This is a genomic window from Pseudomonas proteolytica (genome assembly GCF_007858275.1).
Classification (GTDB): domain Bacteria; phylum Pseudomonadota; class Gammaproteobacteria; order Pseudomonadales; family Pseudomonadaceae; genus Aquipseudomonas; species Aquipseudomonas proteolytica.
Window position 1 is genome coordinate 1 of the sequence record NZ_VFEV01000032.1, and the last position, 57,671, is coordinate 57,671.

Below are 57,671 nucleotides of genomic sequence, written 5' to 3' on the forward strand. Positions count from 1 at the left end.
CTGGGCTGCGAAGCAGCCCCAAAAAGCCCGCCGCGTTTCTTCAGATAAACCGCGATGGCCGGATTTAGGGCTGCTTCGCAGCCCAGCGCGGGGCAAGCCCGCTCGCCACAACTGCGCTATCTGCCTGGATTTAGGCGGTGCGGCAAAGTTGTGTAGATACCGATGGCTATCGCAGGCAAGCCAGCTCCCATACAAGTCCCGCACCCACATTGGACTGGGTATTTCAAAGCTGGTTGAGGGGGATCTTCAGGTAGGTCACGCCATTGTCTTCCGGCGGCGGCATATTGCCCGCCCGCACATTCACCTGGATCGCCGGCAGCAACAGGGTCGGCATCCCAAGCCCGGCGTCGCGCTGGGTGCGCATCTGCACAAACGCCGCCTCGTCCACCCCGTCATGCACATGAATATTGCCCGCGCGCTGCTCGGCCACGGTGGTCAGGCATTTGGCCGCGCGGCCTTCAGGCGGATAGTCGTGGCACACATACAGGCGCGTCTCGCCGGGAAAGGCCAGCAACGTGCGCATCGAGGCATATAACTGGCGTGCATCGCCGCCGGGGAAGTCGCAGCGGGCGGTGCCGACGTCGGGCATGAACAGGGTGTCGCCCACCAGGATCATCTGGTCGTCGATCAGGTAGGCCATGTCCGCCGGGGTGTGCCCAGGCACGTGCAGGGCCTGGGCCTCGAGGTTGCCGATGTGGAAGATCTCGTCGGGAGCAAACAGATGGTCGAACTGCGACCCGTCGGCCCGGAACTCCGGCTCCAGGTTGAACAGATTCTTGAACACATCCTGGACTTTGCTGATGGACTGGCCAATTGCAATCTTGCCGCCCAATTGCCGGCGCAGGTAGGGCGCGGCGGACAGGTGATCGGCGTGGGCGTGGGTTTCCAGCAGCCATTGCACCTGCAGGCCTCGTTCACGGACGAAGGCAATCACTTTGTCGGCCTGGGCCGTGTCGGTACGCCCCGAGGCCGGGTCGTAGTTGAGCACTGAATCGACGATGGCGCAGGGGCTGGCGTCCGTTTCATAGACGACGTAGGTGTAGGTCGACGACGCCTCGTCCAGAAAGGATTGAATCAACGCGGGCATGACGGTTGTCCTGGGTAGCTGATAGCAGCTTACATTCAAGGTGATTTCCACATAGGCTTGCGAGCTTAAGTGAAACAAACGATCCGAGGCAAAGGATCGATTGTGAGTGGGACGTGACGCCATGCGGCAGCGACCCTTGTGTGCATTGTCGAAGAACAAAGGCCAAGACTATGAACGACCAACACTGGGGACCGACCATCAGTGGCGATATCGTGGTCATCGGCGGCGGCTCGGCGGGCATCGGCCTGCTGGCCAGCCTGCTCAAGCGCGACCCGCAGTTGAACCTCATCCTGATCGAACCCAGCGCCGACCATTACTACCAACCGGCCTGGACCCTGGTGGGCGGCGGCGCCCATGACATTCGCAAAACCATGCGCCCCATGGCCCGGGTGTTGCCCGATGGTGTGACCTGGGTGCAGGCGGCGGTCAGCCAGTTGCTGCCCGACGAACAGACCCTGGTGCTCGACAGTGGCCAGCGTGTGACCTGGAACAACCTGATCGTCTGCCCCGGCCTGCGTCTGGCCTGGGAGAAAATCGAAGGCCTGGAACAGACCCTGGGCCACCACGGTGTGACTTCCAACTATAGCTACCAGCACGCGCCCTACACCTGGCAACTGGTGCAGCAGCTCAAGGGCGGCAAGGCGATCTTTACCCAACCGGCCATGCCGATCAAATGCGCCGGTGCGCCGCAAAAAGCCATGTACCTGTCTTGCGACCACTGGCTCAAGCAGGGGGCCCTGAACACTATCGATGTTGAATTCAACCTGGCCGGTGCCGCGTTGTTCGGCGTGGCGACCTTTGTCCCGCCGTTGATGAACTACGTCGAGAAATATGGCGCACGGTTGGCCTTCAATTCCAACCTGATCAAGGTTGATGGCCCGGCGCGCAAGGCCTGGTTCGAGGTCAAGGACGCCGAGGGCAATCTCAGCATCGAAGAAAAGTCCTTCGACATGCTGCACGTCGTGCCGCCACAGGTGGCGCCGGACTTTATCCGCCACAGCCCACTGGCCGACGCCGCCGGCTGGTGCGAAGTCGACCCCCACAGCCTGCAACAGGTGCGTTACCCCCATATCTTCGCCCTGGGCGATGTGTGCTCCACCAGCAATGCCAAGACGGCCGCCGCCGTACGCAAGCAAATCGTGGTGGTGGCCGAGAACCTGCTGGCCTTGCGCAAACAGGCGCCGTTGCCGCTCAAGTACGACGGTTACGGCTCCTGCCCGCTGACGGTGGAGAAGGGCAAGGTGGTGCTGGCCGAGTTTGGTTATGGCGGCCGCCTGTTGCCGACCTTTGCCCTCGACCCTACCGTGGCGCGGCGTTCGGCGTGGTTCTTGAAGGCCACAGTGCTGCCGTGGTTCTACTGGAACGGCATGCTCAAGGGTCGCGAATGGCTGACCCGCCTGGCCAAGGTGGAGTGAGAGAACCCTATGCTGCTGGCAAGTTTTTTTGGCGTGATGATGGGTTTGGTGATGGGGCTGACCGGCGCCGGGGGCGGGATTCTCGGGGTGCCGGCGTTGGTGCTGGGGCTGGGCTTGACCATGACCGAAGCGGCGCCGGTGTCGTTGTTTGCGGTCGGTGCGGCCGCGGCAGTCGGTGCGCTTGACGGCCTGCGCCATGGCCTGGTGCGTTACCGCGCGGCGCTGTTGATCGCATTGCTGGGCGCGCTGTTCTCGCCGCTGGGGGTGTTCTTCGCCCATCAGCTGCCGGACAAGATCCTGATGGGCCTGTTCAGCGCGCTGATGGTGCTGGTGGCCTGGCGCATGCTGCGGCGCGAGAAGGTCGAGGCCGGCCCCAGCGACCATGGCGCAGCCTCCTGGGGGCAAAAGAACTGCATGCTTGATCAACAGACCGGGCGCTTTTCCTGGACCGCCAAATGCACCGCGACCCTGGCGGCATTGGGTGCGGTGACGGGGGCGGTATCGGGCCTGCTCGGCGTGGGTGGCGGCTTTCTGATTGTGCCGGCGTTCAAGCAACTGACCGATGTGCAGATGCGCGGGATTGTCGCTACGTCGTTGATGGTGATCAGCCTGATCTCGCTGATCGGCGTGGTCGGCGCGTTCCATGCCGGGGTAGTGATCGACACCATGGGCTGGGTGTTTATTGCTGCCAGCATCGTCGGCATGCTCGCTGGCCGCCGCCTGGGTTCGCGGGTCCCGGCGCGGGCCTTGCAGATCGGCTTTGCCAGCCTGTGTGTGGTGGTAGCCGGCGGGATGCTGTTCAACGCCCTCTAACCTGCACACCACCCAACCTGTAGGAGCGAGCTTGCTCGCGAAGGTCGTTAACGATCACGCGGGGCATAGGTATCTACACAACTATCTTCTTGGTGTGTGTACATATCCGTTGCTGCGGTCACGGCCACTTAGGGTTCCGCCCTGACGGCGGGTCACTTTGGAAAAGCCCCAAAGTAACCAAAAGGCTCATGCCCCACCACTCGGTGCCTCGCCTAGGCTCGGCATGCCCGCAGTCAGGCATTGCTCCGTGGGCCCGCCGCGATCGGCCATCCATGGCCGTGTCGCGGCTACCCCGGCATCCATGCCGGGGTGCCCACTGCGCAATACCTGCCTGCGGCCATCGTGGTTTGACGGGGCGCCTGAGATCAAAAGCCAGATCAAAAACAGAGCAACAGCAACAGCAACAGCAACAGCAACAGCAACAGCAACAGCAACAGCACCGCCAGAGCGCGCAGCTGCATTCCCCTGTGGGAGCTGGCTTGCCTGCGATTACGCCAGCAAGAACACCTCGGGGTCTCAGATACCCAACGTCATCGTTAACGACCTTCGCCAGCAAGCTCGCTCCTACCGGCGTAAGCCTTAAGTGGCGGGCCCTCGCTGCCGTCCAAAGCACCGCGCATCCCCCTCCAAGGCAGCGTTTAACCGCGCAGCCGGCCTTTCGATAATCGCCTCCGACACCCAGACCCCCCGTCGCGGAGCGCGCCATGCATAACAATAAGAACTTCCCCCGTCGTCTGTTGCCAGCCTTTATCGCCAGCCTCGGCTTGAGCTCGCTGGCCCAGGCCGAGATCGTGCTGTACGACAAGGACCAGACCACATTCTCCACCGATGGCTATATCAACGCCTTCTACGTCAACAGCGATGTGGATCGGGCCGGTGAGCAATACGACCGGCGCCAGTCGCGGGTGAAGATGGGCTTTTTGCCCAACTACCTGGGCTTCAACATGGGCAAGCAGGTCGATGACCTCAAGCTCGGCGCCCGTGCCTCGTTCTGGGTGACCATCAACGACAGCGAAACCAACGGCACCGACACCGCCATCGACGTCCGTCAGTTCTACGGCACCGTGGCCAACCCCGAGTGGGGCGAAGTGCTGATCGGCAAGGACTTCGGCCTGTTCGCCCGCTCCAATATCCTGCTCGACGAGCTCCTCGCCGGTTACGGCCAGGTCAGCGACAGCCTGGGCTTGGTGGACGGCGGTGGTGTGTCGTTCGGCAATATCGGCAGCGGCTACCCGTACCCGTTCCCCACCTCGCAAATCACCTACCGCACCCCGGTGATGGAAGGCCTGCGGGTGGCCGTGGGCATCATGGACCCGGTCGACACCAACGACAGCAGCTCCCTGGGCAAGGCCTACCAGAAGAACCCGCGCACCGAGAGCGAGATCACCTACCAGTTCGACGTGGGCGGGGCGAAGATCTACAGCTGGCTCAATGGCAGCTACCAGACGTCGGACAACACCGACTCCACCGTCGAATCGGTGACCTCCAAGGGCCTGGGCTACGGCGTGCAGGCGAAGATGGGCGGCTTGTCGCTCACCGGTTCCGGCTTCCAGGCCAAGGGCATCAACCCGTTCTTCACCAACAACGCGGGTGAGGCCACGCTGCGTAATGTCGACAGCAACGGCTACCTGTTGCAGGGCTCCTACAAACTGGGCAAGAACCGTCTGGCGCTGTCCTACGGCAAGACCAAGGACGACGGCAACGGCGTGGTCGGCAGCGGCGCGGATTATGAAACCCGTGGCATTGCCCTGTTCCATGACATCAACGACAACCTGAAGCTGGTGGCCGAGTACAACCAGTTCGAGATCAGCGGCCACGACACCAGTGCGCAGAACGAAGACACCGATACCTTTGCCGTAGGTGCGGTGCTCACCTGGTAATGACCTGGAACGGGATCAAAATGTGGGAGCGGGCTTGCTCGCGAATGCGGTGGATCAGTCAAATAAATACTGAATGACACACCGCTTTCGCGAGCAAGCCCGCTCCCACATTTTTTGATCTCATTTCACATGGATTGCTCGCCAACCTGGCGTTCTCATCCCATCGAAGCCCCGACCCAGTACCCAAGTAGCATAGGTCGCCATCCCGCGCGTTCGTACACTTGAGCTTAAACGGCGGAGGTGACCATGCAACAGGTGCACAGCGAAGGCGTAGTCACAGCCATGTCCCAGGCCAGCGAGGCGTGGCAGGTGGCCGATGAGCTGGCCAGCCAGTTGTTGCACCCGTACCTGGGGTTTGTGCTGTTCTTCTGCTCGGCTACCTACGATCTGCAGGCCCTCGGCCAGGCCCTGCAACAGCGCTTTGGTGGCGTGCGCGTGGTGGGTTGCACCAGCGCCGGCGAGATCACGCCCCAGGGCTATGGGCGCAATTGCGTGACGGCGGTGGGGTTTGATCATGCGCACTTTTCCATCGCCACCGAATTGATCGACCAGGTTGAACACTTCAGCCTGATCGACGCCCAGCAAATGGTCGAGCGCCTGGTGGGCGGTTGTCGCAGCAACACCCTGGCGCCGATCAAGGGCAACAGCTTTGCCTTGACCCTGCTCGATGGCCTTTCCAGCCGTGAAGAAATGGTCCTCGCTGCCTTGAGCGCGGCGCTCGGCGATATCCCGCATTTTGGTGGCTCGGCCGGTGACGACAACCACCTGACCCACACCCACGTGTATTTCGACGGCGCCTTCCACAGTGGCGCTGCCGTCGTGGTGCTGGTCAATACCTGGCTGGATTTCGAGGTGTTTACCACCCACCACATCCTGCCCCGCGCGCAGAAACTGGTGGTGACGGGGGCCGACAGCACCTCGCGGCGGGTGTTTGAGCTCAATGCCGAACCTGCCGCCGAAGAATACGCGCGGCATATCGGCGTGGCGGTGGCGCAACTGGACCACCGGACTTTCGCCGCCCACCCGTTGGCCGTGCGCATCAACAACCAGTACTACGTGCGCGCAATCCAGCAGGTCCACGATGACTTGAGCCTGAGTTTCTACTGCGCAGTGGAAAACGGCATCGTCCTTACCGCCATGACCCCGGGCCCGATCCTGCCCAACCTGCAAACCCTGTTCGACGGCCTGCAGGCGCGTCTTGGCGACCTGTTGCTGACCATCGGCTGCGACTGTTTCCTGCGGCGCCTGGAACTGGAAGACCACGGCACCCTGGAGCCGATCGGCACCTTTTTGCGCGAGCAGCGGGTGATCGGGTTCAACACCTACGGAGAGCAGTTCAATGGCATGCACATCAACCAGACCTTTACCGGGGTCGCCATTGCCCGTGGTCGACCCCCTGGACAGCGCTGAACTGCGCGCGCAAATCAGCGCCCTGCAGCAGGACAATTACAAGCTGGCGCGGATCAACGCCGCGCTGATCGAGCGTGTCGAATCGGGCGCGACCCGTGGCAACGACCCCTATGCGGCGTTCCAGCATTCAGTGGTGCTGGCCGAGCAGGTGCGCGAACGTACCGATGCGTTGAACCAGGCCATGGCCGAACTCAAGGCCAGCAACCATCTACTGAGTGATGCACGACTGCGGGCAGAAACCGCGCACCAGCATTTGATCGATGCCATCGAGAGCATTTCCGATGCCTTCGTACTGTTCGACCAGCACCAACATATCGTGTTGTTCAACAGCCGTTTCCAGGGATTCTGGAGCAACAGCCCGGTGCAGATTGTCGCGGGCATGGGCCTGCGCGAGGTCAAGCGGCTGATGACGGTCAACGGCCTGTTCACCGAAGAAGCCCATGGGCACGCCGATGAGACGCTGTTTTATCGCCTGGATAACGGGCGCTGGCTGCAAGTCAGCGAACGGCCGACCCAGGACGGCGGGCGGGTGATTCTGTTTACCGATATCACCGACGTCAAACTGGCCGAGACCCTGCGCCGAGAACAAGCCGTCGCGCAGAAGTCCCAGGAGAGTGAACGCTGGATCCGGCTGATCACCGACCATGTGCCAGCGTTGATTGCCTACCTCAATGCCGATCTGGTCTACGAGTTCACTAATAAGGTGTACGAGCAATGGTATTGCTGGGCCCAGGGCGCGATGCTCGGCAAAAGCCTGCGCCAGGCCCACAGCGAGCAGCATTACCAACGCCTGGAGGCCTACGTGGCGCAGGCGTTGGCGGGGGAGAGCGTGACGTTTGAGTTCGCCGAAACCAACATCAATCACCAGGAGCGCTACATGCTGCGCTCCTATGTGCCCAACCGCCTGGCCAGTGGCGAGGTGGTGGGGATCTTTGTGCTGATCCGCGACATCACCGAGCGCCGGCGCACCGCCGAGGCCCTGCATCAGGCCTATCAGAACCTGGAATTGCGGGTGCGCGAGCGCACGGCGGAACTGACTTCGCTCAACGACCAACTGCTGCAGGAAATCGACGAGCGCCGCCGCGTGGAATCGCGCCTGCGTGAAGCCAAGCTGGAAGCCGAGCAGGCCAACCTGTCGAAAACCAAGTTTCTCGCGGCGGTCAGCCATGACCTGTTGCAACCGCTCAACGCCGCGCGCTTGTTTACCGGCGCCTTGCTGGAACGGCGCGACCCGGTGGCCAACGAGACCCTGGTGCGCAACGTCAGCAACTCCCTGGAGGATGTGGAAAACCTGCTGGGCACCCTGGTGGATATTTCCAAACTCGATGCGGGGGTGATCAAGGCCGATATCGCGCCGTTTGCCTTGAGCGAACTGCTGGACAACCTCGCCGCCGAATACACCCAAGTGGCGCGCAGCGAAGGCTTGCAGCTGCATTTCATTGGCTGCTCGGCCCTGGTGCGCAGCGATATCCAGTTGCTGGCGCGGATTCTGCGCAATCTGTTGAGCAATGCCATTCGTTACACCTACAGCGGGCGTGTGGTGCTGGGGTGTCGGCGTGAGCATCAGCGCTTGTCGATCCAGGTCTGGGACACCGGCATGGGCATCGCCGAGGAGCGGTTGGAGGAGATTTTCCAGGAGTTCAAGCGCGGCGATGTGCAACGCCCCGACCAGGATCGCGGGTTGGGCCTGGGCCTGGCGATTGTGGAGAAAATCGCCAGGATCCTCGGGCACCGGATCACCGTGCGCTCGTGGCCGGGCCGCGGTTCGATGTTCAGCGTGCAGGTGCCGCTGAGCAACAGCGCACCCAAGGCTTTGCCCAAGCCTGTGATGAGCGAGCCGATGCTGGAACGTTTACAGGGCGCACGGGTGTGGGTGCTGGATAACGACGCGGCGATCTGCGCCGGCATGCGCACCTTGCTTGAAGGCTGGGGCTGCCAGGTGGTGACGGCGTTGTCCGAGCAGGACCTGGCGCGGCAGGTGGACAACTACCATGCCCAGGCGGATCTGCTGATTGCCGACTATCACCTGGACGACGAGCGCAATGGCGTGGACGCGGTGGCCAGGATCAATGCGCGGCGGGCCAGCGCGATCCCGGCGATGATGATCACCGCCAACTACAGCAACGAGCTGAAACAGCAGATTCGCGAACTGGGGCACACCTTGATGCACAAGCCGGTACGGCCGATGAAACTCAAGACCGCCATGAGCCACCTCTTGGGCCGCCCCTGACACAGCCTCGATCAAAATGTGGGAGCGGGCTTGCTCGCGAAAGCGGTGGATCAGTCAAATAAATGCTGAATGACACACCGCTTTCGCGAGCAAGCCCGCTCCCACATAGACCTTTAGCGCCGCAGGTAGGAACCGAAGTCGATATCCCCGGCACTGAGGATCGCCTGCACCCGGTTATGCACATTCAACTTGCGCAGGATCGCCGACACGTGAGCCTTCACTGTCGTCTCGGCAATTTCCAGGGTGTAGGCAATCTGTTTGTTCGACTCGCCCTTGGTCATGCGCTCGAGTACCAGCAACTGCTTGCGGGTCAGGGCCTGGAGCAGTTCCGGGGCGAAGGCCGGGTTGTCGTGCATGCGCCGCTGGCCGGGGTTTTTCTGGGTGCGGATGATATCCGGCGGCAGGTACACGTTGCCATTGAGGATCTGCTGGATCGCCTCGGTCATCTGCGCCCGTGGCGAGGACTTGGTGATAAACCCTACAGCACCGTAGGTAATGGCCTGCAGCACGATCTGCTTGTCCTGCTCGGCCGAGACAATCACCACCGGAATCGTCGGCGCTTCGTTGCGCAAGTTGATCAGGCCATTGAGGCCGTGCATGCCGGGCATGTTCAGGTCCAGCAGGATCAGGTCGAGGTCGTCGTGCTCCTGGGTCAGGGCCAGGGCGCTGTCCAGGTCGGCGGTTTCCATCACTTCGCTACCGGCAAAACCGTCGCTGATGACGTTATGGATCGCTTCGCGAAACAGCGGGTGATCGTCGGCAATCAGAATTTTGTACATGGCCGTTCACCTTTTTATTGTGGTTGTTCAGGGGCAAGCTCAAAGGGCTCAGGGTGCGCCGCAGCGACGGGCAGCTTCGCTGCCTCCCACGCGTCCAGGCCATCGCGATACCAATACACAGCGCTATAACCCAAGGCTTTGGCCCGTTTTACCGCGTTCCAACTCAGCCAGCAATCGGAGCGGCAGTAGAACACCAACGGTTGCGCCAGGTTACCGTCGCTGTAGGTGTACAGGTGGCGGGCGAAGTAGCTTTGCCATTCGGGCGTCAGCTCGCCGTCGCCGGTATTGGCCAGCCAATGGCTGCCGGGCAGGTTGGCGTGGGGCTGGTCTTCGATGAACTGGCCGTGTAGCCATTGCCGGCGGTAAACGTCAATCAGCACCGGGCGCGGCTGTTGTGTCAGCAGCGCCTGCAACGCCTGGGTATCGACGATGGTCGCGCCCGGCAAGTGGTCTGGGGTAGGGCTGCGGTAGAGGTTGATGCGGTAGCCGTCGCGGGAAAACAACGCGCTTGGCGCCTCGGCAGCCGCCAACAGCGGGGTCAGCGACAGCACGGCAACCAGGGTCAGTCGGGCGGGCAGCATGGCAGGTACGATCCTTATAGTTATGCGCCCATTACATGCCAGTCGCGCTGCCTTGGGAATGCGACGATAGACAGCAAAACCAGTACCAAAGTAGTAAATCACCCGCCGCTTGGGGGCTCTAGCATGAACGCAACGCTCATCCCCAGGAGTTGTACGATCATGCGAATTCTCAAGGCGCTGCTCTTGCCGTTTTTGCTGATCCTCAGCCTGATCGGGGTCGACAAGCTCCACGGCCCGCGACCGTCGCCCATTCCTATGATGCAAGTGCATGCATCATGAATATCCTGCTGGTGGACAAGCACGCGGTGGTGCGCCTGGGGTACGCCAGCCTATTGCGCCCGCTGTTGCCGGGCGTCGAAGTCCGCGAGGCGGGCAGCGGTGAAGAGGCGCTGCTGCGGGTGCAGGAAGCCGTGCCCAACCTGGTGATCAGCGGTGTCGGCCTGCCAGGCATCAGCGGCCTGGAAACCACCCGCCGCCTGCGCCAGCGCCTGCCGCAATTGCGCGTGTTGTTTTTCAGCCAGCACGATGAGCTGCCCCTGGTACGCCAGGCCCTGGATACCGGGGCGTCGGGCTATATCACCAAGGGCGCGACGCCTGCGGTGATGACAGAATCGGTGCAACGCATCCTCGACGGCCACACCTATATCGAACAGGCCCTGGCCACCGAGCTGGCCTACCATCCGGGCGATCATCGGTTGCAGGGCATGACGGCGCGTGAGCTGGAGATTTTCCTGATGCTGGCCAAGGGCACACCCACCCGTTCGATCGCTGATCAGCTGAGTATCAGCAGCAAGACCGTGTCCAATCACTTGACGTTGCTCAAGAGCAAATTACAGGTGACCTCCCATGCCGAACTGGTGCACGTGGGGATTGATATGGGGCTGGTCAGGGCCGCGGGATGATCAATATTTGATCGGGGTTGATAGCGTTAGATTATGGCCTTAATGCTTTTGATGTTGGCGCTCAATTGAACGGGCCAAAATGGATCCAAAATATGAAAAAAACCTCGATTAAATGAGTTTTATCATCCCAAGGCGCTTACAAATTCAGCGTATCTATGCAGAATTGTCCTACAAGTAATGGCACCGTGCCATTTAGTGCTCAGGGACGACCTCAGTCATGAACCGCATTTTCAGTGTGATCTGGAATCACAGCCTTAACGCGTGGGTGGTTGCCAGCGAAAACGCCAGCCGACAGGGCAAGCGCGGTAGCGTTGGTGCGGTTCATGACGTGGAAGATAGCGAGCTGTGCGCCCCGTTGCGCACCTTGCAGTTTGCGATTGCGCTGATACTCGGCGGTGCCATCCTGGTGCCGGCCTCCGCGCTGGCATCTGGCTTGCCTACCGGTGGTCAGGTGGTGTTGGGCAATGGGCAAATTCTTACGCCCGACCAGCAGCAGATGGTCATCAACCAAACCACGCAAAAACTCGCCATCGACTGGCAGAGCTTCAACATCGGTGCCGACAAGAAGGTCACCTTCGTCCAGCCCGGTAAGGACTCCGTGGCCCTGAACCGCGTGATCGGCAGTGATGGCTCGAAGATCATGGGCCAACTGAACGCCAATGGGCAGGTGTTCCTGGTCAACCCCAATGGCGTGCTATTCGGCAAAGGCTCGTCGGTGGATGTCGGTGGCCTGGTGGCCTCGACCCTGGATATAACCAACAGCGACTTTGCCGCCGGCAACTATAAGTTCCAGGGCAAAGGCAGTGCCGACAATGCCAGTGTGGTCAACCAGGGCACGCTCAAGGCTGGCGACGGCGGCGCGGTGGCGCTGCTGGGCGGGACCGTGAGCAACCAGGGGGTGATCGCCGCCAAGCTGGGCAGCGTGGCTCTGGCCGCCGGCAATAAGGTGACATTGGACTTTGCCGGCGACGGCCTGCTCAACGTACAGGTGGATGAAGCCACCAAGAATGCCCTGGTGGAAAACCGCCAATTGATCCAGGCCGACGGCGGCCAGGTGATCATGACCGCCAAGGCCAGCGACGCCTTGCTGCAAACCGTGGTCAACAACACCGGGGTGATCGAAGCCCATACCCTGGGCGAGAAGGGCGGCAAGATCGTCCTGCTCGGCGGTTTTGACGGTGGCACGGTGCAAGTGGCCGGTACCCTGGATGCCTCGGCACCGAGCGGCGGCAATGGTGGGTTTATCGAGACCTCCGGTGCCCACGTCAAGGTGGCCGACAGCGCACAAATCACCACGGCAGCGGCCAAGGGCAAGACCGGCAACTGGCTGATCGACCCGACTGACTACACCATCGCCGCGACCGGTGGCGACATCACCGGGGCCGCTGTCAGCGACCGGTTGAAAACCACCAATATGACCGTTGCGACCGTCGCCACCGGTTCCGGCGCGGGCAATATCAACGTCAACGACACTGTGGTCTGGAACGCCAACACCCTGACCCTGACCGCCCACAACAACGTCAATATCAACAAGGAAATGTTCGGCTCCGGCAGCGCCAAACTGGCCGTGGAATATGGCCAGGGTGCAGTCGCAGCGGGCAGTACCAGCAGCATCAATATCAAGGCCCCGGTCAACCTGGCGGCAGGGCAGAATTTCAGCACCAGGCAAGGCAGCGACGGCACGCGTGTGGACTACACCGTGATCACCAGCCTCGGTGCGATGGGCAGCGTCACTGGCCTGGACCTGCAAGGGATCAATGGCGCGTTGAGCGGCAACTTTGTGCTGGGTAGCAATATCAACGCCGCAGCCACGGCTACCTGGAACGGCGGTAAGGGCTTCGATTCCCTGGGCACGGTCGCAGGCGGCGAGTTTACCGGCACGTTTGATGGGCTGGGCCACAGCATCAGTAACCTGAGCATGAATCGCACCACCACCGATGCCGGCTTGTTCGGCGCTGTGAGTGCCACCGGCGCGGTGCGCAATGTGGGGTTGACCAATGTGTCGATCGCGTTGACGGGCACGCTGGTCGACGTCTTCCCGTCGATCTACGCCGTCGGCGCCTTGGTGGGTTACAACCGTGGGTGGGTCGACAACAGCTACGCCAGCGGTGCGGTCACCGGCACCGACTATGTACAACTGGGCGGCCTGGTGGGCACCAACACCGGTATCGTCAGCAACAGCCATACCGCAGGCACCGTGACGTCCACCAACTACGCCGGCGCGGCGGGGCTGGTCTCGTTGAACACCGACACGGGTATTGTGCGCAACAGCTATTCCACGGCGAATGTGATCGGTTTGCGCGGGGCGGGGCTTGGCGGCCTGGTGGTGCGCAACGAGGGGCGCATCGAAAACAGCAGTGCGACGGGGAATGTCACCAGTACGACTAACGCGCAGTACAACGGTGGTCTGGTTTCGGCCAATCGGGCGACGGGGGTCATCACCAACAGTTACGCCACGGGTAACGTTACCGGTGGCGGCACGGCGGGTGGGCTGGTGGGTAACAACTTCTTGGGCGGGCAGATCACCAACAGCTACGCCACCGGCAATGTGGGTATCAACGGGGTCGGCAGCGGCGCGTACAACGGTGGCTTGGTTGGCGCCAATCGGGGCAGTTTGAGCAACGTCTACAGTACCGGCTCGGTAACCGGCGCCCTCACCAATACGGCCAACAATGGTGGGCTGGTGGGGCTCAATGCCGGAGGCACCATCGTCAATGCCTATTCGGTGGGCAAGGTCACCGGTTCCGCTTCGGGCGGCCTGATTGGCCGGCACAGCGGTGGTTCGGTCACCAGCGGCTACTACAACATGACTGTCAACCCAGGGCTTTCAGGCTGGGGTAACGACGTCAGTACCGGTGATGTAGGTACCGGTGCCGCAGTGGGCTTGAGTTCCGCGCAAATGAAGCAGACCTCCAGCTTCCAGGGCTTTAACTTCAGCGCTTCACCCGGCGCAACAGGCAATGCCTGGGTGATGGTCAATGCTGATAGCAGCGGCATCAACAACGGCAGCAGTGGCACGCTGCCGATGCTGGCCAGCGAGTATTCCACGACCATCACCAACGCCCACCAACTGCAGTTGGTGGCCATGGACCGCAACGCCACATACACCCTGGGTCGCGATATCGTCGCCGGGGCCACGGCGGGAACGACTGATGTGTGGAATGGCACTTTTGTGCAACTGGGCGAGGCCAATCGAGGGATAAATTTCACGGGCAGCCTTGACGGCCAAGGGCACGTGATCAAAAACCTGAAGATTGACCGCGGCAATCAGCAATATAACGGGCTGTTTGGTGCGATCTCCGAGACGGGACGCGTCAGTAACCTGGGGCTTGACGGTGGCAGTATCAGCGGCGCGGCTTACACCGGTTCCATTGTCGGTTACAGCCTCGGGACGCTGACGGGCACTTTCTCCAGTGCGACGGTGACAGCTGAGGTCTATGCCGGTGGCTTGGTTGGGCAGCAAGGAGGGGGCAGTATTTCCAACTCCTATTTCAGCGGCTCTGTGACGGCAACGGCTGACTTGGCTGGCGGTTTGGTTGGGCAACTGGACGGCGGCAGCTTATCGAACAACTTCGTCAGTGGCCGGGTGACGGCTAGCTCGGGAAATGGGTTCGCTGGTGGGATCATGGGTTCCAATTTCGGTAATACCGTGTCTTCCGGCAATTTCTGGGACACCAACGCGACGGGGCAGCTTTATGCCGAGGGCGAGTGGATGGTGTTGCCGACTCAATCCGGTGGACTGACCACAACACAAATCCAGACCCTATCCACCTTTTCCAACGCCGGCTGGGACCTGGACAAGACCTGGGTGGTTTACAACGGTGGTTCTGGCCCGCTGCTGCGCAGCTTCATGACCCAGTTGAACGTGGTGGCTGGCGACGTCACGAAAACCTACGACGGCACTGCCTTCGGCGGCGCCTATACGCCAAACCTTGACGCCGACAGTCGACTGACCGGCTCACTGGTGTTGGGCGGCACTGGCGTCGGTGCGATCAATGCTGGCGACTACAGCCTGAAATTGAGCGGACTTGCCTCGACAGGTGGGCAGTTCGGCTATTCGATCAACTACATCGACGGCACCTTGTCGGTGAACAAGGCCACCCTGAGCACGGCTGGCACCACGGTCAACAACAAAGTGTATGACGGCACCACTGTCGCCACCCTGGGCGGTCATACGCTGTTCGGGCTGGTTGCCGCAGACATCGACAAGGTGACGTTGAGCGCTGCCTTTACCAGCAAAGACGCCGGCACTGGCATCCAGGTTGACCTGGGCCTGGGCGGCATCGCGGCAGGCAACTACAGACTCGATACCAGCAGCCCGCTGAGCGCCAATATTACCCCCAGAGCCTTGAGCATCACTGGCCTGACGGCCGACAGCAAGGTCTATGACGGCACGACCTCCGTCAGTCTCCAGCCGTTTGCTCATCTCAGTGGCCTGGTGGTTGGCGAATCAGTGAGCATGACCTTGAGCGGTCAATTCGCCGACGCCAATGCCGCCAACGGGAAAAACGTGCAGATTAACGTGGCCCTGGGCGACGCCGGCGGCCTTGCCCGCAACTACAACATAAACCCTCTGGACATCAGCCCGGTGCTTGCCAACATCACCCAGAAGGTCCTGACCATCAGCGGCCTGACGGCGAACAAGATCTACGATGGCAGCGCTTCGGTGGCCTTGAGCGGTGGCACCCTCAATGGCCTGGTGGGCACGCAGACCCTGGGGTTTGACGCTATCGGCAACTTTGCGGACAAACATGCGGGTGTCGGCAAGGCCGTGACGGTTGCCGGTGTGACCTTGAGTAACGGCTCGGGGCTTGCGCAAAATTACACGGTCAGCCAGCCGGGCGCTCTGAGCGGTGACATTTTCAAGGCAGTCATCAGTGGCATCAGCGGCTTGACTGCACTCAGCAAGGTCTACAACGGCAATACCGACGCAGCCCTCAGCTCCCTAGGTGCGACGATCAACGGAAAAGTCAGCGGGGATGACGTGGTATTGGCCAGCGCCGCCAGCGAGTTCACCAACAAGAATGCCGGCAATGACAAGACGGTCCTGATCAGCAATATCACCCTGTCAGGCAGCGACCTGGGCAACTACACCTTCGTCAACAACACGGCCACGGCCACGGCCAGTATTACGCCCAAGGCCCTGGCCATCATCGGCATGAGCGTTGTCGACAAAGTCTATGACGGTCGCCTCTCGGCCACGCTGAGCGGCGGTTCGCTGAGTGGTTTGGTTGGGAATGAAACCCTCGGGGTGACAGGTCTTACCGCCACCTTTGCGGACAAAAACGTCGGCATCGACAAGGTCGTGACGGCCAGCGGTACAACCCTGGTCAATGGTGGCAACGGCGGCCTGGCCAGTAACTACAGCCTTGCCAATCCAACGGGATGGACTGCCGATATCACCGCCAAGACCCTGACCGTTTCCGGGATCACCGCCAATAGCAAGATTTACGACGGCACCACGGCGGCCACTTTATCCGGTGGCGTGCTCAGCGGTTTGGTCAGCGGTGAAACCTTGAGCCTCAGCACATTGGCCGGGGTGTTCCTGGACGCCAACGTCGGTAATGCCAAAACGGTCACCGTCAGCGGTGGCGGCTTGGCCGATGGTACCGGCTTGGCCAGTAACTACATCCTGCGCAGCCCCACGGGCTTGAGCGCTAATATCAGCGCCAAGGCCCTGACCATCACCGGCCTGACTGCCAACGGCAAGGTATATGACGGCAACAACCTCGCCAGCCTCAGCGGTGGTGCGTTGGATGGTTTGGTGGGCAGCGAAACCCTCGGCGTCACCGGCCTCAGCGCGACATTCAGTGATAAAAACGCCGGCACCGGCAAGACCGTGACCGCCAGCGGCGCCACCCTGGTCAATGGCGGTAACGGCGGCCTGGCGAGCAACTACAGCATCAGCAATCCCATGGGCTTGAGTGCCGATATCAGCGCCAAGGCCCTGACCATCAGCGGCATGCACGCCAACGGCAAGGTGTATGACGGCAACAACCTCGCCAGCCTCAGCGGTGGTGCGTTGGATGGTCTGGTGGGCAGCGAAACCCTCGGCGTCACCGGCCTTAGCGCTACGTTCAGCGATAAAAACGCTGGCACCGGCAAGACCGTAACCGCCAGCGGCGCCACCCTGGTCAATGGCAGCAACGGCGGCCTGGCGAGCAACTACAGCATTAGCAACCCCATGGGCCTGAGCGCCGACATCAGTGCCAAGGCCCTGACGCTCACTGGCGTGACAGCGGGCGGCAAGGTCTATGACGGCACTAACGCGGCGACCCTCAGCGGTGGTGTCCTGAATGGCCTGGTGGGCTCCGAGAGCCTTGGCGTGACAGGTCTTGGTGCAACGTTCGACGATAAAAACGCGGGGATCGGCAAGACCGTAACCGCCAGCGGCGCCACCCTGGTCAATGGCAGCAACGGCGGCCTGGCGAGCAACTACAGCCTTAGCAATCCTGTGGGCCTGAGCGCCGATATCAGCGCCAAGGCCCTGACCATCAGCGGCATGCAGGCCAACGGCAAAGTTTATGACGGCAACAACCTCGCCAGCCTCAGCGGTGGCGCGTTGGATGGTCTGGTGGGCGGCGAAACCCTCGGCGTCACCGGCCTCAGCGCTACGTTCAGCGATAAAAACGCCGGCACCGGCAAGACCGTGACCGCCAGCGGCGCCACCCTGGTCAATGGCAGCAACGGCGGCCTGGCGAGCAACTACAGCATCAGCAACCCCACTGGCCTGAGCGCCGATATCAGCGCCAAAACCCTGAACGTCACCGGCATCACCGCGGGCAACAAGGTCTACGACGCCGCTACTGGCGCGGTGCTGAACCTGGCGGGTGCCGGTTTCAACGGCTTGGTGAGCGGTGACGATGTGTCTGTGCTCTCGGCCACCGGTAATTTCAGCGACAAAAATGCGGCCACCGGCAAAGCCGTGAATATCAGCGATATCACACTGGCCGGTGTGGACCTGGGCAACTATCAGGTCAGCCGCACGGCAGCCACTACGGCCGATATCACCAAGGCGGTGCTGAACGTCACCGTGGGCGATACGAGGGTCGCGCAAGGCCAAACCCCCGTGTTCGATGTGGCCTATGACGGGCTGCTCGGCACTGACAGCGTGGCTTCAGACCTGAGCGGCAGCCTGCTGTTCAGCGCACCTTCGAGTGCCAGCGCCGGTGAGTATCAGGTCAGTGCTTCGGGCCTGTCTGCCACCAACTACCAGATCGCTTACATCGATGGCCTGCTGACGGTGGATGCACCGCCGTTGGCGCCGCTGCAAACCGTGGTCGAAGTCGTCGAGCCATTGCGCAATCTGCCCAAGCCGACACAGGCCCCGGTACCCAGCGGGCTGCAACTGCCCAATGACCTCTATACCCTCGTTGACCAAGGCTTGCGCCTTCCAGAAGGACTCTGATTCATGCGTCTGCGTTTAAACCCGATTGCGCTTGCCTTGCTCACCGCGACAGGTGGGATGGCCCACGCTGAAATCGCCCCGGATGCCGGGCAGTCGATGCGTGAAATCCAGAGCCAGCCACTGAGCCTGCCGCCCAAACAGACCCTGGAGCTGAACCTGCCAGCGGCGCCGGACACCACGGCGAAAGTCACCGGGCCGACCTTGCAGGTCAATGGCTTTACGATTACCGGCAACACGGTGATTGCCGACGATCAATTGCTGGCGCTGCTGGTCGACCTGCAAAACCGTGTGGTCAGCCTCGGTGAATTGCAGGCCGGTGCAGCGCGTATCACTGCGTTGTATCGCCAGCAGGGCTACCCGCTGGCCCGTGCGTATTTACCGGCGCAGGAAATCGACAAGGGCGTGGTGAGCATCAGCGTGCTGGAAGGGCAGTACGGCCAGGTCAGGATCAACAACCAATCCCGTGTGCGCGATGGCGTGCTGCAGGCGCCGCTGTCGGCACTGGACCCGGGTGATGCCGTACGTGCTGCGCCGCTGGAGCGCGGTTTGCTGTTGCTGCAGCAGACCCCTGGCGTGGCCGTCCAATCCACCCTGCAACCCGGCGCGGTGGTGGGCGCCACGGACCTGGTGGTGGATGTCAAGGATGCGCCGCTGGTCTCTGGCCAGGTGGACCTGGACAACTACGGCAACCGGTTCACCGGCGAGTATCGCCTGGGCGGGACATTGAACCTGGCCAGCCCCTTGGGCCTGGGTGATCAGGCCAGCGTGCGGGTGATGGGCAGCGACGAGGACCAGCACTACTACCGCGCGGCTTATCAACTGCCGGTCGGCCCGTGGTCGACCCAGGTGGGCGTGGCCTATTCGGACATGGACTACCAACTGGCCAAGGACTTCGACGAACTGGATGCCAAGGGCAATGCGCGGATTGCCAGCGTGTTCGTCCAGCAGCCGCTGATTCGCAGCCGCGCCTTCAGCCTGAATGCGCAGCTGCAATACGACCACAAACACCTGCGCGACGACATCGACCTCTACGATTCAAGCAGCAAGAAACAGGCGCGGGTAGTGACTGCCAGCGTGGACGGGAATCTGCGCGACAACCTGCTGGGCGGAGGCGTCAGTGCGTTCTCCCTGGCCTGGAGCGAAGGCAGCCTGAACCTGGACGGCGCCTTCGACAAACTGTTCGATGGCTTGACCGCAAAAACCGCCGGGCGCTTCCAGAAGATCAACCCCAGCGTGGTGCGCCTGCAACGCTTGAGTGAGCGTTTTAGCCTGTATGGGCAGGTGCAGGGCCAGTGGGCGGACGGCAACCTCGACTCATCGGAGAAGATCAGCCTGGGCGGCGCCTATGGCGTGCGGGCCTATCCCCAGGGCGAGGCATCGGGTGACCAGGGGTATGTGGCCAATCTGGAACTGCGCTATGCGTTGACTGAACAGTGGAACCTGCTGACCTTTGTCGATCACGGTTCGGTGCGCTTGAACAAAGACACATGGTCGGACGGGGAAAACCACCGCAGCCTCTCGGCGACCGGCGTGGGCGCCAACTGGAGTGCTTCGGGCTGGCGCCTGAGTACTGTTGCGGCCTGGCGGGTCGGCAATGCGGACCCGCAAAGTGACGTATCGCGCACGCCACGGGTGTGGGCACAGGTGAGTAAAGCCTTCTAGGCCAAAGCCTCGGCGAACACAGGATAAATCGCCCCCTGCAGGAGCCGGCTTGCCGGCGATGGCGGCCGAATTGGCTGCGCAGGGCTCAAGGCCCTCATCGCCGGCAGGAGTTAGCGGTCCCAGGTGGTGGGGCAGTCCTTGCAGCCTTCCATATTGGCATCCTGGAAATTGGCATAGTGCTGACGGGTGCCGGTGAGGGTGGCCTGTTCCAGGTTGCTTTCACCGAACTTGGCTTCTTGCAGGTTGGCATCGCTGAGGTCGGCACCTTGCAGGTCAGCCTTGCTCAGCCAAGTCATTTCCAGGTCCGCCGCACGCAGGTTGGCTTTGTGCAGTTTGGCCCCGGACAATCGCGCAAATTGCAGGTAGGCGGCGCTGAGGTTGGCGTTTTCAAATTGCGCGCCCTGGGCAAACATGCCCCAGCCTTGTACGGCCATCAGCGTCGCGCCGGTGAAGTCGGCCAGGCGCAGGTTGGCTTGTTGCAGGCTGGCGCGGGTCAGGTTGGCGCCTTGCAGTTGGGCTTTTTCCAGGTTGGCCAGGTCGAGGTTGGCGTGGCGCAGGTCGGCCTCGCGCAGGTCGGCGCCGGCCAGGTTCATTTTGCTCAAGTCCTGGTTACGCAGGTTGGCGCCCTTGAGGCTGGCGCCGGGGCATTGGCTGTGGGGGGCGATGGTGCAGCCGTTGATGACCAGGGGTTGGTCGTCGCCGTCGTCGGCGTGGGCGATGGGTAAAGCCAGGAGTAGCACGAGGGGTAGGTAGTTCATGGCAAGACCTTGAGGGAAGGGGCTTTGGGTGGAGGGGCCGCTGCGCGGCCCAACGGAGGACCAGCCCCCTTGCCACGGACAGCGCCCCTCGCCCTGGAGTGGATTATTTTTGGGCGGTCTTGTTATCCCAGCTTGGGATCTTGAACACCCAGAACGATCCGCCTTGCGCCACCGGCTTGGTCAGCTCGGCCATGTCGCCGCCCCACAACGGCACCGCGCCGCCGTAGCCTACGGTCACGCCGATGTACTGCTCGCCATCCTGTTCCCAGGTGATCGGCGGGGAGACGATGCCGCTGCCGGTCTGGAACTTCCACAGCTCCTTGCCGGTTTTCGCGTCGAAGGCCTTGAAGAACCCGTCACCCGTGCCGGTGAACACCAGGTTGCCCTTGGTCGCCAGTACGCCAGCCCACAGCGGCAGGGCTTCCTTGTGCTCCCACACCACCTTGCCGGTTGTGGGGTTCATCGCCCGCAGGGTGCCGACGTGGTCGTCATACATGCGCTTGATACGGAAGCCCATGCCCAGGTACGCCGAGCCTTTTTTGTAGTTGACCTCCTCGGTCCAGTATTCCTCTTTCCACTGGTTGCCCGGTATGTAGAACAGGCCTGTGTCCTGGCTGTAGGCCATGGGGTTCCAGTTCTTGCCACCGAGGAACGGCGGCGAGACTTCCACCGACTTGCCCTTGGTTTCACCCGGCAATGGCTTGGCCGGACGCTGGCCTTCGTTTTCTACCGGGCGCCCGGTCTTCAGGTCGATATGGCTGGCCCAGGTGATGTTGTCGACAAACGGGAAGGCGTTCTGCAGCTTGCCGTTGTTGCGGTCCACCACGTAGAAGAACCCGTTGCGGTCGGCGTGGCCGGTGGCCTTGACCACTTTGCCGTCCTTGTCCTTGTAGTCGAACAGCACCAGCTCGTTGTTGCCGGAGAAGTCCCAGGCATCGTTTGGCGTGTGCTGGTAGAACCATTTCACTTCGCCGGTGCTTGGGTCGACGCCGACCTGGCCTGAGGTGTAGAGGCTATCGAAGTCGTGGGGATTGCCGTCCTTGGAGGTCCGCGCCCAGGTGTTCCACGGGCCGGGGTTGCCGGCGCCGACGATGATGGTGTTGGTCTCGGCATCGAAACTGGCGCTCTGCCAAGGGGCACCACCACCGTGGCTCCAGGCCTCGACCTTGCCGGTTTCGGTGGTCGGATCATCCGGCCACGAAGGCGCTTTCACGTCGCCGGTGGTGGTGCTGTCCTTGCCATTGAGACGGCCCATGTGACCCTCGACAAACGGACGCATCCACACCTCTTCGCCGGTGTCCGGGTCGCGGGCAAACAGTTGGCCGACCACGCCGAATTCATCACCGGAGCTGCCGTGGATCAGCAGGACCTTGCCGGTGACCTTGTCTTTGATCAGCACCGGGGCGCCGGTCATGGTGTAGCCGGCGGCGTGGTCACCGAATTTTTTGTTCCACACCACTTTGCCGGTGTTTTTGTCGAGGGCGATCAGGCGCGCATCGAGGGTGCCGAAGTAGATCTTGTCGCCGAAGATCGCCGCACCACGGTTAACCACGTCACAGCACGGGCGAATGTTGTCGGGCAGGCGGTGGTTGTAGGTCCACAGGCGCTTGCCGGTCTTGGCGTCGAGGGCGAAGACCCGGGAGTAGGAACCGGTGACGTAGACCACACCGTCGCTGACGATAGCCTGGGATTCCTGGCCGCGCTGCTTCTCATCGCCGAACGAGTAGGACCAGGCCGGCGTCAGCTTGAATACGTTTTTGTCGTTGACCTGGGCCAGCGGGCTCCAGCGCTGGGCATTGGTGCCCATGCCGTATTGCAGCACGTCCTTGGTGGTCAGGTGGTCGTTGGCAATGTCTTCCCAGGTGATGTTGCGAGTCTGCTTCGAAGGTTCGGTCGCAGCGAAGCTCGCCGCACTCAAGGACAGGCTGCCGACCAGCAGGAAAGCCTGCACGGCAAGGCTCAGCGGCGAGAGGGCGGGTAGCGATCTTATTGTCATGGTTGCAGTTCCCAGTGGAGGTTTTGGCCTGCACAGGTTGCTGCGTGGACGGGGCGCCCGGATACGGAAAATGTCCCGGTGTGGCCGGGACAATTTCCCGAACCGCATCTGATTTAGCAGTGCCTCGCAAGCCTTACTACCAAGGGAGTAGACCCCGGCCACCAAAGCAGCATACGGCCCTTGGCGAGGCGTTCCTAAGATGGTTGCCATAGCCTCTGCAAAGGGGTTTTGCGTGCAATCCTGAGGGAAAAACAATGACAACAAAACGCAACGCCTTGCTGCTGGCTGGCCTCTTGGCCGGCGTGATCGGTACAGGCTCCGTCTGGGCCCATGGCAACGTGACACCCACGGCCGTGGAAACCAAGGGACTGACGCCGGTCAAGGATGCCGGCGTGACACTGGATGCCGATGGTTGGGCGGCGGTGAACCCGTATCGCCAGTCGCCGCAACGCGACAAGGCCGTGGAAGTCGGCGCTTCGGCCTATAACCAGAACTGCGCCGCGTGCCACGGCCTGGAAGCCAAGTCCGGTGGGATCGCGCCTGACCTGCGCATGCTTGATGAGGGCGATGCCGGGGACGAATGGTTTGTGGAGCGGGTGCGCCATGGCGCAGTGCGCGATGGCCGGGTGTATATGCCGAAGATGGCCGACTACCTGAGCCAGGAAGCCTTGTGGGCGGTGCGCACTTATCTTGATAGCGTGCACGTCGAGGAGTAAGCCATGGGCTGGCGCGCACATTGGCTGTTGGCCTGCTGGTTGCCACTGGCCGCCTACGGGATGGACCCCGGCAAAGACCCGGTGCCGTCGGTGATGTGGAGCTACTACCACAAGCAGTATCTGGACAATGCCCCGTTCGTCTTTGATGAGCGGGTCAAGTTGCTGGCGCCGCCATTTGCCGAGGACGCACGCCAGGTACCGCTGGAAATCGACGCCCGCGCCTTCAAGGACGAGGTGGTGAAAATCATCGCCTGGGCCGAACTCAATCCATTGCCGAAAATCGTCGATTTCCAGCCGGGCGAGGGTGTGTTGCCGTGGCTGGCGATCCGCATTCGCATCGAACAGGCCACGCCGTTGCGCGCCGCCGTATTGACCAAGGATGGCCTGTGGCACGTCGGTTCGACCCTGATCGACGCCGCCGGCGGTGGCTGCACGGCACCCAGCGTGGTGCGCAGCCAGCCGGGTTGGGAAGAGCATTTGGGCGAAGTGTTGGGCGGTCGTTACCCACGCAGCGATTTCAGCCGGTTGCGCCTGCAAGTGGCGCACCCGATGGACAATGGCATGGTCAGCGGCATCCCTGAGTTCTATATCAACCATGCCGAATTGCGCGACGCCCAGGACCGGGTGCTGGCACGTCTGGAGTTGTTTGCGGCGGTCAGCGAGAACCCCGACCTGGCGTTTGACCTGCAAAGCCCAGGGCCAGTGCGCCTGGTTCTGCGCGACACCAGCGGCAGCCAATTCGAAGGGGCGCTCCCATGAAACTGCTGCTGTGGTTATTGCTCGGCCTGAGCCTGCCGGCGCTGGCTGATCTGGACTACGCCCTCAAGCCCCGGCAGATCGCCGCCGACACCTGGCTGCTGGAAGGCAGTACCGATAATTTCGCCAGGGACAACGGCGGCAATATCGTCAATGCCGGGTTTATCGTCACCCAGGCCGGGGTAGTGGTGATCGACACCGGCCCGTCCCGGCGCTACGGCGAGGCATTGCGCCAGGCGATTGCCACGGTCACTGACAAACCGGTGGTCCAGGTCCTGTTGACCCATCACCATCCCGACCATGTGTTGGGCAATCAGGCATTCAAAGACGTGCCCATCGGCGCCCTGCAAGGCACTACCACGCTGCTGCGCGAGCAGGGTGACGCCATGGCGCAAAACATGTACCGCATGGTTGGCGACTGGATGCGTGGCACCGAAGTGCTGCTGCCGAGCCAAACCGTCACGCCGGGCGTGCAGACCTTTGGCAATCATCGTTTGCGCCTGTTGGCCTTGAGTGGCCACACGGGTGCCGATCTGGCGATTCTCGATGAAACAACCGGCGTGCTGTTTGCCGGCGACCTGGTGTTTTACCAGCGCGCCCTGACCACCCCCAATACCCCGGGCCTGTCGGTATGGCTGGCGGATATCGCCACCCTGCAAGGCCTGCCCTGGAAGGTGATCGTGCCCGGTCATGGCCCAGTGGCAACCGACACCCAACCCTTCGCGCAAATGCGTGAATACCTGGGCTGGCTCGACCAGCTCATGGCCACCGGTGCCGCCAACGGCAGCGCCATGGGCGAGATGATCCGCAGCCCCATCCCCGAACGTTTTGCGGCCATCAGCTTGAGCCGCTACGAACTGATCCGCAGTGTCAGCCACCTGTATCCCCGCTACGAACGCGGGCAGATGCAACGGATAGATCAATAACAACATCCCCCCCGAAAGAGGCCTCATCATGATCTACGCACAACCTGGCACCCCCGGCGCCATCGTCACCTTCAAACCGCGCTACGGTAACTTTATCGGTGGCGAGTTTGTGGCCCCGGTCAACGGTGAGTACTTCACCAACACCTCGCCCGTCACTGGGGAAGTGATCGCTGAATTCCCGCGCTCCAGCGCCGCCGATATCGACAAAGCCCTGGACGCTGCACATGCCGCTGCCGACGCCTGGGGCAAGACCTCGCCCCAGGATCGCTCCCTGGTGCTGTTGAAAATTGCCGACCGCATCGAGCAGCACCTGGAAGTGCTGGCCGTGACCGAGACCTGGGACAACGGCAAGGCCGTACGCGAGACCTTGAATGCCGACGTACCCTTGGCCGCCGACCACTTCCGCTACTTCGCCGGCTGCATCCGCGCCCAGGAAGGCGGCGCCGCCGAGATCAACGAACTGACCACCGCCTATCACTTCCACGAGCCCCTGGGTGTGGTCGGGCAGATCATCCCGTGGAACTTCCCGCTGCTGATGGCCGCCTGGAAACTCGCCCCGGCCCTGGCCGCCGGCAACTGCATCGTGCTCAAGCCAGCCGAGCAGACGCCGCTGTCGATCATGGTGTTTGCCGAGCTGATCGCCGACCTGTTGCCAGCGGGCGTGCTGAACATCGTCCAGGGCTTTGGCCGTGAAGCTGGTGAGGCCCTGGCTACCAGCAAGCGCATCGCCAAGATCGCCTTTACCGGCTCCACCCCGGTGGGCGCGCACATCATGCACGCGGCGGCCGAGAACATTATTCCGTCCACCGTCGAACTGGGCGGCAAGTCACCGAATATCTTCTTTGAAGACATCATGCAGGCGGAACCAGCCTTTATCGAGAAAGCCGCCGAGGGCCTGGTATTGGCGTTCTTCAACCAGGGTGAAGTGTGCACCTGCCCATCGCGGGCGCTGGTGCAAGAGTCGATCTACGAGCCGTTCATGGCCGAAGTGATGAAGAAGATCGTCAAGATCAAGCGTGGCAACCCGCTGGACACCGAGACCATGGTCGGCGCCCAGGCGTCCGAGCAGCAGTACGACAAGATCCTCTCGTACCTGACCATCGCCCAGGAGGAGGGCGCCGAACTGCTGGCCGGCGGTGCCGCCGAACATCTGGAGGGCGACCTGTCCAGCGGCTATTACATCCAGCCGACCCTGCTCAAGGGCCACAACAAAATGCGCGTGTTCCAGGAAGAAATCTTCGGCCCGGTGGTGGGCGTGACCACCTTCAAGGACGAAGCCGAAGCCCTGGCGATTGCCAACGACAGCGAGTTCGGCCTGGGTGCTGGCCTGTGGACTCGCGATATCAACCGTGCCTACCGTATGGGCCGGGCGATCAAGGCCGGGCGTGTGTGGACCAACTGTTATCACCTGTATCCGGCGCATGCCGCGTTTGGCGGTTACAAAAAGTCCGGCGTGGGGCGTGAGAACCACAAGATGATGCTTGACCATTACCAGCAGACCAAGAACCTGCTGGTGAGCTACGACATTAATCCTTTGGGCTTCTTCTGATCTTCTGATCTTCTGATTGAAATGCCAGCTTCCACCGTTTGATGGGTAGACAGCCTGACTGGTTGAAATGCAGTCAGGTGTGGGAGCTGGCTTGCCTGCGATGGTTCTTGGGGTTGGGTACATATCCGTTGCTTTGGTCATGGCGGCTTAGGGTTCCGCCCTTACGGCCAGCGTGTTTTAACGGGGCGCCTAAGATCAAAATCACAAGCAGAGCGAGGCGGCCTGACAGCCGGCCTGATCGTCGATTCGTGCGCGTCCCCCTTGTGGGAGCGGGCTTGCTCGCGAATGCGGTGTATCAGTCAATATATCCATCACTGACCCACCGCATTCGCGAGCAAGTCGAATCGTCGCACCGCCGCTCCCACAGGGGAATGCAGCTTCGCGCTCTTCGAAAGTGACCCGCCGTCAGGGCGGAACCATTAGCCGCCGTGACCGCAGCAACGGATATGTACACACCCAAAAGCGCGAGTTGCCTAAAGACTCCTGCCCATCGCAAGCAAGCCCCACCGTTTGCTCCACATACATCCAAGACTAACGTCTGCCGCCGAGTCGTTCGAAAGTAGCATTCGCCCGCCAGCCCCCCCCATGCATTAATGAACCCACCGGACTCTCCCGGCATAACAAGAGGATCGCCCCCATGTGGACCAAACCCGCCTACACCGACCTGCGTATCGGCTTTGAAGTGACCATGTATTTCGCCAACCGCTGAAAGCGTTGCAGGAGCCGGCTTGCCGGCGATGGCGGCCGGATTGGCTCGGCGCTATCGCCGGCAAACCAGCGCCCACAAGGGATAAGGGTTAGCCCATTGGTCTGATTGCATTCGCCAGCGGATGCGTTAGTGTGGCCCGTATCTTCCAAAAACAATAAAAACAGGCTTACCAATGAGCCAGAGTCTCAGCCAACTGCGTAAATTCGTTTCCCCAGAAATCATCTTCGGCGCCGGCTCTCGGCACAATGTCGGCAATTACGCCAAGACCTTTGGTGCGCGCAAGGTGCTGGTGGTCAGCGACCCTGGCGTGGTCGCCGCCGGTTGGGTCGCGGATGTCGAGGCCAGCCTGCAGGCCCTGGGTATCGAGTACTGCCTGTACACCGCCGTCTCACCCAACCCGCGTGTCGAAGAAGTGATGCAGGGCGCCGAGGTGTACCGCGAGAACCATTGCGATGTGATCGTCGCCGTCGGCGGCGGTAGCCCCATGGACTGCGGCAAGGCCATCGGTATTGTGGTTGCCCATGGCCGCAGCATCCTCGAATTCGAAGGGGTGGACACCATACGTGTGCCCAGCCCGCCGTTGATCCTGATCCCGACCACCGCCGGCACCTCGGCCGATGTGTCGCAGTTCGTGATCATTTCCAATCAGCAGGAGCGCATGAAGTTTTCCATCGTCAGCAAGGCGGTGGTGCCGGATGTGTCGTTGATCGACCCGGAAACCACCGCCAGCATGGACCCGTTCCTCTCGGCCTGTACCGGTATCGACGCGCTGGTGCATGCCATCGAGGCCTTTGTGTCCACCGGGCATGGCCCGCTGACCGACCCCCATGCGCTGGAGGCCATGCGCCTGATCAATGGCAACCTGGTGCAGATGATCGCTAACCCGAGCGATATCGCCCTGCGCGAGAAAATCATGCTGGGCAGCATGCAGGCCGGCCTGGCGTTCTCCAATGCGATCCTCGGTGCGGTGCATGCCATGTCCCATAGCCTGGGTGGCTTTCTCGACCTGCCCCATGGCCTGTGCAACGCGGTGCTGGTGGAGCATGTGGTGGCGTTCAACTACAACTCGGCGCCGGAGCGCTTCAAGGTGATTGCCGAGACCTTCGGCATCGACTGCCGGGGCCTCAATCACCGGCAGATCTGCGGGCGGCTGGTGGAACACCTGATTGCGCTCAAGCATGCCATTGGCTTCCATGAAACCCTCGGCCTGCACGGGGTGCGCGTGGCGGATATTCCGTTCCTGTCGCAACACGCCATGCATGACCCGTGCATCCTGACCAACCCCCGGGAGTCGAGCCAGCGTGACGTCGAGGTCGTCTATGGCGAAGCTCTCTGACGATCAACAACGGGCCCTGGCCGGGCTGCTGGGATTGGGCGATCACTCGGCGCGCAAGAGTCACTACCCCGAGCTGACGGCGCGGCTGGATGAGTTGGAGGCCGAGCGCAAGCGCTACATCCGCCTCAACGACGAACTGGAGCAAAGGGTCGCCGCGCGCACCGATGAACTGCTTGAAGCCAACCACAACCTGCAACAGCAGATCGCCCGGCGCGAGCGTATCGAACAGGACCTGCGCGACGCCCGCGACGCGGCCCAGGCCGCCAACCGCAGCAAGGATAAATACCTCGCCGCCGCCAGCCACGACCTGCTGCAACCGCTGAACGCCGCACGCCTGCTGATCTCTACCCTGCGCGAGCGGGAGCTGCCCAGTGTGGAGAAGGTTCTGGTGGAGCGCACCCACCAGGCCCTGGAAGGGGCAGAAGATCTGCTGGCGGACTTGCTGGATATTTCCCGGCTCGACCAGGCGGCGGTCAAGCCCGATATTGCCCTGTATCGCCTCGATGAATTGCTGGCGCCGCTGGTCTCGGAGTTCCAGTCGGTGGCGGCGGCGGCCGGGTTGAACCTGCGGGTGCATATGGGCCGCTATGCGCTGCGCACCGACCTGCGCCTGCTGACGCGTATTCTGCGTAACTTCCTCAGCAATGCCTGCCGCTACACCGACCAGGGTTGCATCCTCCTGGGCGCGCGGCGTCGCGGGGATCGCTTGCGCCTGGAGGTCTGGGACACCGGGCGGGGGATTGCCGCCGACAGCCTGCAATCGATCTTTCTGGAGTTCAACCAACTGGACGTCGGCCGTGCGGCAGACCGCAAGGGCGTGGGGCTGGGGCTGGCGATTGTCGAACGTATCGCGAAGATTCTCGGCTGCCAGGTAGTCGTGCGCTCGTGGCCGGGGCGCGGCTCGATGTTCAGCATCGAGGTGCCGCTGTCGGAGGAAGTTCCGCTGCCCATCAGCCTCGCACCCCCCCAGGCCGGGGCCGGCAACCCTTTGCCGGGGCGGCGCCTGTTGGTGCTGGATAACGAAACCAGCATCCTGGAGAGCATGCGCGCCCTGCTCGGGCAATGGGGCTGCGAAGTGGTCACCGCCACCGATCAGGCCGCTGCATTGGTGGCGCTGCAGGGCAGGGCGCCGGAGCTGATCCTGGCGGATTACCACCTTGATCATGGCGTGGTCGGCTGCGAGGTGGTCAGGCAATTGCGCGAGCATTTCGGCAGGAAAATCCCTGCAGTGATCATCACGGCCGACCGCACCGACCAGTGCCGACGCTCGTTGCAGCGCCTGGAAGCGCCGTTGCTCAACAAACCGGTCAAGCCGGGCAAGCTGCGGGCGGTGTTGAGCCAACTACTAGGCGCCGCGCCCGACACGACAGCCTAAATCTGGGAGCTGGCTTGCCTGCGATGAGCATAGGTATCTACACGAACTTCCCTGTGGCGAGCGGGCTTGCCCCGCGCTGGGCTGCGAAGCAGCCCTAAAACCAGCCGCTACGGAGTATCTGATACACCGCATACGGCTTACTGGGGCTGCTTCGCAGCCCAGCGCGGGCGATGCGGCGTTCCGACAAGCCCGCTCGCCACAACTGCGCTATCTGCCTGGATTTATGCGATGCAGCAAAGTTGTGTAGATACCGATGTTGCGATGAGGGTGGCTCAAAACTGCCCGTGCCTTGATACCTGTCAAGACCCGCCGCGACGCTTTGCCTCATGCTGCAGGCCTTGATTGTCATGGTCGACGGAGATTTCCATGAGTGCCCCCGCAACACCTGCTGTTTCTTTCAAGCTGCCCATGGGCCTGGTGATCGCCGTGCTGGTGATGATCGGCGTGCTGCTCTTGCCGCTGCCCGCCGACTTGCCGGTTGCCGGGCATCGGATGCTGGCGATCCTGGCCTTTGCCGTGGTGGTGTGGATTACCGAAGCGGTGTCCTACGAAGCCAGTGCGATCATGATTACTTCGTTGATGGCGTTCCTGCTGGGCACCGCGCCGTCCTTGCAGGACCCTACGCACCTGATCGGTTCCAGCCCGGCGATCAGCATGGCGCTCACCGGGTTTGCCAACCCGGCCCTGGCCCTGGTGGCCGGTGCGTTGTTTATTGCTGCGGCCATGACCCACACCGGCCTGGACCGGCGTATCGCCCTGGTCACCCTGACCCGGGTCGGCACCAGCACCCGCGGGATCCTGGTGGGCGCGATTGCCGTGACCATCCTGCTCAGCCTGGTGGTGCCCAGCGCCACGGCCCGCAGCGCTTGCGTGGTGCCGATCATGATGGGGGTGATTGCCGCGTTCGGCGTGGACAAACGCTCGAACATCGCCGCCGGGATCATGATTGTCGTGGCCCAGGGCACCAGTATCTGGAACGTCGGCATCCAGACCGCCGCGGCGCAGAACCTGTTGACCGTGGGCTTTATGGACAAGATGCTCGGCCAGCGCGTGTCGTGGATCGACTGGCTGATCGCCGGGGCGCCGTGGGCGCTGATCATGTCGGCAGTGCTGCTGTTCCTGGTGCTCAAATTGCTGCCACCGGAAAGCAACAGCATTCCTGGCGGCAAAGAGGCCGTGGCGCAGTCCCTTGTGGATATCGGCCCCATGACCGGGCCGCAGAAGCGCTTGCTGACGGTCTCGGTCCTGCTGCTGCTGGCTTGGGCCACCGAAGGGCGCCTACACAGCTTCGATACCACCTCCACTACCTACGCTGGCCTGGTGTTCCTGCTGCTGCCGGGCATCGGCGTGATGACCTGGAAGGACGTGCAATCGCGTATCCCCTGGGGCACGGTGATTGTATTCGGCGTAGGTATCAGCCTCGGCACGGCACTGCTGACCACCCAGGCCGGGCAGTGGCTGGGCGCGCAGGTGGTGGGGCACACCGGCCTGGATCAACTGGGGCCGCTGGGGGTGTTTGCAATCCTCGGCGCGTTCCTGATTGTGATCCATCTGGGCTTTGCCAGCGCCACCGCGCTGACCTCGGCGTTGCTGCCGATCCTGATTGCCGTGCTGCAAACCTTGCCGGGAGATTTCAGCCGGTTGGGCATGACCATGTTGCTGGGGTTTGTGGTCAGTTATGGCTTTATCCTGCCGATCAACGCCCCGCAGAACATGGTGTGCCTGGGCACCGGCACCTTCACCGCGCGGCAGTTTGCCAAGGTGGGCTTGCTGGTGACCTTGATTGGCTACCTGTTGATGCTGGTTTTCGCCGCGACCTACTGGAGCTGGCTGGGCTGGATCTGAAAATCTGAATCCGACTCGCTGTGGGAGATGGCTTGTTGGATCGCTGCACCGCCGCGATAGCGGTGTGTCAGTCGATAAATTTATTGGCTGACCTGCCGCCATCGCAGGCAAGCCAGCTCCCACAGGGGAATGCAGCTGCGCGCTCTGGCGATGCTGTTGCTGTTGCTGTTGCTCTGTTTTTGATCTGGCTTTTGATCTTAGGCGCCCCGTTAAACCACGATGGCCGCAGGCAGGTATTGCGCAGTGGGCACCCCGGCAGGATGCCGGGGTAGCCGCGACACGGCCATGGATGGCCGATCGCGGCGGGCCCACGGAGCAATGCCTGACTGCGGGCATGCCGAGCCTAGGCGAGGCACCGAGTGGTGGGGCAAGAGCCCTTTTGGTTACTTTTGGGGCTCTTTTCCAAAAGTGACCCGCCGTCAGGGCGGAACCCTAAGTGGCCGTGACCGCAGCAACGGATATGTACACCTCCCCCCAATCCGCGGCGCCTGCATCGCAGGCAAGCCAGCTCCCACAGAAGCCAACTCCCACAAAAGCCAACTCCCACAAAAGCCAACTCCCACAAAAGCCAACTCCCACAGAAGCCAGCCCCTACAAAGATGACAAGATCAACCCCGCTCAGGTCTACTACGCTCTGAGTCAGGGTTTTACCGGCCTCGTGCGTCGGTCATCAAGGTCACGAATGGATAAATACACCCCTCACACCTGGCAACCCCACGAGCGTCCAAGCTTGCCGGGGTCGCCATCGACGCCCCATCACCCCACGCTCAAGCGCTGGGCCTTTGCCCTGGTTGGCGTGCTGGTAGCAATCACCGGCGGCCTCGGCAACGCCCTGGTGATCGCCAACCTGCCGTACCTGCAAGGCGCATTGGGCGCGACCACCGCCGAAATGGCCTGGTTGCCTGCGGCCTATGTCATGACCAACGTGTCGATGAACCTGCTGCTGGTGAAATTTCGCCAGCAGTTCGGCCTGCGGGCGTTTACCGAAGTGTTCCTGGTGCTGTACGCGCTGGTGACCTTCGGTCACTTGTTCGTCAACGACCTCAGTTCGGCGATTGCCGTGCGTGCGGCCCACGGCATGGTTGGCGCGGCCCTCAGTTCCCTGGGCCTGTATTACATGGTGCAGGCGTTCCCCGCAAAGTGGCGGCTCAAGGCCCTGGTGCTGGGCCTGGGTACCGCACAACTGGCCCTGCCGATGGCGCGGCTGTTTTCCGAAGACTTGCTGCAGATTGCCGAGTGGCGCGGCCTGTACCTGTTTGAGCTGGGCATGGCGCTGACGTGCCTGGGCTGTGTGTTCCTGCTCAAGCTGCCGCCGGGTGATCGCTTCAAGACCTTTGAAAAACTCGACTTCCTGACCTTCGCCTTGCTCGCCTCGGGCGTGGCATTGCTGTGTGCGGTGCTGTCCCTGGGGCGCATCGACTGGTGGCTGGAAGCACCGTGGATCGGCGTCGCCTCCGCCTGTTCGCTGGTGCTGATCATGGCCGGATTGGCCATCGAGCATAACCGCGCCAACCCGCTGCTGATGACCCGTTGGCTGGGCGGTGGGGTGATGATTCGCTTGGCCCTGGCAGTGATCCTGATCCGCATGGTGCTGTCCGAGCAGTCCACCGGCGCCGTGGGCTTTTTGCAGGCGCTGAATATGAGCAGCGAGCAGATGCGCACCTTGTATCTGGTGATGCTGCTGGGAGCGATCAGTGGCCTGGTGATCAGCGCATTGACCATCAACCCGGCGCACTTGCTGATGCCCTTGGTGATTTCCCTGGCCCTGATGGCCACAGGCTCGGTGATGGACAGTTTCTCCAGCAACCTGACCCGGCCACAGAACATGTACGTTAGCCAGTTTCTGCTGGGGTTTGGCGGTACGTTCTTTCTCGGCCCGACCATGGTGCTGGGCATGCGCAATGTGCTGAGCAACCCGCGCAACCTGGTGAGTTTTTCGGTGCTGTTTGGTATCTGCCAGAACCTTGGCGGGCTGCTGGGCGCGGCGTTGCTTGGCACGTTCCAGATCGTGCGCGAGAAGTTTCACTCCAGCATGATTGTCGAACACCTGACGTTGCTGGACCCGCGCGTGGCCGCCCGCGTGCAGAGCGGCGGCTCGGCTTATGGCTCGGTGATCGCCGACCCGGAGCTGCGCAACCTGCTGGGTATCCGCAGCCTGGCCACGGCGGCGACCCGCGAAGCCAATGTGATGGCCTATAACGACGTGTTCATGCTGATCGCGATCATCGCGATACTGACCATGTTGTGGATCTTTACCCGCAGCCTGTGGCTGATGAGCACCACCAAAAAAGCTGCCGCCAGTGCAGCGCCTTCCGTTCAACCTAGCGGCGCACTTTCTTCATGAGCGAACCTACGGCTACCACCACGACCACCAATGCCATTGCTTCCACCCCGGAGGGCACCACGCCGCCCGGAGCCACGGTCACCGAACAGCGCTCGCTGCGCGTGCGCATCATCTCGTCTTTGGGCTTTGCCGCGATTGCTATCGTCGGCGTATTGATTGTGTTGTACGCCTGGCAATTGCCGCCCTTCAGCAGCGCCGTGGAGACCACCGAAAACGCCCTGGTGCGCGGCCAGGTGACGATCATCGGCCCGCAACTGAGCGGTTATGTGTTCGAGGTGCCTGTGCAGGACTTCCAGCACGTCAAGGCCGGGGATCTGTTGGTGCGGCTCGACGACCGCATCTACAAGCAGCGCCTGGACCAGGCCCAAGCGCAATTGGCGGTGCAGCAGGCGTCCCTGGCCAATGTGGTGCAACAGCGCAACAGCGCCGAGGCGACCATCAAGCTGCGCCAGGCCGCCCTGGCCGACAGCCAGGCCCAGGCCCGCAAAAGCACGGCCGACCTGCGGCGCAACGAAGAACTGATCAGCGATGGCTCGGTGTCGCGTCGTGAACTGGACGTGACCCGCGCGGCCAACGCGCAGACCATCGCCGCCGTGGCCCAGGCCCAGGCCAGCCTGGAAATCGCCCGCCAGGACTTGCAGACGGTGATCGTCAATCGCGGTTCACTGGAAGCCGCCGTCGCCAGCGCCGAGGCCGCGGTGGAGCTGGCGCGCATCGACCTGTCCAACACCCGCGTGCTGGCGCCCCGGGACGGCCAGTTGGGGCAGATCGGCGTGCGTTTGGGGGCCTACGTCAACTCCGGCGCGCAGTTGATGGCGCTGGTGCCGAACCAGCTGTGGGTGATCGCCAATATGAAAGAAACCCAGATGGACCACGTGCAGGTGGGCCAGCCGGTGACGTTCACCGTCGATGCCCTGAACCACCGTAGATTCCATGGCACGGTACAGCGTATCTCGCCGGCCACGGGCGCCGAGTTCAGCCTGTTGCAGGCCGATAACGCCACCGGCAACTTCGTCAAAATCGCCCAGCGGGTGCCGGTGCGGATTACCGTGGACCCGGATCAGGAGCAGAGCGAACGCCTGCGACCGGGGTTGTCGGTGGTGGTCAGCATCGACACGGCAGGCCGCCTGAAAAACAGCCCGCCCTGACATTCCACACACCCCGTGTAGGCGCGAGCTTGCTCGCGAAAGTCGTCAACGATAACGCGGGTTGCCTGGGTAAACGCGTTGTCGGTAAGTTTTTCGCGAGCACGCTCGCTCCTACAGCATCGGTGGCAGGGTGCCCAGCAGGGACACCGCCGCCACAGCGGCCACGCCTAACAACCATTCGAGCTTCACACTGGCTTGCAGTTGCCCCACGCGCTGCTGGCAATTGTTGATCCGCAGCCGATTGAGCAATGCCAGGCCCAGCATGCCCGCCACCAGCAGCACCTTGATCAACAGGATCAAGGCAAACCCGCTGAACAGTGGAGTCGGCCAGAACTGCCCAGTGAGCACACGGATATTGATCAGCCCGGTGACCAGCAAACCGGCTACCAACAGATAACCGACACCGCTGAAGCGCTGCAGGATTTTCTCCAGCGGGTACAGGGCCGCTTGACGCAGGATCAACACCAGCAGCAGCAACCCGCCAAGCCAGGCACCGACGCACAGCAGGTGCACCATCTGGTTGAGAATCAGCAATTGCCCGCTGAGGCCACTGAGCATCGCGCCGTGCCCCACGGGGGCCAGGGTAGCCAGCAGCAGCGCACTGAGGAGCAGACGCACGTGCTGCCAGGGTGTCAGCAGGCTCAGCACCAGCAAGCCACTGAGCAACAGATGCAGGCTCCAGACCTTGCCGAAGAACGTCTTGCCCAGCACCAACTGCACCGTCGCCAGATCCAGCGCCGCCAGTTCACTGCCGGCCATGCTGGCACTGATCAACAGCAACCAGCTCACACCCGACCCCAGGGCCAGCCAGGCCAGCAGCGTGGTGATGCGTGACAACTGCCGATCCAGGGCCGGCCGCGGGCTTGTGCCTAATAACCAGGGCCTGAATACACAGGCCCCGAACATCAGCAAAACCACCATGAAGTGCAGGAAACGGCACAGCACCAGCAGGGTTGCCATGGGTTATTGGCCGACCTTGAAGCTGTAATTGCCTGCGCTTTTGTGGGTGTCGACCGAGACGGCTTGCCACTCGACCTTATAGGTGCCAGCGGCCAACGGTGCGGCAGGGGTCACAACCAGGGTTTTCTTGTCGGCGTCTGGAGTTTCCAGGCCCTTGATCGCCACTTCGGTGCCGTCCTTGCTCAGGGAGACCTTGGTGAACGTGGCCTCGACACCTTCGGAGAACACCAGGCGCAGGTCGGCGGGCGCGGCGACGGTGCTGTCGGCGGCCGGCGCAGTGCTTTTCAGGTGGGCATGGGCAAAGGCGGCCGAAGCCCCCAGCAGCGAGGCCAGCAAGGTCACCGTAGTCAGGGTTTTCTTGATCAACATCGTGCACTACCTATCAATGGGAGAGGGGGGCAGTGTACGAAGTTTCCACTCAGGCTGTCGCCCCGATCTAGAGCGGATGGTAGTCTTCCAGGCATGTCGTTGTCAGGGAGCCCCTATGGGCAATCACAAGATCGGTATCCGTCGGGTCAACGTCGAAAAGATTCTGCTGGCGGCTGAAAAGGTCTTCGCCGAGAAGGGCTATGGCAGCACCGCCATGGCCGACATTGCCGAACAGGCGCAACTGCCGCGCTCCAACCTGCATTACTACTTCAGCACCAAAAGCGAGTTGTACAGCGCGGTGTTGTTCGACCTGCTGGAGGTGTGGAAGCAGGACGCCCTGTGCTTCGAGATGTTCGATGACCCGCGCGTGGTCCTCAGCAGCTACATCCGGGCGAAGATGCAGCATTCGCGCAGCCGCCCGTATGGCTCGAAAGTCTGGGCCAACGAAATCATCCACGGCGCGCCGACCCTCGGCGAAGCGCTGGATGCGAGCCTGTACGACTGGGCCAAAATGAAGGAAGCGAAAATCCGCCAGTGGGTGGAAGACAAACGCATCCTCGCGGTGGAACCGTCGAGCCTGCTGTATATGATCTGGGCCTCGACCCAGCACTATGCCGACTTTGATCACCAGGTGATGATCCTCAACGATCATCAGGCGTTGTCGGACATGCAGTTCGAACGGGCGGTGCAGACGGTGACCAGTGTGATTTTGCGGGGGATTGGGTTGGAGCCATGAGTTTGGGGTGTGGTTGAGGGCCTCATCGCGATTTAAAAGGCTAAACCGGTTGCGTGGGCTGTGGCCGTGAAAGGGCTCGCTGTGGTCAGGGGCTTGTTGTGGCGAGGGGGCTTGTTGTGGCGAGGGGGCTTGTCCCCCGTTGGGCTGCGCAGCAGCCCCAGTCAGTCTCACCTCGGCCTTTCAGACACACCGAGGTGACCGGTTTTGGGGCTGCTGCGCAGCCCAACGGGGGACAAGCCCCCTCGCCACAACGAGCCCCCTGGCAACAGATGGTTTACACCGCCTCTCGGTAGGGGTTGCGTGGATCCTGCGTCCAATTCAAGAACGGTTTGCCCGTGTCCATCGGCACCATCTCGATGCAGTCCGCCACCGGGCAGGTGATCTGGCACAGGTTGCAGCCCACGCATTCGTCGTCGATCACTTGGTACACATGGGTACCGTCCGCCTGCTTGAGGCTGGCAATCGCCTGGTGCGACGTGTCCTCGCAGGCAATATGGCAGCGTCCGCAGCCAATGCAGGCGGCCTGGTCGATCTTGGCGATCACTTGGTAGTTGATGTCCAGGTATTTCCAGTCCGTGGTATTGCCCACGGCGCGCCCGGAGAACTCCTGCAAGCTGCTGTAGCCCTGGCTGTCCATCCATCGCGACAGGCCATCCTTCATCTCGTCGACAATCCGAAAACCATGCAGCATCGCCGCCGTGCACACCTGCACCGCGCCACAGCCCAGGGCCACGAATTCTGCGGCATCGCGCCAGTTGCCGATGCCGCCAATCCCGCAGATCGGCAGGCCCTGGGTCTGGGGATCGCGGGCGATCTCAGCGACCATGTTCAACGCAATCGGCTTGACCGCCGAACCGCAGTAGCCGCCGTGGGTGCTTTGGGTGCCGACGATCGGCAGGGCGACCATGCGCTCCAGGTCCACGCTGGTGATGGAGTTGATGGTGTTGATCAGTGATACCGCATCGGCGCCGCCGCGATAGGCGGCCCGGGCCGCCACGCGGATATCGGTGATATTGGGCGTGAGCTTGACGATCACCGGCAGCGAACAATAGGTCTTGCACCAGCGCGTGACCTGTTCCACATATTCCGGTACCTGGCCCACTGCTGCGCCCATGCCGCGTTCGGGCATGCCGTGGGGGCAGCCGAAGTTCAGCTCGATGCCGTCGCAACCGGTGGCTTCGACTAACGGCAGGATGTTTTTCCAGGATTCTTCGACGCACGGCACCATCAACGACACGATCAGGGCGCGGTCCGGCCAGTCCTTCTTCACCTGGGTGATTTCCCGCAGGTTGATCTCCAGGGAACGGTCGGTGATCAGCTCGATATTGTTGATACCCAAGACTTCACGGTTGGCGCCAAAGTGTGCCGAATAACGGGACGAGACGTTGACGGCTGCCGGGTCCTCGCCAAGGGTTTTCCAGACCACGCCACCCCAGCCGGCCTCGAAGGCGCGCACCACGTTGTAGGCCTTGTCGGTGGGGGGCGCGGAGGCCAGCCAGAACGGGTTGGGGGCTTTGATGCCGGCGAACACAATCGATAGATCGGCCATTTACGCAGCCTCCACATTGAGCATGAGTTGAGCGTGCATGGCCTCGGCGGCCAGCTTGCCGTGTTGCACGGCCTGGACGGTGAGGTCCTGCCCGAGGCTGACGCAGTCGCCACCGGCATACACCCCGGGGACACTGGTTTGCAGCTGCGCATCGACAAAGATCCGCTCGCCCTGGCGTTGCAGTTGCTGGGCCAGTGGGTCATGCAAGGCCTGCTCGTCGAAGCCTTGGCCGATGGCCTTGAAGATGGCATCTGCCGCCAGCTCGAAGGTGTCGCCGGTGATGTGCAGGCGGCCGTTTTCCAGGCGCGTGCGGGCAAAGCGCATACCGCGCACCTGGCCTTGGTCGTCCAACAGCACGGTTTCGGGTTGGGCCCAGGTCAGCAGGCGTACCTGGTTGGCCTTGGCGATATCCTGCTCGTGATCGGTGGCGCCCATATCGGCGAGGCCACGGCGGTAGACCAGGTTGACGTCGCGCGCGCCCAGGCGGGCCATTTGCACGGCCATGTCGATGGCGGTGTTGCCGGCACCCAGCACGATGCAGCGGTCGGCCAGGGGCAGTTGGCTGAGGTCATCGGCCTGGCGCAGTTCGCGGATGTAGTCAGTGGCAGCGAGCAGGCCGGGGGCATCCTCGTGGGGCAGGCCCAGGTGTTTGCTGGCGGCCAGGCCCAGGCCGAGGAATACCGCATCAAATTGCTGGTGCAGGTCGCTCAGGCTCAGGTTGTCGCCCAGGCGTTGGCCGTGGCGGATTTCGATGCCGCCGATCTGCAGGAGGAAATCCAGCTCCTTCTGGGCGAAGTCGTCCACCAGTTTGTATTTGGCGATCCCGTATTCATTGAGGCCACCGGCCTTGTCCCGGGCCTCGAAAATCACCACGTCATGCCCGTGCAAGGCACTGCGATGGGCACAGGACAAACCCGCTGGCCCGGCGCCCACCACCGCGATGCGTTTGCCAGTAGGGGCGGCGCGCTGGAAGGGGTGTTGGTCAAAGTGCGCGTTGTCTACGGCGTAGCGCTGCAGTAGGCCGATCAGTACCGGCGCGCATTCTTCGCTGTTGTTGCGCACACAGGCTTGCTGGCAGAGGATTTCGGTCGGGCAGACCCGGGCACAACTGCCGCCCAGGATGTTGGCCGAGAGAATCTTCTGCGCCGCGCCCTGCACGTTGTCGGTGTGGATATTGCGGATGAACGATGGGATATCGATCTCGCTGGGGCATGCATTGACGCAGGGTGCGTCGTAGCAATACAGGCAGCGCGAGGCTTCAAGGTGCGCCTGGCGGGCGTTGAGCGGCGGTGCCAGGTCGGTGAAATGGCGGGCGAGGGTTGCGCCGTCTTCATGGGGGTGGGGAAGGTGGGTCAGGGTCTGGATCACGGTAGTGGCCTCACGGTTTTTTTTTTGCCTCTGGCGGGCATTGGTTTTTTTGTGGTTTGCACTGGCCTCATCGCGGGCAAGCCCGCTCCCACATTTGACTGTGTGAACCCGATCAAGGGTGGGAGCTGGCTTGCCTGCGATCGGCGATGTCAGCGTTTCACCGCGGCTGGCTTGGAATGCTCCGCACGCTTGCGCAACTGCTCGAACACCGCCGGATACGCAGGCCGCTCGACATAGCGCCCGGCACCACGCTCGGCGCGCAGATCGCCGTCGACCCACACCAGCTTGCCCTGGCTGATGGTGTGGCTGGGTACGCCACGTACGGTCTTGCCTTCGAAGATGTTGAAGTCCACCTGCTGATGGTGGGTCTTGGCCGAGATGGTCCGCGTGCCCTGGGGATCCCACAGCACCAGGTCGGCATCGGCACCGACACGGATCGCGCCCTTGCGCGGGTAGAGGTTGAAGATCTTTGCGGTGTTGGTGGAGGTCAGCGCGACAAACTCCTGCATCGACAGGCGCCCGGTGTTGACCCCTTCGTCCCACAGCAGCGCCATGCGGTCTTCGATGCCGGCGGTGCCATTGGGGATCTTGCTGAAGTCGTCACGCCCGGCGGCCTTTTGTTCGGCGCAGAAGCAGCAGTGATCGGTGGCGGTGGTGTGCAGGTTGCCTGATTGCAGGCCACGCCACAGAGCCTCTTGATGCCCGCGCGGGCGGAAGGGCGGGCTCATCACGTAGCCTGCGGCGGTTTGCCAGTCGGGGTGCTGGTACACGCTGTCGTCCAGCAGCAGGTGCCCGGCCAGGACTTCGCCATAGACCGCCTGGCCCTTGGCGCGGGCGTAGGTGATTTCGTCGAGGGCTTCCTGGGTGGACACGTGCACCAGGTACAGCGGCGTGCCGATGGTTTCGGCAATGCGGATCGCGCGGCTGGCGGCTTCGCCTTCCACTTGCGAAGGGCGCGACAGTGGGTGGGCCTCGGGGCCGGTGATGCCCTGGGCCAGCAGCTTGCGTTGCAGGTGATAGACCAGTTCGCCGTTCTCTGCGTGCACGGTGGGCACCGCGCCCAGTTCCAGACAGCGCTCGAAGCTGGCGACCAGGGTGTCGTCGGCGGCCATGATCGCGTTCTTGTAGGCCATGAAGTGCTTGAAGCTGTTGATGCCGTGATGGGTCACCAACTCGGCCATTTCCTCGCGGACCTGTTCGCTCCACCAGGTAATCGCCACATGAAACCCGTAGTCGGCCGCCGACTTCTCGGCCCAGCCGCGCCACTGGTGAAAGGCCTCCATCAACGACTGCTGCGGGTTGGGAATCACGAAGTCGATGATCGATGTGGTCCCGCCCGCCAGGCCCGCTGCCGTGCCGCTGAAGAAGTCCTCGCTGGCCACCGTACCCATGAAGGGCAATTGCATGTGGGTATGGGGATCGATCCCGCCGGGCATCAAGTATTGGCCGCTGCCATCAAGTATCTCGGTGCCGGCGGGAACATCCAGGTTAGTGCCAATGGCGCGGATTAGAGCGTCTGCGCACAAGACATCGGCTTTATAACTTTCGTCATGGGTAACAACGGTAGCGCCACGGATCAACAGAGACATGCCGAGTTCCTCAGAGGCTTGACCGGCTTATGCCAGTTCTAAGTGTTGTAGTGCAGCTCACGGTGCAAGATCTATTCTTGTCACGGGTGACAGGAATAGAAACTAGCCCGAGTTTTTGGATTGATCAAGATTATTTTTTATAAGCTTATATATTTTATATCTTGTTGATTTATAACGATAAAAAATGGAAATCACCAAAATGTAGCACCCTCTCACCGTTTTGACGCACTTGACAGGTTCCCAATATGAGCAACATTTCCTATTGCAAATCAGACGCTTGAGAGTTGCCTCTTGACGGCGGGCAGTAATAAAAATAATTGTGTTGCACCAGATTGAGTCCTGATTGTTCGGGCAACTTCTGCGTTATTTGGCCTGAGTAGCGTTGAAAGTACCGTGGGACTTTTCGGTAGAAAAAATAAAGCTGATAAACATCAGCTAGTTATATAAGCGGTACGGACGGGGTGACGGCGTGCGGCACGGTAATTGAGTGCGCTGCCGGTTGGCCGGGTCCGTGATGTCATGTTCATGCGGGACTACGGCCATCCAGCGTCAAGCGCTGGATGAGCAACAATAATTTTAAAAAAAACCGTGGAGCGGCCATGCAACAGAACAGATCGCAAGTCATAGAGCGCGACGGCCTGTATGAACTCGACGCCGGCAGCGACGTCCTCGACAGCCCCCGTTACAACCACGATATGGCACCGACCAAGGTGCACGAGCGAACCTGGAACAAGTGGCACATCACCGCGCTGTGGGTCGGCATGTCGATCTGCGTGCCGACCTACACCCTGGGCGGGGTGCTCACCGCGTACTTCGGGTTGTCGGTGGGCGAGGCGCTGATGGCGATCCTGCTGGCCAATATCGTGGTGCTCATCCCCCTGACGCTTAACGCCTTTCCCGGCACCAAGTACGGCATTCCGTTCCCGGTGCTGTTGCGCTCGTCCTTCGGCATTCTGGGCTCCAATGTGCCGTGCCTGATCCGCGCCCTGGTGGCCTGCGGCTGGTTCGGTATCCAGACCATGTTCGGCGGGCTGGCGATCCATTTGTTCCTCGGCTCGATTTTCGAGGGCTGGAAGAGCCTGGGCGGCACCGGTGAGGTGATCGGCTTCATGATCTTCTGGGTGCTGAACCTCTGGGTGGTGCTGCGTGGTGCCGAGTCGATCAAATGGCTGGAAACCCTGTCGGCGCCGCTGCTGGTGGCCGTGGGCATCGGCTTGCTGGTGTGGGCGTTGCCCAATGTGTCGCTCAGCGAATTGATGGCGATCCCGCCCAAGCGTCCCGAAGGCGCGAACCTGACGGGTTACTTTATGGCCGGGCTGACGGCGATGGTCGGTTTCTGGGCCACCTTGTCGTTGAATATTCCCGACTTCAGCCGCTATGCCAAAAGCCAGAAGGACCAGATCCTGGGGCAGATTTTCGGCCTGCCGCTGACCATGTTCCTGTTCGCAGCCCTGGGCGTGATCATGACCGCCGCGTCGGTGAAACTGGTAGGCGTCAGCGTCTCCGACCCGGTGACCCTGATCGGGCATATCCAGAGCCCGGTGTGGGTGGCGGTGGCGATGGCGCTGATCATCATTGCCACGCTGTCGACCAACACCGCGGCGAATATTGTCTCGCCCACCAACGACTTCCAGAACATCGCGCCCAAGCTGATCAACCGCACCACGGCGGTGATTCTGACTGGCTTGGTGGGGCTGGCGCTGATGGCCCATGAACTGCTGAAAAAGCTTGGCTTGATTGTTTCCGATGTCAGCCTGGAAACGGTCTATTCCAACTGGTTGCTCGGCTATTCGAGCCTGTTGGGGCCGATTGCCGGGATCATGGTGGTGGATTATTTCCTGATCCGCCGCCAGCAACTGAACCTGGCGGGGTTGTACCGCGATGACGTGTATCCGGCGTGGAATGTGGCGGGATTTATCGCGTTTGGCGTGCCGGTGGTGCTGACCCTGTTGTCGCTGGGTAGCGATGCGTTCAGTTGGTTCTACAGCTATGGCTGGTTCACCGGATCGGCGCTGGGCGGGGTGTTGTATTACGGCCTGTGCAGCAAGCGCAAAACCAGCCCGGTCGCTGCCAAGACATCCCTGTAAGCGATGTGGAATGCAATCAACTGTGGGAGCGGGCTTGCTCGCGAAGGCGGTGGGTCAGTGATGGATATATTGACTGATACACCGCCTTCGCGAGCAAGCCCGCTCCCACAGTTGGACCGCGTCAATCATAAGAAATATTGCCTGAGGAGATCACCATGAACGCTGCCCTGGACGTTCTGCAATCCACCCATCAGCACATCAACCGCGACCGCCTGTGGCAGTCGTTGATGGACCTCGCAAAGCTTGGCGCCACGCCCAAGGGCGGTGTGTGTCGCCTGGCCCTGACCGACCTCGACCGCCAGGCTCGCGATCTGTTTGTGCAGTGGTGCGAGGCGGCGGGTTGCACCGTGACGGTGGATGGGGTGGGCAATATCTTTGCCCGTCGCCCGGGGCGCAATCCGGCATTGCCGCCGGTGATGACGGGCAGCCATATCGACACCCAGCCGACGGGTGGCAAGTTCGATGGCTGCTTCGGCGTATTGGCGGGCGTCGAGGTGTTGCGCACACTCAACGACCTCAAGATCGAAACCGAGGCGCCGCTGGAGGTGGTGGTGTGGACCAACGAAGAAGGCTCGCGCTTCCCGCCATGCATGATGGGCTCCGGGGTGTTTGCCGAGAAATTCAGCCTGGCAGATACCCTGGCCAAGACCGACGCCGAGGGCGTCAGCGTGGGCGAGGCGTTAAATGCGATTGGCTATGCGGGCACTCGGCCGGTCAGCGGGCATAAGGTGGGGGCTTACTTCGAAGCCCATATCGAACAAGGCCCGATCCTTGAAGACGAACGCAAGACCATCGGCGTGGTGCTGGGGGCCCTCGGCCAGAAATGGTTCGACCTGACCCTGCGCGGCGTCGAGGCCCATGCCGGGCCGACACCGATGCACCTGCGCAAGGACGCCTTGGTCGGTGCCTCGGCGGTGGTTGCCGCAGTCAACGCTGCCGCCCTCGGCCATCAGCCCCATGCCTGTGGCACGGTGGGTTGCCTGCAGGCCTACCCTGGCTCGCGCAATGTGATCCCTGGCGAAGTGCGCATGACCCTGGACTTCCGGCATCTGGAACCGGCGCGCCTGGACTCGATGATTGCCCAGGTGCGCAAGGTGATTGACGACACCTGCGCCAAGCACGGCCTGACCTTCGAGATGGTGCCTACTGCAGACTTTCCGCCGCTGTATTTCGACAAGGGCTGTGTCGATGCCGTGCGTGAGGCGGCCACGGGTCTGGGCCTGTCGAATATGGATATCGTCAGCGGCGCCGGGCACGACGCAATCTTCGTCGCTGAGTTGGGGCCGGCGGGGATGATATTCGTGCCGTGTGAGGGCGGGATCAGCCATAACGAAATCGAAAATGCGGCACCCGATGACCTGGCGGCAGGATGCGCGGTGTTGCTGCGGGCGATGCTGGCGGGCTCGGCTGCGGTGGCCCGCAAGCAGGTGGCGTAAAACGGTGGGAGCCGGTTAGCCGGCTCCTGCATGTGCTCAGGCGTGATGCGCGACAGGCTTGTGGGCTTTGGCCCGTGTAGCAGTCTTTGGCTGCGGGTGATGATGCCGGCGCGTCACGCGCAACACCCCCCACAACATGGCGCCGGCTACGGCCAGCCAGCCAAGTACCAGCAGGAAAATCGTCGTTGTCAGGCTCATGAGTGCCTCCTTTTGCCCTGTGCAGGGCACACACTGTCTTTGCAATGGACAGTCTAGCTGCCTCCCGGTTGCGTGCTATTGACCAATGGTCGTGTGCGTCCAACTTGTTTGCTCTATCCCGGGCTTTTTACTGCTGTCCAAGGCTATACCGGCGTCCAAGAGCACCCTATGATCAACGCCCCAGCCCGCAGATGATCAAGAGAGTGAAGAAGTTGCGTTTACGGTCGAATCTCAAAAAAACCTTGCTGCTGGCTGCCTGCGTCCTCGGGATGGCCGCCTGTGCGGGGCAACCCACGCCCTCGAAAATCCAGGGCCTGCCCGAGCGTGTAGAGCTCAACGGTGTGCCGGCGTTTCGTGGTGACACCTACCAGGGTGGCCCGGCGGCCTTGGCCAGCATGCTGTCGCAACAAGGCATTGTGATTACACCGGGCTTGCTGGATAAACCCTTGCACCTGCCGGGTGGGGAAGCTGACCTTGAGCGCAACATGCAAGTCCTGGCGCGTGAGTACGGGATGCTGGTGTACCCGCTGGATGCCAAGCTGACGGCGCTGTTGGCGCAGGTGGCGGCGGGGTACCCGGTGATGGTGCGGATTACCGAGGGCTCGACGCTATGGGCCGAGCCGCGTTATGCGGTGCTGGTGGGCTTTAACCAGCAGAACAGTACGGTGTTGCTGCGAGTCGCAAGGGACCGGCGACGCCCAGTGGCGTTCAGCGACTTCGAGTCCGCCTGGAAAAGCGCCGGGCAGTGGGCCGTGTTGGTCCAGCGCCCGAGCCAGTTGCCGGCCAATCTGGATGCGGCGCGCTGGCAGCAGGCCGCCAACGCAACCGCCCAGGCCGGCCAGGAGCAGGCGGCAGCCCAGGCCCTGAAGGTCATGGCCCAAAGGCAGAAGCAGCCATAAAGCAAACGGCGCCCGAGGGCGCCGTTTTTTATGCCTGCCAGTCGTATCAATGGGACTGGGTAACCCCGGTCTGGCGGGCCTTGAGGTTCTTGTCGGCCTTGTATTGCAGGGCTACATCCGGCACCGAGCCACTCTTGCCGGTTTCGACCCACTTGCGAATACGGCTGGCATCGGCAAAGTGCGTGAGTTTGCCGAAGGCATCGAGGATCACCAGCGACACGGGGCGGTTGCCCATGCTCGTCACCAGCACCAGGCAGTGACCGGCCTGGTTGGTGAAGCCGGTCTTGGTCAGCTTGATATCCCAGTTGGCGCGGTTGACCAGGTGATCGGTGTTGGAAAAGCCCAGGGTGTAACTGGGCTTGCGGAACGACACGGTTTTTTCCTTGGTGGTGCTCAATTGCGTGAGCAGCGGGTATTTATGCGCGGCCTGCACCAGCTTGCTCAAGTCGCGGGCGGTGGACACGTTATGGATCGACAGGCCGGTGGGCTCGACGTAACGGGTGCTGTTCATGCCCAGGGCCTTGGCCTTGGCGTTCATCGCGGCAATAAACGCCGCATAGCCACCCGGATAGTGGTGGGCCAGGCTGGCGGCAGCACGGTTTTCCGAGGACATCAGGGTGATCAGCAACATCTCCTTGCGCGGCATCTCGCTGTTGAGCTTGACCCGTGAGAACACGCCTTTCATTTCCGGGGTGTCGCTGATGTTGATGGAGATGTACTCGTCCATATTCTGCTTGGCGTCCAGCACCACCATGCCCGTCATCAATTTGGTGACGGACGCGATCGGTACTACTACGTCGGGGTTGCTGGCGTAGATCACCTTGTTGGTCTGCAAGTCCACCAGCATCGCGCTGCCCGAGGCGATGTGCAGCTGCGAGGTGTCTCGAGGGGCCAGGGTGGTTTCACTGGCGTTGGCGACAGTGCCTGCGAGTGCGAAGAACAGGCTGACAAGAGAAAGACGAATATTCACGCGGATGAACTCGCTAAAAGGTAGAAAAATACCGGGTGTGGCCGGCTATATGAAAAAAGACGTTACATATTATTAGTATGGGCCAGAAACTGTCGAATGTTCTTCTGAAACCAGACGAAAGCTCTTAAAAACAAAGAAAAAACCGATTTTTTTCGGGCAATAAAAAGCCCCGCCATAAGGCAGGGCTTTTTTAGTGCGGCGGGTTATTAGCTGTGCAGGGTTTCGGCTGCGTACAGGGTGTTTTCCAGCAGGCAGGCACGAGTCATCGGGCCAACACCACCTGGCACCGGGGTAATCCAGCCGGCACGGGGCAGGGCCGTTTCATACACCACGTCGCCCACCAGTTTGCCGTCGTCCTGGCGGTTGATACCGACGTCAATCACGATGGCGCCTTCCTTGATCCACTCGCCCTTGACCAGGCCCGGCTTGCCCGCGGCGACCACGACCAGGTCGGCACGACCGACGTGGCCTGCCAGGTCCTTGGTGAAGCGGTGGGTGACGGTCACGGTGCAGCCGGCCAGCAGCAATTCCATGGCCATTGGGCGCCCGACAATGTTGGACGCACCCACGACCACTGCATCGAGGCCATAAAGGTCGACGCCGGTGCTTTCCAGCAGGGTCATGATGCCCTTTGGCGTGCAGGGGCGCAGCAGGGGGATGCGCTGGGCCAGGCGGCCAACGTTATAAGGGTGGAAGCCATCGACGTCCTTGTCGGGGCGGATGCGCTCCAGCAACAGCGAGGCGTCCAGATGCTCCGGCAGCGGCAATTGCAAGAGGATGCCGTCGATGTTCGGGTCGTCGTTGAGGCCATCGATCAGGTCGGTGAGGGCCTGTTGGGTGGTATCGGAAGGCAAGTCGTAGGCCTTGGAAATAAAGCCGACCTCTTCACAGTCTTTACGCTTGTGCGAGACATAAACCTGGGAGGCAGGATCGCTGCCGACCAGGATCACCGCGAGCCCCGGCGTGCGCAGGCCAAGCTTGCGACGCTCGGCGACACGTTTGGCGATCTGCTGGCGCAGGCTGGCGGCGATTGATTTGCCGTCGATAAGTTGTGCAGTCATTACGCGTGATTAACCATCGAGAGGGGGAGGAAAAGTGCGAGCATTCTCGCACGCCAGGACGTGAGGGCAAAGGCGCTTGGTCTGCAAATTCCCCTAACCCCTTAAATAAAATGAATTTTTTTCAAAAAAGATTTGACGGCCCCTGGGGGCGTCTATACTATTCGTCGCACTTGTCGGGCACAGCCTAGCACTGGTTAAGAAGGTCGAGCGCAATAGTCGTTTTATTGTGTAAGGCTGGAAGCATTTAGTTTGTAGTCCTCCAAGAGTACAGATTAATCAGGCGCCCGTAGCTCAGCTGGATAGAGCATCCGCCTTCTAAGCGGATGGTCGCAGGTTCGAGTCCTGCCGGGTGCGCCATTAGGCAGCTTTGGCACAAGTAGCGCAAGATGGTGGGCGTAGCTCAGTTGGTAGAGCACGGGATTGTGACTCCCGTTGTCGAGGGTTCGATCCCCTTCGTCCACCCCATATTTGAAAAGGCGCCAGATTTAACGGTCTGGCGCCTTTGTTTTAAAAAGCTTCAAGCCGCGGATGTGGTGGAATTGGTAGACACACTGGATTTAGGTTCCAGCGCCGCGAGGCGTAAGAGTTCGAGTCTCTTCATCCGCACCAAATACAGCGTCACCCTTGCCATGGGCCAGGTTGGTGCTTAACAGAGAAGACAATTGGCTTCTTTGTCACGCAATATGGTGGGCGTAGCTCAGTTGGTAGAGCACGGGATTGTGACTCCCGTTGTCGAGGGTTCGATCCCCTTCGTCCACCCCATATTCCGAAAGGCGCCAGATTTAACAGTCTGGCGCCTTTTTTGTTTTAGCGGTTTGCGTATTCGGCGACTGCAGGTTTTGGGTCGCAGGGGTGGGGCGTTTCGTCGTATTTTTGTTTCTCGATGATGCCGTACTACCCGTCGGCCTTGTGTGCAAGGTCGGCAGCCAGGGAGATGGTTGGTGACTTCTTCTATATATAGAAGGGTTGGCACAGAGCCCTGGCGTGATTGGCTGTATTTGTCACTGGGGCGAGGAGCATTCGTGCATTCGTACCTGTAAAATGCCTGCTGTTTTTTTACCCGTTTTCAGTAGGGTGACTTCTTGAGTTTGACCCACTAGAATGCATGCCCTTGATTCTTGGGTCGGAAACGGCCGGCTAACGTCTGTGCAACGAGGAATATCCATGCAAGTTTCTGTTGAAAATACTACTGCTATCGAGCGCCGCATGAGCATCACCGTGCCGGCAGAGCGCATCGAGACTGCGGTCAACAAGCGTCTGCAGCAGACTGCCCAGAAGGCCAAGATCGCTGGTTTCCGTCCAGGCAAAGTGCCAATGAGCGAAATCAAGCGCCGTTTTGGTGCTGATGCGCGTCAAGATGCCGTAGGCGACGTGATCCAGGCTTCCTTCTACGAAGCTGTTGTCGAGCAAAAGCTGAACCCGGCTGGTTCGCCTTCCATCGAGCCTAAGTCCCTGGAAGCTGGCAAGGACCTGGAATACGTTGCCGTATTCGAAGTGTTCCCAGAGTTCACCGTCGCTGGTTTCGAAGGTATCGAAATCGAGCGCCTGAGCGCCGAAGTGGCTGATGCCGACCTGGACAACATGCTGGAAATCCTGCGCAAGCAGAACACTCGTTTTGAAGTGGCCGATCGCGCTGCCCAGAACGAAGACCAGTTGAACATCGATTTCGTGGGCAAGGTTGACGGCGAAGTCTTCGCTGGTGGCTCGGCCAAGGGTACCCAGCTGGTTCTGGGTTCCAACCGCATGATCCCTGGCTTCGAAGACGGCCTGGTTGGCGCTAAAGCTGGCGAAGAGCGCGTTCTGAACCTGACTTTCCCTGCTGACTACCAGAACCTGGACCTGGCTGGCAAAGCCGCCGAGTTCACCGTGACGGTCAACAGCGTTTCCGAGCCTAAGCTGCCAGAGCTGAACGAAGAGTTCTTCGCCCAGTTCGGTATCAAGGAAACCGGTATCGAAGGTTTCCGCGCCGAAGTTCGCAAGAACATGGAGCGTGAGCTGCGCCAGGCCATCAAGTCCAAGGTCAAGAACCAGGTCATGGACGGTCTGCTGGCTGCCAACCCGATCGAAGTGCCTAAGGCTCTGCTGTCCAACGAAGTGGATCGCCTGCGCGTACAAGCTGTTCAGCAGTTTGGTGGCAACATCAAGCCTGACCAACTGCCGGCCGAGCTGTTCGAAGAGCAAGCCAAGCGCCGCGTCGTGCTGGGCCTGATCGTGGCTGAAGTGGTCAAGCAATTCGACCTCAAGCCTGACGAAGACCGCGTTCGCGAAATGATCCAGGAAATGGCTTCGGCCTACCAGGAGCCTGAGCAGGTCGTGGCTTGGTACTACAAGAATGACCAGCAACTGAACGAAGTCCGTTCGGTTGTGCTGGAAGAACAAGTTGTGGATACTGTTCTGCAGAAGGCTAAGGTGACCGACAAAGCGGTCTCTTACGAAGAAGCAGTCAAGCCGGCTGAAGCAGCACAAGCCGACTGATTGTCCAACTCGTTTGAAAATACACCCATAAGCCAGCCTCGCGCTGGCTTATGCGTATTCAAGACATGACTATTTGGGAGTAACTGCAGAGCATGTTCCGTAATTCGTATATTCAGCAGAACTCTGATATCCAGGCCGCAGGCGGCCTGGTCCCGATGGTTGTCGAGCAATCTGCTCGTGGCGAACGCGCCTATGACATCTACTCGCGCCTGCTCAAGGAGCGAGTGATCTTTCTGGTTGGTCCGGTAGAGGACTACATGGCCAACCTGATCTGTGCGCAACTGCTGTTCCTTGAAGCGGAAAACCCGGACAAGGACATCCATCTCTACATCAACTCCCCAGGCGGTTCGGTGACAGCGGGCATGTCGATCTACGACACCATGCAGTTCATCAAGCCGAACGTATCCACCACTTGCATCGGCCAGGCCTGCAGCATGGGTGCATTCCTGCTGACAGCGGGTGCCGAAGGCAAGCGTTTCTGCCTGCCTAACTCGCGTGTGATGATTCACCAGCCATTGGGCGGTTTCCAGGGCCAGGCGTCGGACATCGAAATCCACGCCAAGGAAATCCTGTTTATCCGTGAGCGTCTCAACACGCTGATGGCCAAGCACAGCGGGCACACCCTGGAAGAAATCGAGCGTGATACCAACCGCGACAACTTCATGAGTGCCGAGGCCGCGCGTGAATACGGGCTGATCGACGCCGTGATCGACAAGCGCCCCGCTTAATATAAGCCGCTCAAAATAGGGCTGGTCGGCATGTCCGACCACTGGCGGGCTTGAAAAAGCCCGCATAAGCCTTCATCTTGTGTTGCAAGCCTATCGGATTTGGATCGAACGAATGACTGACACCCGCAACGGCGAGGACAACGGCAAGCTGCTCTATTGCTCCTTCTGTGGCAAAAGCCAGCATGAAGTGCGCAAATTGATTGCCGGCCCCTCGGTCTTTATCTGCGACGAGTGCGTCGACCTGTGCAATGACATCATCCGTGAGGAGGTGCAGGAAGCACAGGCCGAAAGCAGCGCGCATAAATTGCCTTCGCCTAAAGAAATCAGCGGCATCCTTGACCAGTACGTGATTGGTCAAGAGCGTGCAAAGAAGGTTCTGGCCGTAGCGGTGTACAACCACTACAAGCGCTTGAACCAGCGTGACAAGAAAGGTGACGAGGTCGAACTCGGCAAGAGCAACATCTTGCTGATCGGTCCTACAGGCTCGGGTAAAACCCTGCTTGCAGAAACCCTCGCTCGCCTGCTGAACGTTCCGTTCACCATCGCCGACGCCACCACCCTCACCGAGGCTGGCTACGTGGGTGAAGATGTCGAGAACATCATTCAGAAACTGCTGCAGAAGTGCGACTACGACGTAGAGAAGGCCCAGATGGGTATTGTCTATATCGATGAAATCGACAAGATTTCGCGCAAGTCCGACAACCCGTCGATCACCCGGGACGTTTCCGGTGAAGGCGTGCAGCAAGCCCTGCTGAAGCTGATTGAAGGCACGGTCGCCTCCGTACCGCCCCAAGGTGGTCGCAAGCATCCGCAGCAGGAATTCCTGCAGGTTGATACGCGTAACATCCTGTTTATCTGTGGCGGTGCGTTCTCCGGCCTGGAAAAGGTTATTCAAAACCGTTCCACCCGTGGCGGCATCGGTTTCAGTGCAGAAGTGCGCAGCAAGGAAGAAGGCAAGAAGGTGGGCGAGTCCCTGCGTGAAGTCGAGCCTGACGATCTGGTCAAGTTCGGTCTGATCCCGGAATTCGTTGGTCGTCTGCCGGTCCTGGCCACGTTGGACGAGTTGGATGAGGCTGCTCTGATTCAGATCCTCACCGAGCCGAAGAACGCCCTGACCAAGCAATACGCCAAGCTCTTCGAAATGGAAGGTGTAGACCTCGAGTTCCGTGCCGACGCGCTTAAATCGGTGGCCAAGCGGGCACTGGAGCGCAAGACTGGCGCACGCGGTCTGCGTTCGATCCTTGAAGGCGTGTTGCTCGACACCATGTACGAAATCCCCTCGCAGTCCGAGGTGAGTAAAGTGGTGATCGACGAAAGCGTTATAGAAGGTAAGTCCAAGCCACTGTATATCTACGAAAACAGTGAGCCGGCTGCCAAGGCTGCGCCAGACGCGTAAGCGTTTCGCAGTTTCGGTACAAACAAGGGGCCTCTAGGGGCCCCTTTGTTTTTCATAAGAATTTTTACTGTGTGTAACTGCCAGCATTGAGCTTGTTTTTTTTACACGCAGCCCCCATCTTGGTTTCAAGCTTACTTTCATCTGTCATAGAGGCGAAATCATGAAGACAACCATTGAATTGCCTCTCCTGCCATTGCGTGATGTGGTTGTGTATCCGCACATGGTTATCCCGCTGTTCGTGGGGCGCGAGAAGTCTATCGAAGCCCTCGAGGCCGCGATGACGGGCGACAAGCAGATCCTGCTGTTGGCCCAGAGAAATCCGGCTGATGACGATCCAGGCGAAGAAGCCCTGTATCGCGTCGGCACCATTGCCACTGTTCTGCAATTGCTCAAGCTGCCGGATGGCACCGTCAAGGTGTTGGTCGAAGGTGAGCAGCGCGGTGCGGTCGAGCGCTTCATGGAGGTGGATGGCCACCTGCGTGCAGAAGTGGCGTTGATCGACGAAGTCGAAGCGCCTGAGCGCGAATCCGAAGTCTTTGTGCGTAGCCTGCTGTCCCAGTTCGAGCAATACGTGCAACTGGGCAAGAAAGTCCCCGCAGAAGTCCTGTCCTCCCTCAACAGCATTGATGAGCCAAGCCGCCTGGTCGACACCATGGCCGCGCACATGGCGCTGAAGATCGAGCAGAAGCAGGACATCCTCGAAATTATTGACCTGTCTACCCGGGTCGAGCACGTCCTGGCGTTGCTGGATGCCGAGATCGATCTGTTGCAGGTCGAGAAGCGCATTCGCGGTCGCGTCAAAAAGCAGATGGAGCGCAGTCAGCGCGAGTACTACCTGAATGAGCAGATGAAGGCCATTCAGAAAGAACTCGGCGACAGCGAAGAAGGCCATAACGAAATCGAAGAGCTGAAAAAGCGCATCGATGCCGCCGGCCTGCCAAAAGACGCGTTGACCAAAGCCACCGCCGAGCTGAACAAGCTCAAGCAAATGTCGCCAATGTCGGCCGAAGCCACCGTGGTTCGTTCCTACATCGACTGGCTGGTGCAGGTGCCGTGGAAAGCCCAGACCAAGGTGCGCCTGGACCTGGCGCGTGCCGAAGATATCCTCGACGCCGATCACTACGGCCTGGAGGAGGTCAAGGAACGCATCCTCGAATACCTCGCCGTGCAGAAGCGCGTGAAGAAAATTCGTGGCCCGGTGTTGTGCCTGGTAGGTCCTCCTGGCGTGGGTAAAACCTCGCTGGCTGAGTCGATCGCCAATGCCACAAACCGTAAATTCGTGCGCATGGCCCTTGGTGGTGTGCGTGATGAAGCGGAAATCCGCGGTCATCGCCGGACTTACATCGGTTCGATGCCGGGAAGATTGATTCAAAAAATGACAAAGGTTGGGGTGCGCAACCCGCTGTTCCTGCTCGATGAAATCGACAAAATGGGCAGCGATATGCGTGGCGATCCGGCGTCGGCTTTGCTGGAAGTGCTCGACCCCGAGCAAAACCACAATTTCAACGACCATTACCTGGAAGTCGACTACGACCTGTCCGACGTAATGTTCCTGTGCACCTCCAACTCCATGAATATCCCTCCAGCCCTGCTGGACCGGATGGAGGTGATTCGTCTGCCGGGTTACACCGAAGACGAGAAGATCAATATCGCCGTCAAGTACCTCGCGCCCAAGCAGATTTCGGCCAACGGCCTGAAAAAGGGCGAGATCGAATTCGACGTCGAGTCGATCCGCGACATCATTCGTTACTACACCCGCGAGGCTGGTGTACGGGGCCTGGAGCGCCAGTTGGCGAAGATCTGCCGCAAGGCGGTCAAGGAACATGCCCTGGAAAAACGCTTCTCCGTGAAAGTCACGGCCGATGCCCTGGAGCACTTCCTGGGCGTGCGTAAATTCCGTTACGGCCTGGCCGAGCAGCAGGACCAGGTAGGGCAGGTGACTGGCCTGGCGTGGACTCAGGTCGGCGGCGAGTTGCTGACTATCGAAGCTGCGGTGATCCCGGGCAAGGGGCAACTGATCAAGACCGGTTCTTTGGGTGACGTGATGGTCGAATCCATCACCGCCGCGCAGACCGTGGTGCGCAGTCGCGCGCGGAGCCTGGGGATCCCCCTGGACTTCCACGAGAAGCACGACACCCACATCCACATGCCGGAAGGGGCCACCCCCAAAGACGGCCCCAGCGCTGGCGTAGGCATGTGCACGGCCCTGGTATCAGCCCTGACCGGCATCCCGGTGCGTGCCGATGTGGCCATGACCGGGGAAATTACCCTGCGCGGCCAAGTATTGGCCATTGGCGGCCTGAAGGAAAAACTGCTGGCTGCACACCGTGGTGGTATCAAGACGGTGATCATTCCGGAAGAGAATGTTCGCGACTTGAAGGAAATTCCTGACAATATTAAGCAGGATCTGCAGATTAAACCGGTTAAATGGATTGACGAGGTCCTGCAAATTGCGCTGCAATACGCGCCGGAGCCCTTGCCGGATGTGGCTCCCGAGATAGTCGCGAAGGACGAAAAACGCGAGACTGACTCTAAGGAAAGAATTAGCACGCATTAATACGTTTAAGCCTGGTGGCTTCCTTGACAGCTTTTTAGAGCCCTTGTTATAAAGCGGCTCTTATAAGTGCCTGTAGGCCATTCAGCACTGGTTTTTGCTTTCACCAAAAAACTTAGAATCATACTCAATAGATATAAGGGGACTTAGAGTGAACAAGTCGGAACTGATTGATGCTATCGCTGCATCTGCTGATATCCCGAAAGCTGCTGCTGGCCGTGCGCTGGACGCAGTAATCGAATCCGTCACTGGCGCTCTCAAGGCCGGCGACTCCGTGGTACTGGTAGGTTTCGGTACTTTCTCTGTGACCGATCGTCCAGCTCGCACTGGCCGTAACCCACAGACTGGCAAAGCACTGCAAATCGCTGCTGCCAAGAAACCCGGTTTCAAAGCCGGTAAAGCCCTGAAAGAAGCCGTCAACTAAGCTTCGCTCAAGCCTTTGCCTATCCGGGCTGGACGCAGGTCTGGTCTGGCAGCGGAGCGGCAACAGACCTGAATATCCATTGGGTCGCTAAGCCGGGGGGCGGGTTCAATACCCGTCCGTTCCGCCAGTTACGAGAAGGCGCATCCTCGGATGCGCCTTTCTTCTATCCGGATTCTACCCACGCTCCACGGTTGCCTAATTTTGAAGTTCAACCGTTTCTGGGGGACGCATGCTGCAGAATATCAGGGACAATTCACAAGGCTGGATTGCCAAGACCATTATCGGGCTCATCGTTGTATTGATGGCCTTCACCGGTATCGAGGCCATTTTCCAGGCTACGACCAACAGCCAGGACGCGGCCAAGGTCAATGGTGAAGAAATCAGTCAAAACGAGCTGAGCCAGGCCGTCGACATGCAACGTCGGCAGCTGATGCAACAACTGGGCAAGGACTTCGACGCGTCCTTGCTGGATGAAAAAATGCTGCGCGAAGCGGCCCTCAAGGGCCTGATCGACCGCAAGCTGCTGCTGCAAGGCGCGGCCGATTCGAAGTTCTCCTTCTCGGAAGCTGCACTGGACCAAGTGATCCTGCAGACCCCGGAGTTCCAGGAAGACGGCAAGTTCAGCGCTGAACGCTTCGACCAGGTGATCCGTCAGCTGGGCTACAGCCGTATGCAATTCCGTCAGATGCTGACCCAGGAAATGCTGATCGGCCAACTGCGCGCAGGCATTGCCGGCAGCGGTTTTGTTACCGACCAGGAAGTGCTGAACTTCGCGCGTCTGGAAAAACAGACCCGTGATTTCGCCACCGTTAGTATCAACGCCGACCCGGCTGCCGTGAAGCTCACTGACGACGAGGTCAAGGCTTACTACGACCAGCACGCCAAGGAGTTCATGACCCCGGACCAGGTCGTCATCGACTACCTGGAGCTGAAGAAGGCTTCGTTCTTTGACCAGGTAACGGTCAAGGACGATGAACTGCAGGCCCTGTACGAGAAAGAAACCGCCAACCTCGCTGAACAGCGTCGTGCCGCGCACATCCTGATCGAAGTCAACGACAAGGTCACCGAGGCGCAAGCCAAGGCCAAGATCGAAGAAGTCCAGGCGCGTCTGGCCAAGGGCGAGAGCTTCGAGGCCCTGGCCAAGGAGTTCTCCCAGGATCCAGGTTCGGCCAACAATGGCGGCGATCTGGGTTTCGCGGGCCCTGGCGTCTACGATCCTGAGTTTGAAAGCACCCTGTATGCCTTGA

General features: G+C 61.0%; 41 protein-coding genes and 4 tRNA genes (1 of these 45 running past the window's edge). 32 read left to right on the forward strand and 13 right to left on the reverse strand.

Annotated features, from left to right (window positions below; all coding sequences use genetic code 11):
* Positions 1–223 precede the first annotated feature (223 nt).
* Positions 224–1,087 carry an MBL fold metallo-hydrolase gene (locus tag FIV38_RS21000; protein ID WP_092238978.1) on the reverse strand — a complete coding sequence of 288 codons (864 nt, stop codon included), beginning with the start codon at positions 1,085–1,087 and terminating at the stop codon, positions 224–226.
* A gap of 170 nt (positions 1,088–1,257) precedes the next feature.
* On the opposite strand from FIV38_RS21000, the gene FIV38_RS21005 reads away from it, so the two are divergent.
* The 5 genes from FIV38_RS21005 (at position 1,258) to FIV38_RS21025 (ending at position 8,835) form a co-directional block, all read left to right on the forward strand.
* Positions 1,258–2,502 (forward strand): NAD(P)/FAD-dependent oxidoreductase, encoded by a 1,245-nt coding sequence (locus tag FIV38_RS21005; RefSeq protein ID WP_092238980.1) that lies wholly within the window; start codon positions 1,258–1,260, stop codon positions 2,500–2,502.
* Between the two features lie 9 nt (positions 2,503–2,511).
* Positions 2,512–3,315 (forward strand): sulfite exporter TauE/SafE family protein, encoded by an 804-nt coding sequence (locus tag FIV38_RS21010; protein ID WP_029296519.1) that lies wholly within the window; start codon positions 2,512–2,514, stop codon positions 3,313–3,315.
* A 704-nt stretch (positions 3,316–4,019) separates the two neighbouring features.
* Entirely contained in the window at positions 4,020–5,195 is a 1,176-nt protein-coding gene (locus FIV38_RS21015) for a porin (protein WP_092238982.1), read from the forward strand.
* Positions 5,196–5,441: 246 nt separating this feature from the next.
* On the forward strand, positions 5,442–6,605 hold the full coding sequence (gene nosP, locus FIV38_RS21020) for a nitric oxide-sensing protein NosP (protein WP_092238984.1): 1,164 nt from the start codon (positions 5,442–5,444) through the stop codon (positions 6,603–6,605).
* Positions 6,574–8,835 carry a hybrid sensor histidine kinase/response regulator gene (locus FIV38_RS21025; protein ID WP_235861156.1) on the forward strand — a complete coding sequence of 754 codons (2,262 nt, stop codon included), beginning with the start codon at positions 6,574–6,576 and terminating at the stop codon, positions 8,833–8,835. The genes nosP and FIV38_RS21025 overlap by 32 nt, the downstream gene beginning before the upstream one ends.
* Before the next feature lie 113 nt (positions 8,836–8,948).
* Here the strand turns inward: FIV38_RS21025 and FIV38_RS21035 are convergent, their stop codons facing one another.
* Together FIV38_RS21035 and FIV38_RS21040 are read right to left on the reverse strand one after the other, a co-directional pair.
* The gene (locus FIV38_RS21035; protein ID WP_029296512.1) at positions 8,949–9,614 is read right to left on the reverse strand and encodes a response regulator transcription factor; all 666 of its coding nucleotides are present in this window, start codon (positions 9,612–9,614) and stop codon (positions 8,949–8,951) included.
* Positions 9,615–9,628: 14 nt separating this feature from the next.
* Entirely contained in the window at positions 9,629–10,195 is a 567-nt protein-coding gene (locus FIV38_RS21040; protein ID WP_092238988.1) for a PQQ-dependent catabolism-associated CXXCW motif protein, read from the reverse strand.
* 275 nt (positions 10,196–10,470) lie between these two features.
* On the opposite strand from FIV38_RS21040, the gene FIV38_RS21045 reads away from it, so the two are divergent.
* The 3 genes from FIV38_RS21045 (at position 10,471) to FIV38_RS21055 (ending at position 20,167) form a co-directional block, all read left to right on the forward strand.
* Positions 10,471–11,097 carry a response regulator gene (locus tag FIV38_RS21045; protein ID WP_092238991.1) on the forward strand — a complete coding sequence of 209 codons (627 nt, stop codon included), beginning with the start codon at positions 10,471–10,473 and terminating at the stop codon, positions 11,095–11,097.
* Positions 11,098–11,314: 217 nt separating this feature from the next.
* Positions 11,315–18,505, forward strand: coding sequence for a YDG domain-containing protein (locus FIV38_RS21050; RefSeq protein WP_146492575.1), 7,191 nt, complete (start codon positions 11,315–11,317; stop codon positions 18,503–18,505).
* 3 nt (positions 18,506–18,508) lie between these two features.
* A complete protein-coding gene (locus FIV38_RS21055) occupies positions 18,509–20,167 on the forward strand; it encodes a ShlB/FhaC/HecB family hemolysin secretion/activation protein (RefSeq protein ID WP_029298469.1) in 1,659 nt (552 codons plus the stop codon).
* A 110-nt stretch (positions 20,168–20,277) separates the two neighbouring features.
* On the opposite strand, the gene FIV38_RS21060 is transcribed toward FIV38_RS21055, so the two are convergent.
* Both FIV38_RS21060 and exaA read right to left on the reverse strand, forming a co-directional pair.
* Positions 20,278–20,925 (reverse strand): pentapeptide repeat-containing protein, encoded by a 648-nt coding sequence (locus tag FIV38_RS21060; protein WP_092238995.1) that lies wholly within the window; start codon positions 20,923–20,925, stop codon positions 20,278–20,280.
* Between the two features lie 103 nt (positions 20,926–21,028).
* Positions 21,029–22,921 carry a quinoprotein ethanol dehydrogenase gene (gene exaA, locus FIV38_RS21065; protein WP_029298465.1) on the reverse strand — a complete coding sequence of 631 codons (1,893 nt, stop codon included), beginning with the start codon at positions 22,919–22,921 and terminating at the stop codon, positions 21,029–21,031.
* Between the two features lie 254 nt (positions 22,922–23,175).
* On the opposite strand from exaA, the gene pedF reads away from it, so the two are divergent.
* From pedF to FIV38_RS21125, 10 genes are all read left to right on the forward strand, one after another.
* Positions 23,176–23,637, forward strand: a complete 462-nt coding sequence (pedF, locus tag FIV38_RS21070; protein WP_029298463.1) for a cytochrome c-550 PedF — start codon at positions 23,176–23,178, stop codon at positions 23,635–23,637.
* 3 nt (positions 23,638–23,640) lie between these two features.
* Positions 23,641–24,396: a quinoprotein dehydrogenase-associated SoxYZ-like carrier gene (locus FIV38_RS21075; RefSeq protein ID WP_029298461.1), complete on the forward strand. Its 756-nt coding sequence runs from the start codon at positions 23,641–23,643 to the stop codon at positions 24,394–24,396.
* Positions 24,393–25,319, forward strand: coding sequence for a quinoprotein relay system zinc metallohydrolase 1 (locus FIV38_RS21080; RefSeq protein WP_092238997.1), 927 nt, complete (start codon positions 24,393–24,395; stop codon positions 25,317–25,319). The genes FIV38_RS21075 and FIV38_RS21080 overlap by 4 nt, the downstream gene beginning before the upstream one ends.
* A 28-nt stretch (positions 25,320–25,347) precedes the next feature.
* A complete protein-coding gene (exaC, locus tag FIV38_RS21085; RefSeq protein WP_092238999.1) occupies positions 25,348–26,868 on the forward strand; it encodes an acetaldehyde dehydrogenase ExaC in 1,521 nt (506 codons plus the stop codon).
* Positions 26,869–27,505: 637 nt separating this feature from the next.
* On the forward strand, positions 27,506–27,577 hold the full coding sequence (pqqA, locus tag FIV38_RS21095; RefSeq protein WP_003243383.1) for a pyrroloquinoline quinone precursor peptide PqqA: 72 nt from the start codon (positions 27,506–27,508) through the stop codon (positions 27,575–27,577).
* 172 nt (positions 27,578–27,749) lie between these two features.
* Entirely contained in the window at positions 27,750–28,913 is a 1,164-nt protein-coding gene (gene ercA, locus FIV38_RS21100) for an alcohol dehydrogenase-like regulatory protein ErcA (protein ID WP_029298454.1), read from the forward strand.
* A complete protein-coding gene (locus FIV38_RS21105; protein ID WP_070996384.1) occupies positions 28,897–30,288 on the forward strand; it encodes an ATP-binding response regulator in 1,392 nt (463 codons plus the stop codon). The genes ercA and FIV38_RS21105 overlap by 17 nt, the downstream gene beginning before the upstream one ends.
* Before the next feature lie 366 nt (positions 30,289–30,654).
* Positions 30,655–32,133 carry a DASS family sodium-coupled anion symporter gene (locus FIV38_RS21110; protein WP_092239001.1) on the forward strand — a complete coding sequence of 493 codons (1,479 nt, stop codon included), beginning with the start codon at positions 30,655–30,657 and terminating at the stop codon, positions 32,131–32,133.
* A gap of 682 nt (positions 32,134–32,815) precedes the next feature.
* On the forward strand, positions 32,816–34,477 hold the full coding sequence (locus tag FIV38_RS21120; RefSeq protein WP_092239002.1) for an MFS transporter: 1,662 nt from the start codon (positions 32,816–32,818) through the stop codon (positions 34,475–34,477).
* Positions 34,474–35,625, forward strand: a complete 1,152-nt coding sequence (locus FIV38_RS21125; protein ID WP_029298446.1) for an HlyD family secretion protein — start codon at positions 34,474–34,476, stop codon at positions 35,623–35,625. Before FIV38_RS21120 ends, FIV38_RS21125 begins: the two co-directional genes overlap by 4 nt.
* 111 nt (positions 35,626–35,736) lie before the next feature.
* Here the strand turns inward: FIV38_RS21125 and copD are convergent, their stop codons facing one another.
* Positions 35,737–36,585, reverse strand: a complete 849-nt coding sequence (gene copD / locus FIV38_RS21130) for a copper homeostasis membrane protein CopD (RefSeq protein WP_092239004.1) — start codon at positions 36,583–36,585, stop codon at positions 35,737–35,739.
* A 3-nt stretch (positions 36,586–36,588) separates the two neighbouring features.
* Positions 36,589–36,954, reverse strand: coding sequence for a copper homeostasis periplasmic binding protein CopC (copC, locus tag FIV38_RS21135; protein WP_092239006.1), 366 nt, complete (start codon positions 36,952–36,954; stop codon positions 36,589–36,591).
* 115 nt (positions 36,955–37,069) lie between these two features.
* On the opposite strand from copC, the gene FIV38_RS21140 reads away from it, so the two are divergent.
* Positions 37,070–37,690, forward strand: a complete 621-nt coding sequence (locus FIV38_RS21140) for a TetR/AcrR family transcriptional regulator (RefSeq protein WP_029298440.1) — start codon at positions 37,070–37,072, stop codon at positions 37,688–37,690.
* Positions 37,691–37,964: 274 nt separating this feature from the next.
* Here FIV38_RS21140 and preA read toward each other — a convergent pair whose 3' ends face one another.
* The 3 genes from preA to hydA all read right to left on the reverse strand — a co-directional run bounded on the left by preA (position 37,965) and on the right by hydA (position 42,196).
* A complete protein-coding gene (preA, locus tag FIV38_RS21145) occupies positions 37,965–39,239 on the reverse strand; it encodes an NAD-dependent dihydropyrimidine dehydrogenase subunit PreA (RefSeq protein ID WP_029298438.1) in 1,275 nt (424 codons plus the stop codon).
* A complete protein-coding gene (locus tag FIV38_RS21150) occupies positions 39,240–40,607 on the reverse strand; it encodes an NAD(P)-dependent oxidoreductase (RefSeq protein WP_092239008.1) in 1,368 nt (455 codons plus the stop codon). It abuts the gene before it with no gap.
* A 149-nt stretch (positions 40,608–40,756) separates the two neighbouring features.
* Positions 40,757–42,196: a dihydropyrimidinase gene (gene hydA / locus FIV38_RS21155; protein ID WP_029298434.1), complete on the reverse strand. Its 1,440-nt coding sequence runs from the start codon at positions 42,194–42,196 to the stop codon at positions 40,757–40,759.
* Positions 42,197–42,795: 599 nt separating this feature from the next.
* Here hydA and FIV38_RS21160 point away from each other — a divergent pair.
* A complete protein-coding gene (locus tag FIV38_RS21160) occupies positions 42,796–44,283 on the forward strand; it encodes an NCS1 family nucleobase:cation symporter-1 (RefSeq protein WP_092239010.1) in 1,488 nt (495 codons plus the stop codon).
* A 155-nt stretch (positions 44,284–44,438) separates the two neighbouring features.
* Positions 44,439–45,719, forward strand: a complete 1,281-nt coding sequence (locus tag FIV38_RS21170; protein ID WP_092239012.1) for a Zn-dependent hydrolase — start codon at positions 44,439–44,441, stop codon at positions 45,717–45,719.
* A gap of 36 nt (positions 45,720–45,755) precedes the next feature.
* Here the strand turns inward: FIV38_RS21170 and FIV38_RS30010 are convergent, their stop codons facing one another.
* Positions 45,756–45,917, reverse strand: a complete 162-nt coding sequence (locus FIV38_RS30010; RefSeq protein ID WP_166647870.1) for a hypothetical protein — start codon at positions 45,915–45,917, stop codon at positions 45,756–45,758.
* Positions 45,918–46,129: 212 nt separating this feature from the next.
* Between FIV38_RS30010 and FIV38_RS21175 the strand changes: the two genes are divergently transcribed.
* Positions 46,130–46,816 (forward strand): peptidase C39 family protein, encoded by a 687-nt coding sequence (locus FIV38_RS21175; protein ID WP_092239391.1) that lies wholly within the window; start codon positions 46,130–46,132, stop codon positions 46,814–46,816.
* Positions 46,817–46,862: 46 nt separating this feature from the next.
* Here the strand turns inward: FIV38_RS21175 and pbpG are convergent, their stop codons facing one another.
* Positions 46,863–47,786, reverse strand: coding sequence for a D-alanyl-D-alanine endopeptidase (pbpG, locus tag FIV38_RS21180; RefSeq protein ID WP_092239014.1), 924 nt, complete (start codon positions 47,784–47,786; stop codon positions 46,863–46,865).
* A 206-nt stretch (positions 47,787–47,992) separates the two neighbouring features.
* Positions 47,993–48,847 carry a bifunctional methylenetetrahydrofolate dehydrogenase/methenyltetrahydrofolate cyclohydrolase FolD gene (gene folD / locus FIV38_RS21185; protein WP_029298425.1) on the reverse strand — a complete coding sequence of 285 codons (855 nt, stop codon included), beginning with the start codon at positions 48,845–48,847 and terminating at the stop codon, positions 47,993–47,995.
* Positions 48,848–49,127: 280 nt separating this feature from the next.
* Here folD and FIV38_RS21190 point away from each other — a divergent pair.
* The 10 genes from FIV38_RS21190 to FIV38_RS21235 form a co-directional block, all read left to right on the forward strand.
* Positions 49,128–49,204: transfer RNA gene (locus FIV38_RS21190), tRNA-Arg, on the forward strand.
* A gap of 32 nt (positions 49,205–49,236) precedes the next feature.
* A tRNA-His gene (locus FIV38_RS21195) sits at positions 49,237–49,312 on the forward strand.
* A 59-nt stretch (positions 49,313–49,371) separates the two neighbouring features.
* A tRNA-Leu gene (locus FIV38_RS21200) sits at positions 49,372–49,456 on the forward strand.
* A gap of 77 nt (positions 49,457–49,533) precedes the next feature.
* A tRNA-His gene (locus FIV38_RS21205) sits at positions 49,534–49,609 on the forward strand.
* 402 nt (positions 49,610–50,011) lie between these two features.
* Positions 50,012–51,322, forward strand: a complete 1,311-nt coding sequence (tig, locus tag FIV38_RS21210; RefSeq protein ID WP_029298423.1) for a trigger factor — start codon at positions 50,012–50,014, stop codon at positions 51,320–51,322.
* A gap of 92 nt (positions 51,323–51,414) precedes the next feature.
* Positions 51,415–52,050: an ATP-dependent Clp endopeptidase proteolytic subunit ClpP gene (gene clpP / locus FIV38_RS21215; RefSeq protein WP_029298421.1), complete on the forward strand. Its 636-nt coding sequence runs from the start codon at positions 51,415–51,417 to the stop codon at positions 52,048–52,050.
* Positions 52,051–52,162: 112 nt separating this feature from the next.
* A complete protein-coding gene (gene clpX, locus FIV38_RS21220) occupies positions 52,163–53,446 on the forward strand; it encodes an ATP-dependent Clp protease ATP-binding subunit ClpX (protein ID WP_029298419.1) in 1,284 nt (427 codons plus the stop codon).
* Positions 53,447–53,606: 160 nt separating this feature from the next.
* Positions 53,607–56,003, forward strand: coding sequence for an endopeptidase La (gene lon, locus FIV38_RS21225; RefSeq protein WP_092239016.1), 2,397 nt, complete (start codon positions 53,607–53,609; stop codon positions 56,001–56,003).
* Positions 56,004–56,151: 148 nt separating this feature from the next.
* Positions 56,152–56,424: an HU family DNA-binding protein gene (locus FIV38_RS21230; protein WP_003174819.1), complete on the forward strand. Its 273-nt coding sequence runs from the start codon at positions 56,152–56,154 to the stop codon at positions 56,422–56,424.
* Positions 56,425–56,653: 229 nt separating this feature from the next.
* Positions 56,654–57,671: the 5' portion of a SurA N-terminal domain-containing protein gene (locus FIV38_RS21235; RefSeq protein ID WP_092239018.1), read on the forward strand. The gene runs 854 nt beyond the window's last position; 1,018 of the gene's 1,872 nt are visible here — the first part of the coding sequence; its start codon is at positions 56,654–56,656; the stop codon falls past the right edge of the window.

What these genes read in the sequence shown, in the direction of transcription:
- FIV38_RS21110 (WP_092239001.1), top strand. Translation starts at nt 30,655, where the DNA reads ATGAGTGCCCCCGCAACACCTGCTGTTTCTTTCAAGCTGCCCATGGGC.
- tig (WP_029298423.1), top strand. Translation starts at nt 50,012, where the DNA reads ATGCAAGTTTCTGTTGAAAATACTACTGCTATCGAGCGCCGCATGAGC.
- hydA (WP_029298434.1), bottom strand. Translation starts at nt 42,196, where the DNA reads ATGTCTCTGTTGATCCGTGGCGCTACCGTTGTTACCCATGACGAAAGT.
- exaA (WP_029298465.1), bottom strand. Translation starts at nt 22,921, where the DNA reads ATGACAATAAGATCGCTACCCGCCCTCTCGCCGCTGAGCCTTGCCGTG.
- FIV38_RS21055 (WP_029298469.1), top strand. Translation starts at nt 18,509, where the DNA reads ATGCGTCTGCGTTTAAACCCGATTGCGCTTGCCTTGCTCACCGCGACA.
- lon (WP_092239016.1), top strand. Translation starts at nt 53,607, where the DNA reads ATGAAGACAACCATTGAATTGCCTCTCCTGCCATTGCGTGATGTGGTT.
- FIV38_RS30010 (WP_166647870.1), bottom strand. Translation starts at nt 45,917, where the DNA reads ATGAGCCTGACAACGACGATTTTCCTGCTGGTACTTGGCTGGCTGGCC.
- FIV38_RS21045 (WP_092238991.1), top strand. Translation starts at nt 10,471, where the DNA reads ATGAATATCCTGCTGGTGGACAAGCACGCGGTGGTGCGCCTGGGGTAC.
- FIV38_RS21005 (WP_092238980.1), top strand. Translation starts at nt 1,258, where the DNA reads ATGAACGACCAACACTGGGGACCGACCATCAGTGGCGATATCGTGGTC.
- FIV38_RS21015 (WP_092238982.1), top strand. Translation starts at nt 4,020, where the DNA reads ATGCATAACAATAAGAACTTCCCCCGTCGTCTGTTGCCAGCCTTTATC.
- FIV38_RS21140 (WP_029298440.1), top strand. Translation starts at nt 37,070, where the DNA reads ATGGGCAATCACAAGATCGGTATCCGTCGGGTCAACGTCGAAAAGATT.
- FIV38_RS21000 (WP_092238978.1), bottom strand. Translation starts at nt 1,087, where the DNA reads ATGCCCGCGTTGATTCAATCCTTTCTGGACGAGGCGTCGTCGACCTAC.
- FIV38_RS21010 (WP_029296519.1), top strand. Translation starts at nt 2,512, where the DNA reads ATGCTGCTGGCAAGTTTTTTTGGCGTGATGATGGGTTTGGTGATGGGG.
- FIV38_RS21080 (WP_092238997.1), top strand. Translation starts at nt 24,393, where the DNA reads ATGAAACTGCTGCTGTGGTTATTGCTCGGCCTGAGCCTGCCGGCGCTG.
- copC (WP_092239006.1), bottom strand. Translation starts at nt 36,954, where the DNA reads ATGTTGATCAAGAAAACCCTGACTACGGTGACCTTGCTGGCCTCGCTG.
- FIV38_RS21035 (WP_029296512.1), bottom strand. Translation starts at nt 9,614, where the DNA reads ATGTACAAAATTCTGATTGCCGACGATCACCCGCTGTTTCGCGAAGCG.
- nosP (WP_092238984.1), top strand. Translation starts at nt 5,442, where the DNA reads ATGCAACAGGTGCACAGCGAAGGCGTAGTCACAGCCATGTCCCAGGCC.
- FIV38_RS21105 (WP_070996384.1), top strand. Translation starts at nt 28,897, where the DNA reads ATGGCGAAGCTCTCTGACGATCAACAACGGGCCCTGGCCGGGCTGCTG.
- FIV38_RS21040 (WP_092238988.1), bottom strand. Translation starts at nt 10,195, where the DNA reads ATGCTGCCCGCCCGACTGACCCTGGTTGCCGTGCTGTCGCTGACCCCG.
- FIV38_RS21170 (WP_092239012.1), top strand. Translation starts at nt 44,439, where the DNA reads ATGAACGCTGCCCTGGACGTTCTGCAATCCACCCATCAGCACATCAAC.
- copD (WP_092239004.1), bottom strand. Translation starts at nt 36,585, where the DNA reads ATGGCAACCCTGCTGGTGCTGTGCCGTTTCCTGCACTTCATGGTGGTT.
- FIV38_RS21125 (WP_029298446.1), top strand. Translation starts at nt 34,474, where the DNA reads ATGAGCGAACCTACGGCTACCACCACGACCACCAATGCCATTGCTTCC.
- FIV38_RS21160 (WP_092239010.1), top strand. Translation starts at nt 42,796, where the DNA reads ATGCAACAGAACAGATCGCAAGTCATAGAGCGCGACGGCCTGTATGAA.
- clpP (WP_029298421.1), top strand. Translation starts at nt 51,415, where the DNA reads ATGTTCCGTAATTCGTATATTCAGCAGAACTCTGATATCCAGGCCGCA.
- preA (WP_029298438.1), bottom strand. Translation starts at nt 39,239, where the DNA reads ATGGCCGATCTATCGATTGTGTTCGCCGGCATCAAAGCCCCCAACCCG.
- pedF (WP_029298463.1), top strand. Translation starts at nt 23,176, where the DNA reads ATGACAACAAAACGCAACGCCTTGCTGCTGGCTGGCCTCTTGGCCGGC.
- folD (WP_029298425.1), bottom strand. Translation starts at nt 48,847, where the DNA reads ATGACTGCACAACTTATCGACGGCAAATCAATCGCCGCCAGCCTGCGC.
- ercA (WP_029298454.1), top strand. Translation starts at nt 27,750, where the DNA reads ATGAGCCAGAGTCTCAGCCAACTGCGTAAATTCGTTTCCCCAGAAATC.
- exaC (WP_092238999.1), top strand. Translation starts at nt 25,348, where the DNA reads ATGATCTACGCACAACCTGGCACCCCCGGCGCCATCGTCACCTTCAAA.
- clpX (WP_029298419.1), top strand. Translation starts at nt 52,163, where the DNA reads ATGACTGACACCCGCAACGGCGAGGACAACGGCAAGCTGCTCTATTGC.
- FIV38_RS21075 (WP_029298461.1), top strand. Translation starts at nt 23,641, where the DNA reads ATGGGCTGGCGCGCACATTGGCTGTTGGCCTGCTGGTTGCCACTGGCC.
- FIV38_RS21120 (WP_092239002.1), top strand. Translation starts at nt 32,816, where the DNA reads ATGGATAAATACACCCCTCACACCTGGCAACCCCACGAGCGTCCAAGC.
- FIV38_RS21050 (WP_146492575.1), top strand. Translation starts at nt 11,315, where the DNA reads ATGAACCGCATTTTCAGTGTGATCTGGAATCACAGCCTTAACGCGTGG.
- FIV38_RS21060 (WP_092238995.1), bottom strand. Translation starts at nt 20,925, where the DNA reads ATGAACTACCTACCCCTCGTGCTACTCCTGGCTTTACCCATCGCCCAC.